We start from the raw sequence: 57,671 nt of genomic DNA on the forward strand, positions 1-57,671 counted from the left end.
AAGGCCACAGAATACCGCTTCTGATTTCATTTCCAATCTGTACCATATCAGGAAGGGCTTTTTCATTCTTTAAAGTCGTTATTACATTTTTTGTATATTCATAAACTGCCTCTTTTAATTCATCAAAAGATAGATTTTTCCAAGCTTGAGGTATTTCTTGTTTTCCTGGATCAGCCCACCAATCACTGTAGTGAAAGTCAAGTAGAAACTTAAATCCATGTTCTTTGGCTCTTTTTGCTATAGCAATAGTTCTTGATAAATCACAATTCCCCCCACCATAATTATCTGGGTCTACCCAAAGTCTTAATCTAATCCAATTAAAACCATTTTCTTGTAAAATATCTAGAAGGTCTCTTTCTAAACCATTTTGGAAATATTTACCACCGTGAGATTCTATTTCATATAATGTAGAAATATCCGCACCTTTTATAAAGTTTCCTTGTGATTTTATTGAGTAAGAAGAAGAAAACATAGTTAAAAAAGTACCTCCTATAAAAAGAAATAAAATAAATGATATACGTAAGTTCTTCATTTTATTTCACCTTAATTTTTTAAATATTATATGACAATTTTAAAAGAGTAAGAAATGCAAGAAAGTGTAAAATTTAATATTTATCGATACCGTTAACGATACCAATAGAATTATATCGATATTTACATAAAAAGTAAAATCCGTTGTTAGTTGTTTATGAGATATTATAAGTAAATAAAAAGGTTTATTCGAAAATATCTGCATTTTTCTCTTTTTCTTGAAAAATTTGTAAATAAATAACCCCTTGTTAACAAGGGGTTATCTTTTACAACAAATAATTCATACTTATTAAAGTGTGAGTTTACTACTATACGTTAAATTTGTCTAACTCCATCTTCGAGTGTGGTGATATAAAATTCTGGGGTTAATTTTGTTTTTTGATGGTAGTTTTTTGATACGCTTTTTATGAAGGAATCTACGATATTTTCTTCAACCAACGCTATAGCGCATCCCCCAAAACCTGCTCCTGTCATTCTGGCACCAAGGCAATTAGGGATCTTTAAAGCCTCTTCTACTATTGTATCTAATTCAAACCCTGTTACTTCATAGTCGTGTTTTAGAGAATTATGAGATTGGACTAATAATTCTCCAAAGCCTTTTAAATCGTTATTTTTTAGTAAATTTGCAGCCTTAATAACTCTTTGATTTTCTGTTATTACATGTCTTGCACGTTTATATTCAACTTCATTTTTTATGTATTTTAAATCATCTAGAGTACATTCACAAAGATTATTTAAGGCAGCTTTTTTTGCTTTTTTTATAGTTTCTAACGCATTTTCACATTCTTGTCTTCTTTGATTGTAATTAGAAGAGGCTAGCTCTCTTCTTTTGTTGGTATTCATTATAACTAAAGAATAGCCGTTTAAGTAACATGGAATATATTCACTTGAGAGATGTTGAGTATTTAGTAATAATGCATGGTCTTTCTTGGCATTAGCAACGGTGAATTGATCCATTATACCAGAGTTTACCCCAATGAATTTATTTTCGACTCTTTGTCCTAATAATGCAAGGTATTTTTTATCTATTTCTTCAGGTTTTTGAATTAGAAATAGCAACATATATCCAATCAAAACTTCCAAAGCTGCTGAAGATGAAAGTCCAGCTCCATTTGGAAGATCCCCTTTTATTAAGATATTACAGCCTTTTAGCGAATAGCCATCTTCTAACAAATACTTTATTATGCCTTTTGCATAATTTCCCCATCCATCTTCAATTTTATATTCTATAGCTTTGTTTAAATCTACTTCTACTTCATTTGGAAAGTCCATAGATTTCAAATATATCTTTGTATCGTTTCTAGGTGACATTACTCCATATATTCCAAGATTAATAGCTCCCGGTAGAACGTATCCACCATTATAATCAACGTGTTCTCCTATTAAATTAATTCTTCCAGGAGAAAAAAATTGAAGGATTGTTTTTTCACTTTTTCCATAAATATTATGAAATATAGATAGTAAATCCATTGTTTCAACCTCTTTTTTTAAATTTTTCTATGGCTTTTCTTAGTGTTACTGCCGTTTCTTCAACCGCTAAGGTATTAGCAGCTGCCCATGCACCCATTTCACTTGAGGCATACCATTTTATTTTGTCCTTGTCTCGAAGCGGCGGATAAAATTCTATATGGAAATGATAGTATTTATTAGAATCTTTATATTCTTCAACATTTACAGGTGTTTGATGCACATTCATCATATAAGGGAAAGGCTTATCAAAAAGTGTATCAAAACCTCCTGTCAATAATTTTAAAGCTTCCGCTAAATCTCTCTTTTCTTTGTCTGTAAATTCTGAAAGATTTCCTTTGTGAGACTTACTTACAATAAAAGCACCATAAGGATAATCAGTAAAAAAAGGAAGATATACAAGGAAAGAATCGTTTTCGAAAAGCATTCGCTTTTTGAAATCCGTTTCTTCTTTATTCATATCACAGATAAGGCATCTTCCTTTTTCTTGATAATATTCCTTACAACTATCAAGCTCTACCTTAATTTTTAAGGGAAGCCACGAATATGCGTATAGTTGACCATGAGGATGAAGCATTGTTACTCCTACTTCTTTTCCTCTGTTTTCAAAAGGAAAAATATATTTAATCTTTTTGTCTTTAGATAACTCATTGAATCTATCAACCCAAAGATTAACAAGTTTATATATATGTTCAATTGATAATTGAGGTAACGTTGTATTGTGATCAGGAGAGTATAAGATAACTTCACATTTTCCATAGTTTTTTTCAACTTTATACAACTCTGAACCGGTAACATTTGGTTCATCAGGGTCTAATTTTAAAGCAGGAAAGTCATTGTCATAAGCATAAACATCGTAGTGTTCAGGAACTTTTTTTCCTGGTCCAGGACAAAAAGGACACCAATCCTCTGGAAGATGGGGTCTGTTTTGTCTATTATCTGCAACCATTGTCCATGTTTTTAATAATGGATTCCATCGTAATTCTGCCATATTCACCCCTCCTTAAGCAGATTCTCTAACAATAAGTTCGACATCCAAAATCTTTTTGACAAAAGAATTGTCCATTCTTTTAGCTTTTATTCTTTTGTATATCATATTAAATGCTTCATAACCCATTTCTGTTTTGTTAACTCTAACAGTTGTTAATTCAGGTTCAATTAATTTTGAAAAGGTAATATCATCATAGCCTACTATTCTAACGTCATTTGGTATTTTGATTTTATGTTCTTTTAATGCTTTTATAGCACCATAGGCTATTAGGTCATTATAGCAAAATATGCCATCGAATTTATCTTTTTGTTTGAGCATTTTTATTGTCTCATCATAACCTGCTTGAATATGGTAACCTTCATGTATTTTATCGCAAATTTTTATATCTTCGTCTTGCACTTTTAATCCCCTTTCGGTAAGTGCTTTTTTAAAACCTTGTATTCTACCAAATGAAGCAGAATTATATAATTCATCAGTTATCATCTTTATCTTTTTACAGCCTTTTTGTATTAAATACTTTGTGGCTATGTAACCACCTTTTATCTCATCACTAAATATTTGGTCAACATCCCAGCCGTCATATTCCCTACCAACTAATATTATAGGGAACCTTTCTTTTATCAGGTCTTTTATATCTTCATAACTTTTTTGCATTGGAAATAAAAGGATACCATCCACTCTACGTTCAAGGAGTGTCCGAATGAATTTTTCTTCGTTTTCATATATACCTTCAGAGTTCATCATTATTATTTGATAGTCTTTTTCTTTTGCTGCTTTATCAATACCTTTAAACACTTCAGAGAAAAAAGGGTTAGAACTGTCTGGAACTATAACTCCAATGGTGTTACTTATTTGAGATTTTAACATCGTGGCATATGAGTTTTTTACGTAGCCAAGTTCTTCTGCGATCTTTTCTATTTTTTCTTTTGTTTTTGGGTTGATATCAGGTTTATTATTTAATGCTCTAGATACTGTGTTTACCGATACCCCAGCTTTTTCAGCAATATCTTTTATTGTAACAAACTTTGATTGTGCTAACTTAATCACCACCTTTAACTTAGTATCGTAGATTTCTTAAACCCAACATAATTATAACCTTTTTATAAGTAATTTAATTATGGTAACGTTAACGGTACTAATACCATTTTACACCAAAAGAATAAAAAAACAAAATGTTTTTATAATTCTTCCATAATTGAAAAATGTTTTTTTTACTGTTTAAATCATCTAAAAAAGAAATTTCAAAAATGATGCTATAATAAAAACATCGAATTGTATAGAATATGAGTTTTTAAATTTTTAAAGTGGGTCAATAGAAATTTCTATAGGAAGTGGAAAGGTATGGGAGAAGATTGGGGTGAAGATTGGTGCTGTAATTATTAAAGAGATATACGATTTGATGAAGACAAACACAACTTATAATGAAGAATGTTATACAGAAAAATTTAGGAATCTCTTGAATTCAGATTCCCATAAAGAAAAGGGTGGGTTTGATTCAAGGCCTTTTTAAACTTGATAGTTTTTGTTGAAGGATCTATGAAATATACTGTTGAGATAATAAAACTATATGCTAAATATTCAAAATATTTTTGAATTGTGTCAACAGATTTTATCGATTTACCTAAATCGTTTAAGATTGAACGCCAGGAAAATCTCTGCCCAATTATTTCAGGAAGTTTTTTAAATATTTCAATTATAGTTCCTCTTGAATTCATATATTTTTCAGCATCGCCAAGAATAAAATCACGATATATGTTTTTAGTTTGATCTGTAATTTTATTTTCGTTCATATACTCATTTATTACTTTCGGAAACCCTCCAGAATTAATATATTTTAAAAAATATTCTTGTAAAAAAGAATATTTAAAATTTAATCTTTTGAGATCTTCTTCACCAAGTAATAAAATTTGTCTTATATTTAATGGATCTATCTCTATTCCTATTGCTTTGAGATATTCGTTGAACGTTAAAGGTAAAAACAACAGATCTTTACCCTCGCCTCTTCTTCCCGGCATTCTTTCACTTGATACTTTCAAGTCATAAGCAGATGAACCTGTTAAGATAACCACTGCATTAACTATTAAGCCTATATCTACCAAATACTTTATTGCACTCTGCCAATTATTAACCATTGTTATTTCGTCTATAAATATGTAAGTTCTTTCGTTTTTTGAAATATTGAACGATTGTAAATAAATTTTTATTATGTCTACCAACTCTGAGTTATCTTTGATCATATCACATGTAAAAAATAATATACGTAAGGTATTAATATCATCTTCGATTAACTTCCTAATAAATAATTTAATAAAAGTAGTTTTACCTATCTGCCTTGGACCTCTTATAGTATATATACCAAATTTATCCACAGGTATATTTGAAAAAAGTTCTTCGTTGGTAGTTGTATTAGGAACTGATAAGGCAACAAGATTATGGAAAACTTGATAGCTAAGGCTAAATCATTAAATGCAGAAGGCGTTAGTTGTTTTGCATATACTGGTTCTTATCATTTACCTTTGAAGACTTTTACCAAAAGAATTATAGACGATGTAGTTTATATTGAAGAAATTATAGGTGTTGGAGAAATAGCTATTTCAGATCATCGAGGTTCTCAACCTACGATAGAAGAGTTGACAAGATTAACTTCGGATGCAAGAGTTGGAGGTATTTTGTCGAAAAAGGCAGGTATTGTCAATGTTCATGTTGGAAGAGGCAAAAATTTTGTAGGCCCCTTAATAGAAGTAGTTAAGAAATCAGATTTGCCAATTGCACAGTTCTTGCCAACTCATATGAACAAAGGCAAAGAATCTATGTTTGATGAAAAAGGTAATTTCTTAAAATTGGACGTAGCAGATGTATGTACGCTATTTAAAGAGGTAAAAGATTGCGTGATTCAAGAAGATACCCGTTAGAAGAGGCTTTAAAAGTTATTACTTCTAATCCTGCTAATTTACTTAAAGTGGAAAACAAAGGGTAAATAAAAGAAGGCTTCGATGCAGATTTGTTATTATTACAAAAAGGCACTTTGAATATTGAAAAAGTGATGGCAAAAGGAAAACTTCTAATGACCAGTTCTCAATAGATTTAGGAAAATAATATTCTTTCAACAGCTTTAAATCTTCATCAGACATGATTATTTGACAAGTGAAGGTTTTTGTTGTATAATATATATGAAATAAGCATATATATGAAAGGAGGTAATATCATGCCAAATCTAGATAGAACAGGTCCCTGGGGATTGGGTCCTATGACAGGTAGAGGTTTAGGCAGATGCGCAAGAGGATATGGAAGAGGCCGTGGTTATGGTAGAGGTTTTGGTTATGGCTTAGGAGCACATGGCAGATGGAAAGGAGGATATTATTATCCTCAAGTTTCTTCGTTAAGAGAAGATAAAGCTTTTTTAGAAGAACAGAGGGAGTATTTAAAAGACGAACTAAACTATATAGAAAAGATATTAAAAGAGATCGAAGTTACTGAGAAAAAAGAAGAATAAGTTTATCATCTTAGCACAACTCATTTTTTGAATAAAAATGAGTTGTGCAAGCTTTTACAATTCAACGTTTGAAGGAGAGATTAATTTGTCGTTGAAGATAGCAGTTTTAAGCGGCAAGGGCGGAACTGGCAAAACTACAATATCTACAAATTTAGCTAAAGTTCTTTCAAAAAATAGAAAAGTTTTGCTCTTAGATGCGGATGTTGAAGAACCGAATGATCACTTATTTTATAACGTTACATTCAAAAAAGAAAAGTCTGTGAATATATTTATTCCCAAAGTAAATAAAGAGACATGTACTTTGTGTGGTTTATGTGCAAAAGAATGTCAATTTGGTGCTATAAACGTTTTTGAGAAAGGTGTTTTTGTTTTTCAACATTTGTGCCATGGTTGTGGAGTTTGTTCTGAAATTTGTGTGCTAAACGCAATTGATGAAGTATCAAAAAGCATTGGACAAATTAAATTTGGAACATCCATTTTTTTTGATTTTGGTATGGGACTTATGAATATAGGAGAACCTTCAGGCGTAAGAATCGTTAGAGAACTGAAAAAATACATTTCTAATGATTATGACGTAACGATAATTGATGCCCCTCCTGGAACCTCGTGCCCAGTTGTGGAAGTTTTGCAAAACGTAGATTTTGCAATTTTGGTAACCGAATCTTCGCCTTTTGGTTTACATGACTTAAAATTGGCTGTATCTTTGGTAAGAGAAATGGGAATCGCATTTGGGGTTGTAATTAATCGTTATGATCCTTCCTTTTTTGAGTTAGAAGAATATATTAAATCGGAAGATATCTCTTTACTTATGAAAATTGAGTTCGATAAAAATATAGCCAAATGGTACTCACAAGGGTTCTTAATTGTAGACAAATCTGAAGAGCTCTACAAGAATTTCGAAGTTTTGTTTGAAAATATAATAGAGGTGCTAAAGTGAAACAAATAGCTGTTGTCAGTGGAAAAGGCGGAACAGGGAAAACAACTTTATCAGCCTCCTTAAGTTATCTTTTCAAAAATCCTGTCATGAGTGATTGTGATGTCGATGCTTCCAATTTTCACTTGTTGTTTTCTCCTTTAGAAATGATAGAAAGCTACGAATATTACGGAGGTAAAAAAGCAAACATAAACTACGAAAAGTGTACTAATTGCGGCATATGTAAGAATAAATGTAGGTTTGATGCAATTGATTTCAAAGAAGGAAAATACGTCATCAATGAATACGCATGCGAAGGTTGTAAGCTTTGTGTGCTTACCTGCCCTGAAAAAGCTATAAAACTATCAGAAAATCTTGCAGGTAATTATTATAAATCAAAGTGTTCAAATGGAATTTTAGTTCATGGTGATTTAAACCCAGGGGAAGAAACTTCCGGAGGACTAGTAGCAGAGGTTAGAAAAAAATCCTATTCAGAAGCGGAAAAATCCAAAAAAGATGTTATCATAATAGACGGAGCTCCTGGAATTGGTTGTCCTGCAACTTCATCTGTTGCGGGAGTAAATTTAGCAGTTGTGGTTACAGAACCTACTCTTTCAGGATTTCATGACCTCAAAAGAATGGTTGACACATTGAAAAAAATGAGGGTTAAATTCGCTGTAGTTATAAATAAATTTGATTTAAACGAATCAGCTAAGTTAGAGGAGTGGTGTTTTTCTGAAAATATAGACCTTTTAGGAAAAATCCCGTTTGATGAAATGGTAAATGTGGCAACAAAAGAAGCTAAACCTATAATTTTGTATGAAAATTCAATAGCAGCAAAAGCTATAAAAGATATTTATTTGAGAATTCTAGATAAATTCTTTTAAAACAAGCGATAAAAACTTTAGAAATTGAGATATTTCAAAAATATCTAAAACTGCAAGACAGTTTTATCAAAACTTTCCCAGAGGATTAAAAGTGGTCAGGAGTTTTTAAATTTAGTAACAAACGAAGTTAGGAGGCGGAATATGATAGTAGCGATACCTACAGAAATGGATTCTTTGAATTCCAAAATTAGTGAAAGATTTGCTCGGACGGCTTATTTCTTAATTTATAATACCAATGATGATTCTTATGAATTTATTTCTCATGAAATGCAGCAAGAGCATGGAGCAGGAACAAAAATAGTTAACGAATTATCTGTAAGAAATGTAGAAGCTGTAATTTCAAAAAATATAGGTCAAAACGCTCTACAAGCTTTAAAAGTTGGAAACATAAAAGCTTATATAGCATCGGCTGGAAATGTAAAAGAAAATATTGATTTTTTGAAATCAAAAAAACTGCAAGAATTTTAAAAAAGTAGGAGGAGATAAAATGAAAATAGCTATTCCCGTAATAGAAAACAACAAAGAAGAATCAAGGATCAGTGAACATTTTGGTCGTGCTCCTTATTTTGCATTTGTAGAGTTAAAAGATGATAAGACTCACACATTTGAGATAGAAGAAAATCCATTTGAAGATCATTCTCTTGGAGATATTCCAAGATATTTACATGACAAAAATGTTGATTTAATTGTGGTGAGAAATATCGGAAAGAAAGCTTTGAATTTTTTTGAGGAATACAATATTAAGGTAATAAGAGGTGTGGAGGGGAATTTAAAGAAAATAATTCAAATGGCTAAATCTAATGAACTGAAAGATCAAGATTATACAGAAGATTCAAAATGTTGTCACGAATAAGGAGTTTATCAAATGTGCGCAAATCATAGAGGTGGACGTGGAAAAGGTGGTAGAGGCAGAGGTAAAGGCCGGTTTTTAGCTAATTATATACTTCTCATCATTGCAGAAGAACCTACTTATGGTTATGACATTGCAACGAAGTTGGATGAAATGGGAATTGAAAAAATAGAAGGAACTGGTCAAATGGGAAGAATCTATAGGATTCTTTCAGAATTAGAAAGTTATGGATATATAATACCTAAGTGGGATACTTCAAAGAGTCCTCCTGTGAAAGTATATACAATAACACCTTTGGGTTTAGAGTATTTAAAATACGCAGTTGAGAGTGTAAAGCAAGAAATAAAAGTGTTGGAAACTTTTATCAGTAAATATGAAGACGTTTTGAAAAAAAATGATTCTGCGGATGAATAAAACAATAAATGGAGCTAGTTAGACCAGCTCCATTTATTGTTTCTCTATTTAAAAACTTAAATTTAAACTTCTACTTGATATTTCTTCTTTAATTTTATTGATGAAAAGATCTCTTGAAATATTTTCTGCAGTATTTCCTTTAATTGTTCGGACATTAATCGTATTAGAATTCATTTCTTTCTCACCAAAAACGATCATATATGGGATTTTTTTCATTTGTTCATTCCTTATTTTATAACTTACTGTGGAGTCAGAATCATTGACAAATGTTCTAATGTTTTCTTTTTCGAGTTGTCTTGCAAATTCTTTAGCCTTTTCGTTGAATTTTTCTGAAACCGGAACAACTGATACCTGTATAGGAGCAAGCCAAGTTGGGAATTCTCCTGCAAAGTTTTCTATTAGAATCCCAAAAAATCTTTCAAGCGATCCGAATATTGCTCTGTGAATCATTACAGGTCTTTCATATTCACCTTTTTCATTCGCATATACCATTTCAAATCTTTCAGGCATCTGGAAATCTAGCTGTATGGTAGTACATTGCCATTTTCTTCCTATAGAATCTGTTACATGAAAATCAATCTTAGGTCCATAAAAAGCGCCATCACCTTCGGCAATTTTATATTTTATCTGTGACTTTTCTAAGGCTAATTTTAGTGCTTGAGTAGCTCTCTCCCATGCTTCAATGTCTCCCATATGATCATCGGGCATAGTACTTAATATTGCCTCATAATTGAATCCAAACGTTGAATATATTTCATTAGTCAATTCGATTACTTTTATTATTTCTTGTTCCATTTGAGATTTAGTGCAAAAGATGTGTGCGTCGTCTTGAGTAAAAGCTCTTACTCTAAAAAGTCCATGAAGTGTACCGCTTCTTTCATAACGATGTACTTTCCCAAATTCAAACATTCTTATAGGTAAATCTTTATAACTTACAAAACTGTTTTTATAGATTAATATGTGTCCTGGACAGTTCATGGGTTTTACCGCCATGGGCATGTCCTCTTTTTCAGTGAAAAACATATTTTCTTTGTAATGATCCCAGTGTCCAGACTGATGCCAAAGTTTTATATTCATGATTTGTGGAGTTTCTACTTCACTGTAACCGTACCGTTTGTGAACTTGTCTTGAGTAATTCATTAATTCATTTAGAATAATTTTCCCATTTGGCAAGATAAAGGGCATCCCTGGAGCCATTTCTGGTTGGAGCATAAATAGATTTAGTTGAGGTCCTAATTTTCTATGATCTCGTCTTTTAGCCTCTTCTAACATATTTAGATAATCATCGAGATCTTTCTTTTTTGCAAAAGCAGTTCCATATATTCGTTGTAACATTTTATTTTTTTCATCACCACGCCAGTAAGCCCCCGAAACTGATAACAGTTTAAAATGTTTAACATATCCAGTAGAAGGGAGATGTGGTCCTCTACACAAATCTATAAAATCACCTTGAATATATACCGATACTTCATCATCGTCTATATCATCTAGTAGCTCAAGCTTATATGGTTGATCTTTAAATATTTCTTTAGCTTGAGCTTTTGATATTTCTTTTCTGATTATTGTTATATCTTGATCAATTATTTTTTTCATTTCTTCTTCGATTTTTGGGAAATCTTCTTCTGATATGTTGTATCCTTCTATATCAAAATCATAGTAAAAACCATCTTCTATGACAGGGCCTATAGCAAGCTTAACTTTTTCTTTACCAAAAACATGAATAACAGCTTGCGCCATAATATGCGACATGGTATGTCTATAAATATTAGGAGCTTTATCGTCCTCTAGCGTAATTAATTTGACTGTAGCATCTTGAGTTATGGAATAGTTTAAGTCAACCAGTTGTCCGTTAACTTCTGCGGCAATGGAATTCTTGTATAATCTTTGGGATATATCTTTTGCAATATCAGCCGGTGAAACACCCTCTTCATATTCTTTCGTCGAACCATCCGGAAAGGTTATCTTAATCATTAGACCACCTCTTATTTCATATTTTATATTGTAAGAGTTTCAATTTTTTCTTTTAGATCGTATTCTATAAGTTTATCGATGATTTCATCTAAATCTCCATCTAGTATCTCATTTATTCTATAAGTAGTATATTGTATCCTATGATCTGTTACCCTGTTTTGTGGAAAATTATATGTTCTAATCTTTTCACTTCTTTCTGCAGTGCCAATTTGAGATTTTCTTTCTTTAATTATTTTCGATTGTTGCTCTTGAAGTTTAATTTCAAATAATTTTGCCTTTAAAATGTTTAAGGCTTTTTCTTTATTCTGATGTTGAGATCTTTCTTTTTGGCAGGTAACGACTATTCCTGTTGGAAGATGAGTTATTCTAACCGCAGAGTCAGTTTTGTTTACATGTTGTCCGCCTGCGCCGCTTGCTCTATATGTATCTATCTTAAGTTCATCCTCACTTATGTGAACATCTATGTCTGTTGGTTCAGGAAGCACAGCAACTGTAGCTGTAGAGGTATGTATTCTTCCTGAAGCTTCAGTTTGCGGAACTCTTTGTACTCTATGAACACCGCTTTCGTATTTTAATCTTCTATATACACCCTTTCCATTGATTCTTAAGATTGCAGTTTTTATTCCTCCGAGTTCATTTTCGTTAATATCCAATATCTCATGTTTCCAATTTTTTCTTTCTGCATATCTTAAATACATTCTCATTAGATCAGCAGCAAAAAGTGCAGCCTCATCTCCTCCAGTTCCAGCACGTATCTCCATTATAATATTTCTCTCATCGTATTCATCAGGAGGTACTAATCGTTCAGTAATATTCTTTTCAAGCGTTTCTTTTTTTGTTTCTAACTCATTTAAAAGAGATAAATATTCTTCTTCTGGCACATCTCCAGCATTATACATTTCATGTAGCGCATCTATATCTTCGAGGGTAGATTCATAATTGTTAAACAGTTCATTTAATTCAGAAAATCTAGCGTGTTCTTGACCTAGCTCTTTAAGTTTTTCTAGATCGCTAGTTATATTCGGATCACTTAATTTAATTTCTAATTCTTGTAATTTCTTTTCTACTTCTTCTTTAAATTCCAGTATATTCAAAAAGACGGTGTTTTTAAACACCTTCCTCCTTTCATAATAAAGTATTTACTCACTTTAAAAATTTCATATTCTTATTATATGTATGTTTTAGAATTGATATTTTCAGAAAATCTTGATTTTTTTAACTTTTTTGGTACTTGTACCAAGGTAGCGGGAAGGGCTCCGCCCTGGACCCGTTATAAATTCAAAAACAGTAATTAACAATTACAACTTTTTGGTACTTGCACCAAGGTAGTGGGAAGGGCTCTGCCCTGAACCCGTTATAAATTCAAAAACAGTAATCAAGATTTTAATGTTTATTTTATTCTGTTACAAACCCAATACCAATAGCTCCTGGACCCGAATGAGCGCCAATTACAGACTCTAGAACTCCAGAATATATTTTACCTTTGTAATTTAACTTTTCTTTTAATTTTGTGATAAGGTATTCTTGATCTTCTTCAAATAAAGCACTTCGTGTGCAAATAATTGTCTTTGTTGGATCTTTGATCCTTTCAACGGCAATGTCTACCATAGAATCCAAAGCTTTTTTTCGTGTACGAGATATTTTAATGGGTTTAACTACCCCATTTACGAATTCACTTATAGGATTAATTTTTAGCAGTATACCTAGAAACTTTGCCGCTTCACCAATTCTTCCTCCTGCTTCCATATATTTTAACGTTTTTACACTGAATAATGTATGTGTTTTAGAAATAAGATCTTTTGCGGTATCGTATAGTTGTTCAAGTGTGTGCTTACCTTTTTCAATAAGCTGTGCCAACTTTATTTCCATTGCAGATTGACCACAGGTACACGTCCTTGTATCAAAAAGTTTAACGTTGCAATTTGGATAATCTTTTAAGAATAAATCTTTTGCTAGATTAGCGTTGTTAAAGCTTGCTGATAAATCACTTGACATTGTGGTTATTAAGATATTATTGTATCCTTTTTTGACTTTTTCAGAAAGAACATTATACCAATCTTCTGGATTTGGTGCAGAAGTTTTTGGCAATAAGTTAGGGTCTGAATGCATTTTTTTGTAAAGTTCTTCATCGGTTATGTCTTTTCCTTGAACTAGATATTTTTTACCATCTAGGGTTATATAAAAAGGTACAATAGAAATATCATATTTCGTTAATATTTCTTTTGGAAGGTATCCACCAGAATCTGCTACTAGACAAATGTTATTTTTCATTTTTTCTCCTCATTTCATAATAATAACTAAATTAAGGTATCTTGAGTATATTTTAACATATAATTGTTGTTAAATTGATGATATTTGTTAATATTTACTATTTTAGTAATAATTAAAAAAGCAGGCGTAACGCCTGCTTTTTAGATTTGAAACTAATTATATTTTAAACTTTTTCACTTGATGAACTAATTTATCTGCAATCTGAGAAAGTTCTTCGCTTGCACTACTTACTTGCAATGTCGCATTAGCTTGTTGTCTAACCGCTGAGGTCATCTCTTCTACCTGTTGAGCTATTTCTGTTACAGATTTGGCTGCTGAATCCATAGCACTACTCATTTCTTCTGCTGCAGCACTCATTTCTTCAGAACCAGCTGCCAAACTTTCAATCATACTGCTTATTTCATTTACTTCTTTTAATATATTAAATATTTCGTTTTTGATAATAGACGACTGTTCAACAGTTTTTTCTACTTGTTTAGATGCATCAATCGTTTCTGATCTGGCTTTTTCTGTACCGCTTTGTACTTGATTTAATATGGAAGCAATTTTATCTGTGGCCTTTTTGCTATCTTCTGCAAGTTTTCTTATTTCATCAGCGACAACTGCAAATCCCTTTCCAGCTTCTCCAGCTCTTGCAGCCTCAATTGCTGCATTTAGAGCTAATAGATTTGTTTGTTCTGCAATTGAGTTAATTGTTTCAACAATAGACCAGATATTTTTAGCGTTATTTGATAATTCAAGAACAACCTTTTCAGTTTTTCCTGCGCTTGCCTTGGTTTGTTCGATCATATTAACAATATTGTTAACAGCCAAGTTACCCCGATCCGCAGCTTCTTTTACACGACTTGCTTTTTCGGTTAGTTCTTGAGCAGATCTTGAAACATTTTGCGCACTGGATGCCACTTCTTGTATGCCAGATGTAGCTTCTTCTATAGAAGCAGAAACGTTTTGAACGTTTTTATTTACATTTTCCATCTGTGCAGAGAGTTCTTCGCTAGTAGCGCTCATTTCTTCTGCAGAACTTGCCAATTCTTGAGCAGTTGTATCTACTTGTTCTGAGTAACTAACTATCTGGGTAAATGAGTTTCTTAAATTATCTCCCATTTGTTGTAAGGCTTTAGCCATAGTTACTACTTCATCTTTTCCTTTTGCCTCAAACTTAACAGTTAAATCTCCTTGGCCAAACTCTTGTGCAGATTGAGCCAGTTGACTGATTGGTTTTGAAATACTTATACTCAGGAAAAATATAATTCCAATAGCAAAAGCAATTATTATAGCGATTACTATAAGAATTTGTCCTAATAATTTGTTAACTGAAGATTTTAAATCTTTTTCAGCAATAATTGCTGCAAAGGACCATCCTGTTGTTGAGGGTATAGGTGAAAAGAATACATTTTTAATTTCTCCTGTAGGTTCTTTATATTGTCCATAACCTGATTCTTTAGATATCATTTTTTTACCTATTTTGTCAAGATCTTGATAGTTGTCTTTTGATGATTGAAGGAGATTTAAATTCATTACAATGGATTTATCCGGATGAGCTATAACCATACCTGTTGAATCTACAATAAAGGCATATCCAGATTTTCCAATATCTATATCTGAAACAAAGTTTGTTAGTGTATCAAGAAGTACCGTAGCTCCAAAGACACCGATATTCTTATTATTATCTTTTACTGGAACAGTAATCACAAAAACGTTCTTCCCTGAAGCTTTTGAGACTAAGACATCACTTATAGAATACTTTTTGTTATTTTTCATGATATCTATGAAATATTGTCTGTCTGCTAAATTTGAAACAGACCCAAGGGTATTGGGACTGGTTCCATCTGAGTAGGCAATAAAAAACATTTCATAATCTGGCCTTTCTTTGAGTCTGGGTGGAAGGTATTCTTCCATTAATGAAGTCCAGTCTTTGGTTTGAAAAGCTGTTTTTACTGCATTTGTGTCTGCCAAAAGTTGAACCTCTTTTAACAATCCTTTAAGCCATTCGTCCACAGTTTTTGTTCCTATTTTTTCAATTTCAATGGTTAAATTAGTAACTTCCTGACTTACAACTGAGTTGATCTGCACGTATAGTACCGAAGCTAGAATTACTAATAGGGCTATAATTGGTACTAAAATCAAAACGAGCATCTTTGTTCTTAATGTTTTCATATCGATTAGCACCCCTCAACTTAATAAAATTTAATGTTTTAAATACTACTTTTAACTTTAAGGATTATTTTTTCTAAAAATACCTTTATATATCCCAGGAACTGAGTTTTCTATGGGAATTGCATTTACAACCTTTTCATAAAATTTTACTGGTCCAGCACTTCCAATTATTGCATATGCATAACCAATATCCCACATCCCTTTTAAGCTTATTAGTAGAAGGGCTTTTCCTATGTCTTTTCCCCTGTAATTTTCATCTACCCCCATAGGCCCAAAAAAATCTTTACAAGTAGTATCATAACAAGCAAAACCTACAATTTGATTTTTAGCTGTATCTATGGCAATAAAACAACTTATAGGTGAACGTGAAAATGCAATATCACTTTCGCTTGCCCAATAATCTCCAAATTTTTCTTGAATCCATCCAACAACATAGTTTTTTTCAGGTGCTTTAGCCCTTCTCACAGAGATATTCTCTTTTTCAAGGTTGTCAAAAAGTGTTTTATCATACGGTAATTCGTAAAGTTTTACAAGCATATCAGGCATATTATATTCTCCTTTTTGTAAAAAAATCTGCGCTAATTTTTTCACAATATTACCATATCATTATTTCAAAATTATAAAAGATAAATTATTAATTAAAATAATCATTAAAATAAAAAATTGGCTTCCTTAAAAGGAAGCCAAAAGCAGGAATAATATAATATTAAGAAAATGTTACTTCTTCAGAGTTTCATAAGCAGAGTTTAAAAGATCGTTTTCTATATCATCTACGTATTCCCAATACATTATTCCACCTAAATCCATTTCTTTAACGTACCTAGCTTTTTCAGCTACTGATTGTGGGTCTTCATAGGTTATAAATGTTTCTCCATCATATAAATAAGGAACTTTTGCATCATCATCCCAGAATCTTTTGAAATTATTCTTATTTACATAATATTGTTTGAGGATAGTGTATGGAATGGAGCCACCTGGCCATATAGTATCTTGATATTTTTGAAATAATCCGTCGCCATTTTCACCGGGTTGTGCACCGTGGAATTCTCTTCCATAAGCTGGGAATCCCAAAACTAACTTTTCAGCAGGTATACCTCTATTAATAAATCTTTTAATTGCTGCGTCAGAAGATAATCCCCAATGAGCGACAGGATCTTGAGGGTTTATATATAGATTTGAATGGTGAGCAGTATTTTCGCTCCATGGTCCCTGATAATCATATCCCATAACATTAATTGAATTTACTAATGGTACAACTTCTTCCCATTCTATTACATCTAAAAACCATCCAGAGACATTGGTACAGAACGAGATTTCCTTATCTTCTCCTAATTTTTTTCTAAGTAGTTTAATGACTTCTGTAAAATTTTCTTTATCTTCCTTTCGAGCTTCTATTGTTCCTCCTCCACCATCTACAGGATATTCCCAATCAATATCTATGCCATCTAAATTATATTTTTTTAGATATTCTACGACGCTGTCAACAAAAATTTCACGTGTAGCTTTGGTTGCCGCCATATCTGAAAATCCGTCAGCTCCCCAACCTCCAACAGCAACAATTATTTTTAAATCAGGATACTTTTTCTGTACCCTTCTTACCTCTTCCCAGATACTATCAATAATAGTTTGAGAAGATACAGTATCTGGGACTCCAGGTATTCTTACATCGTGGTTTGATATTTTAAATTCGTTGTTAATTCGGGCAAAAGCTAAATATAAGTGGGTTAACTTGTCTCCTTGAATATCTTCCGCAATCCAATCTTTTCCCACCCAACAGGGCAAGTACGCAATGATTTTGTAATCTTTGTCTTCCAATGTTATGTTCTCCTTTGTATTGCTAAGATTCTCAGAAAAGCTTAATAAACTTACTGCTAACACCATTAAAATAATCCATATTTTTTTCATTTTTTCCTACCCCTTCACACTTCCGGCAGTAATACCGGATATGATTTGTTTTTGGAAAATTAAAAATGCTATCATTATTGGTAAACCAACAATAGTCGTAGCAGACATAAGGTAGGGCCATTGTAATTGCGTTAATTGTTGATATAATGCTAAACCAACTTGAGCCGTTCTCATTTCACGAGAAGAAGTTAATATCAAAGGCATAAAAAGGTCGTTCCATGTTGTTATAAACGTGTTTATTCCCATTACAGCTAATGCTGGCGAAGAAAGCGGCATCACTATCTTAAAAAAGACTGCAAATGGTCCAGCTCCATCTACTACAGCTGCCTGTTCAATCTCAAGTGGAAGTTGCTCGATGTATTGTTTTAAAATAAAAATACCAAAAGGTGTTACTAATTGAGGAAGTATTAATGCCCAATAAGTATCTAAAAAGTTTAAGTTTTTCATCAATATAAAAATAGGAATGGTAGTTACTTGAAATGGAATCATCATTGTAGCAAGTATTAGTCCAAATAAAAAGTTTTTACCTTTAAATTCTCTTCTTGCAAATGCATATGCAACCATTGAAGAGAATAAGAGATTAGCAAGGACTACAACGACTGAAATAATAACGCTATTGATGATATACCTTCCAAACATATCTTCTGTCCATACGATAACATAATTCATCAAGGTTGGATATTGATTATATACCTTTATATCGTCTATTAGAAAAGCAACGTTAGATACTTCTTTTTCATTATTTAGTACGACAGAGATTCCAGTAACAAACTTTAAGTTTAATTTATCCTGATCAAGTTCTTTTTTGTCTATTTTTATTTCTTGCCATTGACCATTTTTTTCTAAAGTAAAAGGAATATCTTGAAATAACCCATTAACATCTTCAAATCTAACATATCCTTTATTGATATCTGGAGTTTCTACCTTCAACCAAAAGTTCAAGGTTTTTATTTTTCGTAAATCTCTGGTAGCTCCTATCATTTTTATACCAGGATTTCTTTCGCTTGTCGACTCGATTTTCAAAGATTGAGTTGAGGTAGGAGACTCTTTTGCTAATAAATAATCGGTATTTCCTAGTGGTGCAATAGTTCTTTTTATAACGCTCATATAACCTGCTTCAAAGTCATTTAAATAATAATCTTTTACAATATTTGTCATATTTCCCTGGGGAATAAAGGATGTATAAATCATTATTACTAAAGGGAAAAGAAATATTATTAGCAAACAAAAAGAAATAATTAATAATACGGTTTTTTTAATATTCATCAATATTCACTCCTCAGGGCCCTTTGCTGAATCAAGGTAATAATTAAAATGATAATTACTAATATATAAGCCATAGCTGAGGCATACCCCATTTTAAATTGTCTAAAACCTGTGATATAAAGGTAGTGAACAATAGTTTGAGTAGAATTTAAAGGGCCTCCACCAGTCATTGTAAAAATTTCCGCAAAGATTTGAAAAGAACGAATAGTATTTATTGCTATTACAAAAAATAAAGTAGGTTTTACTAATGGAAGTGTTATCTTAAAAAATGCATCAGTACTAGATGCTCCATCAATTGCAGCAGATTCATATAATTCTTCTGGTATACTTTGTAGACCCGACAAGAAAATTATGGTATAATACCCAATAGCCGCCCAGATGTCCATTATCATAATAGCTAATAGAGCGGTGTCTGGTGAAGCAAGCCAACCAGTATTTTTTTCAATACCAAAGATCCTTAGCATATAGTTAAGAATTCCGTCTGCACTATAAATATACCGCCAAATTGTTGATATAACAACCATAGACATTACAGATGGCAAGAAGAAACCTGCTTTAAATAAACCTTTACATTTAACCATTTTACTGTTGATTAAAACAGCAAGGAGAATTGATATAATTGTTGTAAATGGAATTGTTCCAACGACAAATATCAATGTGTTTTTCATAGCTTTTAAGAATATTTCGTCTTTAAATAACGCAGTATAATTTTTTAAACCAACAAAGTTCATCGCCGGGTTTAACCCGGAATAATCTGTAAAACTTATCCCAATCGAAAAAATAATTGGATAAGCGGAAAATATTATAAAAGTTATGATCCAAGGAAGCAGGAAAGCAAGAGTTATCAAATTGTACTTTCGTTTTGTTTTCATTATAGACAGCTTCTCCTTTTCACATTTTTTAGTCTATATAATCAAATTTTGGATTTGATTTTATAGAAAGGCAGAGGATAACCTCTGCCCACAATTCACTTTCAATAACTAACTTGTTACAGTAATGATTGAATTTGTTCGTTGTATTTTTGTAAAATATTTTCAATAGGTGTATTTGTGAGTAATATTTCTTCAACGATGTTGGTAAATAGTTGTTCAATCTTGTTAGCTTCAGCTAATGGTGGAAATGGTACAGCATATTGATTCTGTTCCAAGAATGTTCTGTGTAGTGGATGACTCTCGAACCATGGGTCTTTTTCGATTCCTACTTTTGTCGGGAAAACCTCGCCCGTGGTTCGGGTTATTTGCATAGCAACTTTTTCACCTAATAGATATTCAACAACTCTCCATGCTTCGTCAATGTTCTTGCATTGTGAGGAAATACCTAACACTTCTCCGCCTGCAAAGGAAGCATGATAACCGTAATTTTCTCTTGGTTTTGGAATAAAGGCTACGTCAAAAATAGTTTCAGGATAATCTCTTTGTGTATTATTGATATATGCAGGACCCGCAAAGAAGAAACCTAATTTTCCTTTTCCAAAAGCTTCTGCCAATTCAGATTCTTTTCCTAGTAGTGCGTAATCTTTTAAACTTCTGTAATAGTATGCAGCTTCGATGACTGGGTCAGAATTTAAGGTTGCTTTTTTCAAATCTGGAGATACAAAATGTCCAAAATTACCCCATACAGCTGGTAAGAACCATTCTTGATATGGACTATATAATTCCCCAACACAAAGTCCTACACCATAAATATCTGGACCAAGTGCATGGATCTTAGCAGAAGCATTTAAAAGCTCCATCCAGGTTTTTGGAGGATTGTCTGGATCTAAACCTGCTTTTTCAAGTAATTCTAAATTGTAGTACATACATCTTGGAGCAAGTAGCCATGGAAATCCCCAATATTTATCCTGATACTCAACGAAATTCCATGCAACGTAATCATCTTTTGCTTTTCCAACTAAATCGTCAACAGGTCTTAATACACCTTGAGATGCAAATGTTGCTAGCCAAGTGTTACCTAGTTCAATTACATCAGGCGCTGTTCCAGCAGCAATAGATGTTACTATTCTGTCAAATCCTGTAGCCCATGAAAGCTGTACAATCTCTAATTCAATATCAGGATTTGCTTTTTCAAAATCTGCCTTAACTTGTTGGGATAGGTTATCATCCATCATGAACTGCCAAACAGATATCTTGGTTTTTCCAAACGATAAAAGTGTTAATCCAACAAGCATAAACACTAATAATACCTTTTTACTCATACTTAAAACCTCCTCCTTTTGTGAGTTAGATGAAATGTGTAACTAAAACCAGTACACGTTTGTTACTATCTCACCTCCTCTTTTATTTATTTTTCAGAAGTGTTTAGATATCAAATATCGTCTTTAATGCATAATATACTGATACGGCTTTTGTTGAGTTTGTTAGAACATATTTTTCTGTTTTGTAGTTTTGAAGATCCCTCTCATCCCTCAAAATAATGTATATAACTTGATTTGCATATTCTTTTATCTCTTTTTGCATTTTTAATTGTTTTTCAAATAGAAAAGAGTCTACAACAAAAGACACTATGAGCTCTGTTTTTTCTAAAGAACCATTTATTTTTCCATTTTCAAAATTAAAGGTAGTTATCTGAGGATTTTCAAATAAATTCCTTATCAAATCTGTATATTCATAGTAGTCTTTGTTACTGGTATCTGATGGAGAAAGTGGGTCTCCTTGTGGAACAAGGAAGGTGATTTCTGAAAAATTCAATTTTTCGTTTATATTAGTCTTAATAGCTTTTTTTGAAATTTCTGTTAAAAATCTTGCTTCATAATTTGGTTCTACAAATTGGTTTTGAAGAGAAGTAATCCTGTTAAAACTATTTTCTAATAATTGTTTGTCAATTTCTCCATTTGAGTACAACGAGATTAACTCTTTGTAGAGAGGTTCAAAATTAGCATCACAATCCCCAACAAGCAATAAATCCCCAGTTGCGTTAAAGAATTTTGATACAATTTCTCGAGGAGAATAATTATCATGAATAGCCTTCATTTCAAGTGCATCAGTTATGATTAGTCCTTGATAGCCCATCTTTTCTCTGAGCAGATTTTTTAAGATTGTTTTTGATAGAGTTGCAATGATATTGTCATCATATTGTGGGTAAATAATATGCGCAGTCATTATAGCTTCTGCTCCAGCTTCTATAGCTTTCATAAACGGAAACAAGTCACTTTCATCCAAATTTGGTATTATTGGTATTTCATGATGTGAATCTTGCATCGCCTTTCCGTGCCCAGGAAAATGTTTACAAGTTCCTATTATGTGATTGTTTAATCCCTTTAAAAAATTGACTCCATATTCAGCGACTATTTTTGGATTATCCGAAAAAGATCTTAAACCTACTACTGGACTAGATTTATTAGCTCTCACATCTAATACAGGCGCAAATAACATGTTGAAACCAATCTTACGCAATTCGTTTCCTAAAAAGTCTCCAAAAATATATGCATAATGTGGTTCGTTTGATGCACCTAAAGCTTTATTACCTGGTGAAGGGAGTATCCCCGGAACAGTTTCAAGCTGTCCACCCTCATGATCTGACGAGATGAATAATCTAACGCCGTCATCAATGATTTCGTGCAGTCTTTCTATGCTTAATTGAAGATCGCTTAACGACCTCATGTTAGATGGATAAAGTATTATTCCAGCTGGTTTAATTTCTTTAATTAAATCTATATGATGTTTTTTTATTCCATGTTGAAATCCTAGTATAAAGAACTTTCCTAAGTCGTTTTTGTTCAACTTGTCTTCCTCCTCTAAACTGTCTGTAATTTTTTAAAAAATTTCTTCAAGTATCTTTCTTCCTCAAAAGTCTTTGTTATAAAGTTAATAGCGGCTCCTACTGCGTTTACGGATTCATCTTTACTCTCTTTAAGAAATTTGATTTTTCTTTTATCTTTCATAAATATTTTTTTTCTTGTTTCTTCTAGAAGATAACTGAGAGCGAGTTCAGGAAGAAATCTTATATTTCCATCGTAAATTATTGTATCTGGATCTAAAATACTTCCCAATAACCCAATCTTTTCTGATAAATTATCAAGAAAAGATTTAACTGCCTCAAAAACTTCTTCTTCATCAAAATTTTTTAAAAAGTTAAAATAATCCGTTTCATATTTTTTATCTTTTACTAAATTAAATTTGAATTCATATTCACCAGAACAGTTGTTAGATCCATGGTACAAATGATTATCGATAATTATTCCAATACCAACTCCCACAAGATCTTTAAGTTCATATGGTATAGAAGTGTATATGTATAAAATATTTCTAGCAGTATTTTTTAGTTTTGAGTTATAGTATGCAGCACCAATGTTTGAATCGTTGTCTATGAGAATAGGTAAGGATATTTTGTTTGATAGTTCCTTAACTAGTAAATAATTTTCTATTCCGAGGGCTTGTGAGAAAACAATCTTACCTTTAATAGGGTCGATAATACCTGGTAAAGATATTCCTATTGCGTATAGATTAAAATTTTTTTTATCTTCTACAATGTTAATAATTAGTTCTGTTAAATTTGATTTGTTAATTTTTTGATGAATAACAAATTTGTCAATAATATCTCCATTAAAATTTGTGATGACTCCTTCAATACCGTTTTGCTCAATTTCAAGGCCCAATACTTGAAAAATATCGTAATTAAAAGAGTATACATTAGTTTTACGTCCACCATGAGAGCCTGGTTTTAACGAACCCTCAGTTACTACTATGTTTGATTGCTTGAGTTTTCTAATATGTCTAGATACTGTAGATTTGTCTAGGGTCAAGTCTTCAGAAATTTGATTTATTGTGGCTTTTTTGTGAGACCATAAATATTTTGTAATTGAAAATAGATTTTCTTGCATTATCTCTAGCTCCTTTAATTATTTTATCCTTTAATTCAGAATACGATAAGTACATTTTTTTGAAAGTGTAGGTTCTAGGTGGAGGAAATTTAGTTTGTTGCTTGCAGCATGCAACCAACTAAATTATACAACTATTTTATTACTTTGTAAAATCCAATTAATACTCATTAACGATAAATATAACTGTTTAAATTAAAATAATCCTAATTAACTTCTATTTTTGTACAATTTGCTATTTTTTTCTCTTCATGATTTTTGTAAATTGTTTATGATATAATTAAGTATATAGCAATTGTATGTAATAATTTGAAGGGGGGTTTAAAAGTGTCAAGCGAGATAAAAATAGTAACTTTTACACTTGGCAAGGAAAAATTTGGATTAGATATAATGAACGTTGATGCAGTAATTGAATACGAAGATACAACAAAATTACCTAATACTTCCGATTATTTTGAAGGAATAATTAATTATCGTGATGAAGAAGTTTTGCCAATTATAAATTTGCGTAAAAAATTCAAGCTCCCAGATTTTGAAAATAAGTCCCATGCGAAAGTTATAGTAGTTAAGATTGGAGATAAAAAAGTAGGGATTATGGTAGATGATGTTAAAAATGTTAGAAGTATTAATTCTAGTTTGATTGAAGAAAAGCCTAATATAGGGGGATTAAGAGGGGCTAAATTTATAAGTGGAATTGCTAGATTAGACGAAGGGATGCTCATTATTTTAGATATCGATAAGCTTATAAGTGAAGAAGACAAGATTGAAATAAATGAAATGGTTAACAGCTAAAAATTGTTTTTGGAAAATTAACATATAAAAATATGGCTGATGAGTTAAGCAACAGCCATATTTTATTTAAAATTTATATTTTTGTATTTTGGAGAGAGATTGTTTGGTATTTCTTTCTTTAATAGATTAGCAGCCTCAGAAACGTCATCGATCACAGATGCTATATTTTGGTTAACAATCTCTTCATAAAGTTCACTTCTATATATTTTTATATCATTAGGAGCTTCAAATCCAAGTTTGAGAGTACCATTATTAGATTCCAAAATAGTAATCTTTATGTTGTCTGATCCAACTTTTATTATAATTGATTCTCCAATTTTCCTGGATAGTATTAACACATTTATCCTCCATTTCTTTGAACCGATAGTAACTGATTATTTCTTTCGATTTCATCCTTCAAGTAATGCCTTATTTTATATTCTGTGTTTTCAATCAAGAGCTGTATACCTTTATTGTTATTTAATGAAATTATGATAGGTGCCGCTAAATTAATTGTTATATCTTCTTTGTTCTGAGGTATCGTTAATATACTGATAACCACTGCATCTTCTGGTTTTTCTAGTTGCAGATACTCTGAAATATCTTCGGGTAAAATAATTTCGTAGTCGCTTCTTATCAGTTGAGGCAAAATAACAGGAAACGCAACTTGTTTGTCTTCTAAAGAAACCAGCCACATAATAGGGAATGATGATTCTGGTTGTAATAAAGCAAACTTCCTGAGATTTTCAAATCCAGGGATACCATATTCAAATTCAATTATCTTTTCTTTATCTATTTTAACACTTCCAAGTTTGGTGTCAAAATCTTTTATCATATTTTAATATTACCTCCTTAAATAAAATCCACTAAAGTAGGTGGAATTATACTACTTGCAGCTTTTAAAGCAGCTTGTAATATAGTTTGTTGCATAGATAATTGCATTATCACTTCAGCAAGATCTGCATCAGATTCTTTGGACAGGAATTCTGTAGTAAAACTATCAAAATCGCCCATTCTCTTTAATGTCATTTCGAACATTCTTTCTACAGAACCCACTTTTGCTAATGAATTTAAAGATTTTGTTTGTATTTCATCTATATTTCCCAATTCTTTTTGAATTGAATCATTGTCCCCAGAGCCTATGGCTTTGGATAATCTATTTATAATTCCAAAAACAGAGGCCCCACTATCAGTAACAAACACATCGTAAACAGTTACTCCATATTCAATTTCTTGATCTGCTAAAGATATTTTGTTTCTAACATTGGCAGAAGGTGGGACAGTTATCTCAAAATCATCTGTTACGACCTTTTTATTATTTTGGGCTCCACCAAAGATATAGTTTCCTCCTATTTCAGTGTTTGCTATGCTTACAAGATGGGTGTTAATCTTGTCTAGTTCTTCTGTAATAGCATTTCGATCCTCTACACTAAGAGTACCGTGAGCGCCGCTAACAGCGAGTTCTTTAATTCTATAAAAAATACTACTTATCTCTTGAATTGAGGTATCATACATATTTACATAATTTTTTGCTGTTTGAATATTTGAGGTATATCTTTCAATTTCTCTTAAACGGCTGTCTAAATTAGATACCTTAGAAACTACTGCTGCGTTGTCTGAAGGGTATCTATATTTTTTCTCTGAAGTCAATTGAGAATTCAGTTCCGTGTATCTTCTTAAAATGTCATTTATATCTTGAAGAGTCTGTTTTGATAAAAGATTTTCTGTTATTCTCATAATAATTCCTCCCTATTTTTAAACAACGCCCATACTACTTACTACAGTACTTAACATTTGATCAATAGCAGTAATAACCCTTGCACAAGCATTAAATGCTTGTTGATATTTTATCAGATTTGTAACCTCTTCATCAATAGAAACGCCCATAACCCTTTCTCTTTCTATTGTTATTTGCGAATTTAGTGATTCACTGTTAAGTTTCATTTTTTGGGCAGTTTCACCTTTAACTCCTATTTCTGTAATCATATTAGCTAAAAAGTCAGAAAAACCAAGTCTTCCATTGTCTAAAATAGGAGAATACCTTAATTGAGTAATTTGATCCCAAACAGTAACACTACCAGCACCTATGGGTTGGTAATTATTTCCGTCAAATATCCCAAGATCAATAGCTAGCAATGATGGATTACTCATTAGATTTTGAGAAACAGAAATTTGATTTATAAGACCGATTTCTTTGTCTATTCTCAAAAGATCTGCTTTTGAAAACATACTTTCTATTCTGTCTGGTGAAAGATCTGGAGATGTAATTGTTATTATATTGTTTGAACTATCTTCAATTAACCCAAGAGCATCAAATAAATTTGCGTTACCTTTTATTACAACATTTGCTAGATCAAAATCAACAAAGTTACCCGCTCTTAAAACAAACTTTCCATGTGGGGTAATTGAAGCTGTAACTCCCATATTGGTAGCATTTATCTTTTCTACAAGGTCATTTGCTGTATCTTTAAGTGGATCTATTTCAATCTTTATACCGTTAATGCTCATTTCAACTTTTTCATTGGTACCTAATAAATTGTTTAATGTTGGCTTTGAAACATCCAACGCATCAAGAGTGATTTTTTGAGCATTCATTTCTGAAAGAGAACCTTCTATGTTATTTAAGACAATCGTATCAATATCGTTGTTAGGAACTTTGTTAGTTGGAATAATATAAATAAAACCATCATATTCAACAGCCTTTAGATAGCCTCCAGTGCCAGAGTTGATGTTATTAATAAGATCTGTATTATCATTAAAATCAATTGTATAAGTATTATCATCTATTGTAAATTCTATAGAACCACTTACAACATCATCTGTAGAAATTTTATACGCACCAATTTCTTTAGTTGCAAAACCATATTCTTTTAAGAAGTTACCTCCAAAATCAATTATTAGTTGATCTTTAAGGTCATCTCCAGCCGTATCTAAATACAATGCCTTACTGGCTGAGTCATATTTTATATTAGGTGTGAATGGAGAAGGTGAGTTAGTATCTCCTGTAATAGAATACAACTTAAGATCAGTCAGATCAGTCACGACTATATTTGGGTTTGAATTGTAACTTTTAAGGCTAGTAACATATTGAATAGTATTGGGGTGAAAAACATCTTTTATTCCTGCAATTCTAAACAGTCTTGTATCTTCTAAGCCTTTTTTACTTGTTAAGTCAGAAAAAAAGTTGGCTCCTGTTATTGTACCTGTTGCATCCCAACCTTCTTTATATATAAGGTTTGTAGAATCTACTAAAAATAATCCAAATTCGTCTATTTGTCTGCGATAAGATGGTATAATTTCATCCCTTAACTCAAAAAGGGCTGCAATCGTTCCGTCACTAAATTCCAATAAGTTATTTCCTATATAGGTTTGATAAGTATCCTGGGTTCCGGGAAGTACTGCTAACTTTATTTCTTGATAATAACTTCCATTCAAGACCATTTGATTTCCAAGTGTAATAGATATTTGATTGTTAGCTAAAGAATTGACTTTTATGTCAGATAATTTGGATAACTCATCCAAAAGTCTATCTCTCTCATCTAATAGATCATTTGGAGAAGTACCTAATGCACCTGAAGTTAATAATTTTCTATTTAAGTCAGATATACGAACTAGATAACTATTAATTTGATTTGTTTTAAGTTTAATATCAGAATTAATATCGCTTTGTAACTCCCTTAAGCGATAATCAAAATCTTTCATTGTGTTGATAAGTTCATCGGCTCGTGAAACGATTTGAGCCTTAGCAGCCTCGTTTGAAGGATCGGTTTTTAATTCTTCAATAGCGGCCCAAAAAGAATCATACATATTCCTAATACCTGTCTCACCAGGTTCTCCCAGAAGTTGTTCAGTATAATGAATGTTAGAATATATATTATCCCAATAATTGAGTCTTGAAGTAGTTTCTCTATATTGAAGATCTAAAAACTCGTCTCTTATTCTTCTTATATCAGAAACGTTCGATCCTGTTCCATATGCGACGGTTCTTCCAGCACTTCCTAAACCAGTCATATATATAGGAGGATTAGTAACAATTATAGGCGTTTGTCTAGAATATCCAGGGGTATTGGCATTAGAAAGGTTATGAGCAACAACGCTCATAGCAGTTTTGTTTGTGTATAATCCTAATAAACCGGTATTCAACATTCCATTTAAAGTCATCGCACACATACTAACCACTCCACTCTTTTGAAGGAAGGTTTAATTCCAAATCTTTTCCAGATTTATCGTAAGTTTTTTGACGGGATATCGAATTACCACTTAAAATTCTATATATAAAATCATTCAAAGTGGATTGAAATGCAATAAGCTCATTTAAAAGGTTAACTTCATAAACAAGGTCTTTTAAATTACTAACTAATTGAGATAATGATAAAGCTACATTTTCATTTTTTTTAGCCAAAAAATCAATAACTGATTCTAGGTTGTTTTCTATTTTGTTGTCAACACAACATTCCTTTACTAGATCATATCTAAGCTGTTCTATTTCTTGAAATGCACGAGCTTTTTTTTCTATTTCTAATAACATGGAATTAATCGCTTCAACAGACATTTTGTTTGTAAGATCTTCACGGAGTGTTTGAAAACACAATCTCAATTCTATGATGCATTCATTTTCCCTTTCTAAAGTCTGTTCTAGTATAGTAAAATTAAAAATATAAATCACCGCCCTATTCAAACATTTTATTCACGATTCTATCAATATCAATTTGATAAGATGCGTTTTTTATAGATTCTCGTAATTTTTCAACAAGGTCTTCTCTCACTTCAGGTATCTTATTTGATAATTCTATATACTTCCTTGATTCTCCTGTTATTCCATAAACACTTTCTTTATTTTGAACACGCAAGTCCTTGTTTTCAGGTACTCTTTTGGTATTTGTCTCTTTTATGTTTTTTAATAAATTTTGATTTATAGGGTTGATGTTATTTATATCCATTTATAACCCCTCCTTTCAATTATTAGCTCTGATTCATTAGGGATGGTGAAAATACATTTAATGAAACATTAACGGAACAACAGCTTTTATGTTTTTTCATAGTACTTATCGTCTTATTTTATTATTTCATTAGAAATTTTGCAAGTTATTGTTTGGTGATCAATATTAAAGACTCATGTAATTTTTTGTTAAAAAAAGAATATAAAAGTTTACTTGACAATGATGAATTTTTTTCTTATAATCTTTTTAGACAAGCCTAAAATTATAAGGAGGTGTCTAAAATGGAAGGAAAAATACCTTTAATAGGTGAGAAGTTTCCTGAGATGGTGGTAGTAACTACAGATGGCAAGAAAGAGTTACCTAAGGATTACAAAGGTAAATGGTTGGTTTTGTTTAGTCATCCTGGAGATTTTACTCCAGTATGTACTACCGAATTTGTTGAATTTGCTAAAAAATATGATGACTTTAAGAAAATCAACGCAGAGTTATTGGGGCTTTCTATCGATCAAGTACATGCCCATATAAAATGGTTAGAATGGATTGAAGAAAATATAGGAGTTGAGATTAAATTTCCAGTAATAGCAGATTCTATGGGAAGAGTTGCCTCAAAGCTTGGTATGGTAGATCCTGAAAAAGGTTCCAGTACAGTTAGAGCTGTGTTTGTAGTAGATCCTGAGGGAACAATCAGATTAATTTTATATTATCCATCAGAAGTTGGAAGAAATATCAATGAAGTTATTAGGGCGGTAAAAGCCTTGCAAATTGCTGATAAATATCATGTTGCTGTTCCTGGAAATTGGCCAGAAAATTCTATATTAGGAGATAAAGTAATAATTCCTCCTGCTTCAACTTATAAAGATGCGATGGAAAGAAAAGCATCTGATCAAGAGGGTTTCGATTGGTGGTTTAAAGTTAAAGAAGTAAATAAATGATTTTCGTAATAATGAATAAAAGCTGCTTGATTAATCAAGCAGCTTTTATTTAAAATTACTTGAAGTTACTAAACTGGAATATTTAATAAATGAGTTGCTAAAGCAAAGTAAATAGTTAATGAAACTGCATCTGCTATAGTTGTAATTAGTGGACCAGCCATCACAGTCGGGTCAATGTGGAACAATTGTGCGATGATGGGTAACGCTCCACCTATCACATTAGCAACACAAACCGCAGACATTAAAGCTATAGAAACAGTAAATGCAATTTCTACAGGATAGCCTTCCAAAAAGTGTATTTTTAAAAAGTTAACCGTAGCTAATCCAATAACAATGATTACACTTATCTGTATTTCTTTCCAAATAACTTTGAATATATCTTTGTATTTAATTTCGCCTAACGTTAAACTTCTTATTATCATTGTAGAAGATTGAGAACCTGCATTACCCGCAGTATCCATTAAAATAGGAATAAAAGCAACTAATCCAACTACTTGTTGAAGAGTGGCTTCATATTTACTTATAATGTATGCACTTATAGTTCCAGAAATCATCAATATTAACAGCCACCAAAATCTTTTTCTAGCTAATGTAAAAGGACTAGTGGACATGTATGGTTTGTCACTGGGTGACATACCTCCAATGTGATGAATATCTTCTGTAGTTTCTTCTTCAATTGCATCTAAGATATCATCGACAGTAATTATCCCTACTAATCTTTTTTCACTATCTACGACTGGAACTGCTATTAAGTCGTACTTTCTAAAGATTTGGGCTACAGTTTCTTGATCGTCATGCGTGTTAACATAAATTATATCTTTACGCATAATATCCTCAACTTTTGCGTCAGGAGGTGCTAAGACAAGCTCTTTCAAGGAAACTATTCCTTCTAACTTTCTTTTTGAATCCGTTACATAACAGTTATAGACCATTTCAACATCTTGACCTTCTCTTCGTATCTTATCCAAGGCTTCTTGTACAGTGCGTTCTTTTTTGAGATCTATAAATTCTATTGTCATTAAGCTTCCAGCAGAGTTTGGAGGATACTTTAAAAATTGATTAATTAGCTTACGTTCTGCTTCTGTTGAGTTTTTTAAAATTCTACTAACAACATTGGCTGGCATCTCTTCTAAAAAGTCAATTTTATCATCAAAAAACAAATCATCGATTATCTCCATGAGTTTTTTATCGTCGATTGCAAGAGATATTTCTGCTTGTAATTCAGATGAAAGATAGGAAAAAACATCCGCAGCCTTTTCTTTTGGGAGGAGCCTAAAAGCAATAATTGCCTGGGTTGACTCTAGCTCCTCTAATAATTCTGCTATATCTTGTGGTGGCATGTCTTGAATTTTTCTTCTAAATTCTATATATTTTTTCTCTTCGAGAAGTTTTTCAAGTTCTTCTACAACCATTTTATTACCCCCAGTACAAGTTTTATCAAATAAAAGTCATAAACCTTAATTGGTCTGACTGCAAAAAAGTAGTGATTGCATCAGGTTATTAAATATCAAAAGGCATATGAATTAATACGTGATTTTCAGATTTAATTAATGGTAAACTTATAATTTATTAAAATACATTAATAACTAATAATCTTCACAAACAACGGCTTAACTAAGGAAGAAATATATAAAAAACTAAAAAGTATATAAGAAAAAAACTTAGAAGCCCTGAAAAAACAGAAGAAGGTACCCTTAAAAAACATGTGGTTATGATTTAGAAAGAGTGAAAAAAACATTCAAAAAAAATTCAACTAACACCATTAGTAAATCTACTTATAAATCATTAAAATAAAATCCATTTCTAAATCTGGTGTTTTTAGAATTTCGTATTTGATTATCTTGTCTTAATTCTATTTCACCTTTTGCTTAAACTTTATTTTTAAATGGTGGGCAGATGACTATCATTAGCCACATGAAAAACCATCTGGATTATACTACAAAAATTAAATATTTTCAACCAAAAAAGAGATTGTACAAAAAAAAGTAACTTTGAAAACTTAAAAGTAAATATCTTTTAACTTTTATCTAAGCTTCAATAATTTTATATTTTTTACTAGTTTTAGATATTAGATAATGGTATTTGATATAATATTTTAACTACAAGAAATAGTAATACCAAAAGATGAGTTTTTTAAAAAATGTTGTATGGAACTTATAATGGGTAACAGGGCGCAGCCCTCCTCCCCTTGGTACAAGTACCAAAAAGTTGTAATAGTTAATTTATGTTTTTGAATTTAAAAGGGTAATAGGGCGAAGCCCTCCTCCCCTTGGTACAAGTATCAGAAAAGATTGTAATAGTTAATTTATGTTTTTGAATTTAAAAGGGTAACAGGGCGCAGCCCTCCTCCCCTTGATACAAGTATCAAAAAGTTGTAATAGTTAATTTATGTTTTTGAATTTAAAAGGGTAACAGGGCGGAGCCCTTATCCCCTTGATACAAGTACCAAAAAGTTAAAGAATTAAGAGTTAGTGAAGATTAGAAATAGGAAGATATTTTGTAAAAAATCAAATCTAAAAAATACATATAATAAGGATTTCAGGATTTTTAAAGTGAATAATTTTTATTTGAAAGGAGGGAATGGCGCATTGATCTCCACCATATAGAAGAGGATGGAGTATCCTGTGCCTAAAATTGATGAAAAAGCAACGTTTGAATAATCTTATAAAATTGATGCAAGACAACAATATTTTCCAAGCGATAATAACATCAACGCCTTCTATATTTTATTTTACAGGAGAATGGATTGAACCAGGTGAACGACTATTAGCCTTGTATATAAACATTTCTGGAGAAGTCAAGTTAATCATAAATGAAATGTTTAAGGTAAAAAATGTAGATAAAAATATATTGTTAACTTACTCTGATTCTGATAATCCAATTGACCTTTTAGCAGATGTATTAATTGATGAAAAAACTATAGGAATTGATGAAAAATGGCAAGCAGGTTTTTTCTTAGAGCTTCTTAATTTATCTAAAAACTACTTATTTAAGAATGTATCTCCACTTATTGCCAGCTTGAGGATGGTAAAAGATGAAGAGGAAATAAAACATATGAAAGTTTCATCTGAGATTAACGATAAAACAATGGAAAAAGTGATAAAAGTTGTTCCAGAAATGCTTTCAGAACGATTATTGGCTAAAGCTGTAAAAAATATTTTTGAAAGGGAAGGAGCAGACAACATCTCTTTTGAGCCGATAGTGGCTTATGGATTAAATGCAGCAGATCCACACCATGTGCCTGATTCTACAAAGATTAAAGATGGAGATGCTGTAGTAATTGATATAGGATGCATAAAAAATCATTATTGTTCTGATATGACAAGGACAGTATTCTTTGGAAACCCTGTTGATACATTCAAAAGAATTTATGATATCGTTTTAGAGGCTAATTTAAAAGCTATAGATTGTATTAAGCCAGGAATAAAAGCATGTGAAATAGATAAAGTGGCTCGTGAAGTTATTACTAAACGAGGATACGGTGATTATTTTATACATAGAACAGGACATGGTGTAGGAATTGAAATTCATGAAATGCCATACATATCTTCAAATAGTGAGGTTATTTTAGAAGCGGGAATGATTTTTTCTATAGAACCTGGTATTTATCTTCCTAATGTTGGAGGGGTACGAATAGAAGATTTAGTTTTAGTAACAAAAAACGGATGTGAAATTTTGAATAATTATTCGAAAAGTTTAACTATAGTTTGATATACTTAATGGTCACAGTAAATGAGGCATTACACCATATTGATTAAATGAGTTTAAAAATATTGTATGTTATAATAGTTATAGAGAAACTACCATAACCGAAAGGGGGTAGTAGCATGTATAAAGAAATGGTTTTCGAAGATCTTTTGAGCGAAATTGCTTCTTCAAACATGTCTGCTGACGGTGGAACAGTAGCAGCTCTGGTTGGTACCTTAGCAGCATCATTAGGCAGTAAAATAGCTAATTACACAGTTACTGAAGGAATAAACGAAGATTATGAAGTTACTTTAGAAAGTGTACTTGAAAATCTTTTAGAGATAAAAGAGAAATTGTTAGACTATTCAGATAAATCTTCTCATTATATTGGAAAATTTCATAGTGAAGAAGGCGTTGAAAAACGAGAAGAAGATATTAAAAAGGCAGCGATAATATCTTTTAACATAGCAAAACTAAGTTATAATATTTTGAAAAATTGTTTTACGTTATACAAATATGGGGATCCCGCATTGAGACCAGAAACAAAGATTACTTGTTATTTAGCCTGGGCAGCATTAAATTCAGCAATAACTTTAGTAAATGCTAATCTTGACCAGATAGATAATGGAGAAGAAAAGGCGAATCTCCTTCAAGATACCATAGAATTTAGTAATGAAGCTAATGCATTGATCAAAAAGTTAAAGGAGGAAATACATATCTAAATGTCAGAATCACCTATAAAGTTTGAACTCTTACATATAGACAAATACACGGGTGCAAGAAGAGGTAGAATAACCACAAGACATGGAGTGATTGAGACACCTGTTTTTATGCCTGTAGGTACTAATGCAACAGTAAAGGGAATAACAAATGATCAACTTAATGAAATTGGTACAGAAATTATTCTTTCCAACGCATTTCATTTATATTTAAGGCCAGGTTTAGAAGTATTGGATTATTATAAAGGATTACACAATTTTATGAACTGGAAAAAACCTATTTTAACTGATAGCGGAGGGTTTCAGGTTTTTTCGCTTCCAAATAAAAAGTTCAGTGAAGATGGAATTATTTTTAAATCGCCTTTAGATGGATTAGAGATAGAACTCACTCCTGAAAAGTCTTTGAATATACAGAATGTGATAGGCTCTGATATAGCGATGGTTTTAGATGTTTGTGTAAATTCATTGTCGTCTTATGAGACTGTAAAAGAGAGTGTTCAAAAAACTTTTAATTGGGCTTTAAGGTCAAGAGAGTATCATAATAATAAAAATCAAGCTTTATTTGGTATTGTACAAGGTGGATTATATGAAGATTTAAGAGAGATTAGCTTAAAACAAATTACTTCGTTGGATTTTGATGGATATGCTATGGGAGGACTTGCTGTAGGTGAAAAATATCAAGACTCTGAAAAAGTTTTGAAGGCTTTTGGAAATAAATTTCCAGAAAATAAACCAAGATATATCATGGGAATAGGTTCACCTACTATGATGTTTTTATCTGTAGAAAATGGAATGGATATGTTTGATTGTGTGTTGCCTACTAGAATGGGAAGACACGGAACAGCTTTAACCATGCAAGGTAAATTAAATTTAAAATCTTCAAAGGTTAGATATGATGATCAGCCAATAGACGATGAATGTGATTGCTATACATGCAAAAATCATTCTAGAGGGTATATTCATCATCTGTTCAAAAGGGACGAAATGTTAGGGAAAATCTTGTTGAGCATTCACAATCTAAGATTCAACATTTCGTTAGTTGAAAAGATGAGAAATGCTATTGAAATAGACGAATTCAAGTATTTTAAAGAAGAGTTTTTTCGTAATTCAGGTTACTCCCTAACTAATTAAGTCAGAGGAGGGATTACCATGAAATCGTTTATGAAGTACTACAATGAAATAAAGTCTTTGTATCAAAATCAATTAGATCTTACAAAAAAACTAGGAGAAATTCCCAATGTCTTTTCTCGAAATGTAAGTAAACTTTTAGAGATGATTTATGGAGAGGACAAAATCGATTCAAAAGTTATTTCAGGATACATAGAATTTGTTCCAGATCAAGAACCTTACTTTAGATTAAAGCAACAATTAATTGATTTTTTGGGGGAAGATTGGGAAAATAGTGATCTATCAAGTATTATCGGAAAAATGGCGAAAACAGCTTACAATAGATATAAACGAATTATGGATGATCACGATAGAACAGAAACCTTTAGGCTATCTTAAATAAAGGGGGTAAACCCCCTTTATTTAACGATGTTATTAATCTTGAAAGGTGGATAGGTGTTATTATTAAGAAAGAATTAGACACCATAAAAAAGATGGATAGAGATATTACAATAAAAATTAAAAAAATCGAAAATATATTTTGGAAAATATTTTTTATTGTTTATATTATTTTCATTTTGTATTTATCACTATCAAAACCCTTATTAAATTACAGTACTTTCAAAGGAGAAGACAAAATAGTACATTTTATATCTTACTTTTTAGGTGCTGACCTCTTTTTTACAGCGTTTTATAAGAAATCAAAGAAGGTATATTTTGTAATATTCCTTATTGTTTTTTCATTGCTTCCTTTTTTAACAGAGTGGTTTCAAAGTTTTACGTATTATCATACTTATAGCAAATTTGATATGTTAGCTAGTTATAGTGGTGCGGTAGTTGGATTTTTATTCTTCTTTTTTAAATATAAGGCTTTTAGTGAAGAGTAATCGTGCTATATTAAGAAGGGAGATGAGGAAATATATTAAAAGAAGTTCTATGAAAGAGGTGTCACGATTGAATAATATAAAATATGCAATAGTATATTTAGACTTAGATCCAGATTATGCTAAATTGAATAACTTACCAGTAAAGTTACCATTATTAGCAGAAGATTTTCAAAAAGCGAGGGCAACAAATAAAATACCTTTAGAATATATTTTAAGAGGTTTAGAAGCAGAGGTAGAAGTAAACAAAAATAATAAATATTATTTATCATACCTTGTTTATTACTATTATGAGGCTTTTAAGAAGTGTTTATATGAAGAAAATTATGAAATGGCTGAAACATATTTAAATAAAGCAAAAGAAATTTATCTAGATTACAGGTATTATTTTTATACAGGTTTATATTTTAAAAAACTTGGAAATTATGAGATGGCAGAATTGAATTTGAAGCAATGCTTAAAAGAAAAACCTAATTTTGCATATGGATATTTTGAATTAGGTAATTTGATGTTTGAAAGAAAAATATATGACGAGGCTATTGACAATTATTCTAAAGCTGTTGAAATTGAAAAAGATTTTACTTTAGGTTATCTAAAGATAGCAGATGTTCTTATTGAAAATGCAAGATATGAAGAGGCAATAAATTATCTTCAAAAATGTATAGAAATAGATAAGAATTTTATTTCTGCTTATGAAAGACTTGGAGTGATTTTTAATGTTTTGCAAAGATACAATGACGCAAATTATATCCACCAAAAGGCATTAGAAATAGACGAAAACAACTTTCAGATATATTACAATAATGCCCATTCGTTGGCAAGACTTGCAAGACATCACGAAGCAATTGAGTCTTTAGAAAAAGCGTTAAAACTACAAGAAACAGATTACGTACTTCATGAACTATGTTTAGAATATAAAAACATGGGAAGATACCTAGATGCGATAGAGGTTGAAGAAAGGGCTTTGGAAATTGCACAAGAAGAAAATATCAACCTCATAAGAATTACACTATTAAAACTTGCTTTAATTGTAGAAGATGAAGAGAGATTTAAAAAATATTTCAATTCTTTACACGGAACTGAATTCTACCAAGCTGCTTTACATTTAAAAATACTATTTGATTTGTCGCAAGGCAAAATAAATGAGGTCAAAGAAACATTATTGCAAAATGAAGAAATTGTAGGATTCGGATTATTGTTTGAAAGATTAGATAATTTAGACTATTATCTTGACAAGTTAGAGACTAACCTTGATAATGAGATAGCAGACTCAATAATGGAGAGCATCAATGAATTTGGAATGATAGATCCATTTTTACTCTCAGACAATCTAGAAGCCAGAGGAATAAAGTCAGAATATCTTAATTGGTTGAAAGATTTATCCGATAACCCCAAACCATCTCCAGAAGGTTTAGAAATAGTAATTAACGGATTACTATTATCAGGATTTAATTATGGACTTTCAGAAAGAGTTGCGGTCGCTTTATCCAGATATCTCTGGAAGGATGGCAATGGTTTAGCTTTTGGTAGATTATTATTAAGATTTTATCAAGATAGGGTGTTTGGAGATAAAGCTTCATTAGAGGTATTTATAGAGGAAAACATAGAAGAGATAAAGGATATGTCTTTTTATTTTGCGAGGATATTTGCCCAATATGACGATTATTTGATGGATTTTGATTCTCTTTTAGAATTTGAGATCAAAGATTTTATAGATGCTTTAAAGGTGTTTATATCTGCTGTAAGAATAGAAATTAGCAAAGAAGAAGTCTCAATAGAAAAATTTAAAGATGAAAAAGTCAGAAAATTGATGATTTTTATCGATGCTCTTAACAGACTGTGAGGTGCTCAATGTGCTAAAAAATTTAGGAAAATCATTCTTTGTTTCTATTTTCTTTTTGTTACCTTCAATAATATTAGGCTCGTCTATTTTGCTTTTATCACCTGCTGATAATGCTATTGATGTTGATATTAGGATTTCGTTTCGGTGGCAACCGTCAGAAGAAATTAAGGATAAAGAATTGAGTTACAGTATATTTGTTTCTGAAGATACGCTTATTGATGAAAAAGATCTTATGTTAGCAAATATATTTTCAAACTTTTATACAGGTGATGTTCTTAAACCCGAAACTACATATTATTGGAAAATTGAGGCAACTGATAAAGAAGGTAATACATATGAGAGTGATGTGGCAAAATTCACTACTAGAAAATTGCGAGCAGGCGATGCATACGTCATATTTTTTGAAGAATACTTAAAAATTGTACCCCTAGACGATAATTTTGTAGGTGTAAAAAAGAATGAAGTAATATTAATGAATAAATCAAAGGAATTAATAAAAAGTTTAAAGATTAATGCCGAAATAAAAGACGTTCTTTCAACAGGCAATTTATTACTAATTATTACTGAGAAAGGTACATCTATTTACGATAATAAATTAAACACCATTGTTTACCAAATAAATGATCAAGTAATTGGAATCGCAGCACAAAATGTTTTATATAATAACGATAAAATATATGTATTTAAAGACTTTTCTACTGCTCCGATAGAAAAAGAGATAAAAAACATCAAAAAAGCTTTTGTAATTGATGGATTTCTATATGTTTTAACCCAAGAAGCGCTACTTAAAATTAACTCAAATTTTGAAGTAACAAATACATATTCATTTGTAGAGTCAACTTATGATTTTGATTATATATTTTCTAATGAAGAAATTAGAATTGTTGTTTTAACAAATAAAGGAATAATCTTATTAAATGATGACTTGACAGAGATTTCAGAAACCCGATTTCAAATAGAGACAAAAAATTATGAAAGAAAAATTTTTTCTTATTACGATAAGCTTGCCTTACTATCTGGCAACAACAATTTAAATTTTTATGATTATGATTTAAACCTAATTAAAACGTTAAACTATACAGAAAGTTTTAATTACTTTTTATCTGCAAATGAAAAAGAGTTTATATTAGTCGGAGATAGTATTAAAGCATACTCTTTTGATGATAACAAATTGAAATGGAGCTATTCTACCATTAACAAATTTAACATTATTACAGAACCATTAATGTATAAAGATGGGTTAATAATTGGATTGAAAGACTTTCTAACTAGATTCTTAGTCTTTTATGATGATTTTGATGAAACATATTATTTTAATCGATACGCCAATGAAGTATTACAAATAAAAGAAGAAATTCTAGAAAAAGTAGAAGAAGAGGTATCTGAAAAATTAAAGTTCGAAGAAACAATTGAATCAACTTCGCTTACAGCAGAAACTGAAATCCCTAAAGTTTTGGAAGAAATTACACAGCCATCGACACCTGTTCTGGAAAGCGAAGATGTTGAAGAATTAATTAAAGATGAGACAATAGAACCAGCACCTACTCCATCTGCTACTGAGGCAGAAACTGAAATAGAGATACAAAAACCATCTCAAATCGAAGACATAATTTCACCAGAGACACCTCAAGCTATTACCCAGGAACCTACTCCAATTGTAGTTCCTGAACCGCCACAAAGTATTGAAAAGCCTGCTGAAGTTTCACCTAAGGCAACAGATATAAGCTTAAAAGAACTTATTCAAAGCTTGATTGTTCCAAAAAAGGTAAAAGAAGAACCTACCGAGAAGAAAATAGAAGAAACTGAAATTACAAAGTTATTTGATAAACCTTACAATGAATATATCTACGGCAGTATTTTTGAAGACGATAACTTTTATCTATATGGTTATGAGGGCAAAGATGAATGGGATGCAAAAGTCTGGAAATTAGATAAATATGGAGAAATAGTTTGGGAAACAACGTTACCCGGAGATAAAACAGATTTCTTTAGAGACGCTATAGTTATAACGGAAGATGCAACAACCATGGCTAAATCAATAGTATGCGTCGGAGATACATTAAGTTATGGACTAAATGGTAATGTTTTTATTGCATCTATAAGTGATGAAGGAACAGTGAATTATCAGTTTGATTATGGGGATATCGGTAGAGATAGTGGAATAAAAGTACTTAAAATAGATGATGAAAGTTATGCAGTGGCTGGAAATTTATTTATCAACAAAAGATTAACCGATGTATTTGTAACAAAATATCTTAACGACGGTACAAGAATTTGGACCAAAAATTTTGGAGGGAATGATTCGGAAATTACCGTTGATATAAAAAATACTCAAGACCAGGGATTTATGGTATTTGGGGCAACAAGGTCTTTTGGAGCAGGTGGTTTTGATGTCTATGTACTAAAAATTGATTTTTATGGAAATATGAAATGGTCAAATGTATTTGGAGATAGCAACGATAATGTTGCAATAGGTGTTGTACAAGAAGGTAGACAATATTATGTGTTGTATGAAACAACTTCCAACCCGCTTATATTCGGATTTTTAGAAGTAGATGAATTAAATGGTTTTGGAGACTCGTTTGAGTACACGGTTGAAGAGATGGAAAAATTATTGGGATTCACTAAAATAGAAGATAAATATATAGCATATGGTTATCGTGTTCAAGACAACAAAAAAGTCGGAATTATCTATGAGATAAGCAAAAAGAATAGAATATTTAAAGAAATTAAAAAATATGAGTTTGAAAGCGATTTTGAAATCAGGAGTGTCGTTAAACCGGAAAACTCTGATTATTTATATGTTTTTGGTAACACAATTAATGGTGACAAACAAAACATTGTTATGATAAAAGAAAAAATAGACAATTAAGAGATCTTGTAGCTTGATAATCTTCAATTATCAAGCTACAAATGAAGATTTGGGAGGTTACATACTTTCAAAATGTGTATCTCAGGGGATAGTCAATTACCCACCGCCCCTAGAGGCGGGGGCTTGTAGAAATACAAGCTCGGTTGATTAGCCTATGTCATTAGTTTTTGCTAATGATTAGTTATAGCAGAATATATAGTCACCGTGGGATGCTCCACAAGTCCCATGCTCTGAGGGTAATGGTTAAACATCTCTGAGGGGTAGGAGAAGTGCTGTTACCATTAAACCTGCTATAACATTGGCGATGTGGACCTACAGGCTTCGGCCTGACTTACCTTGATGGAGGTAAATTGTATGGAATGAAGCCTGTTCAAAAACCATTAAAGGACGCAACATTTATGTCTACTATAAGATGGAAATTGGTCAATGCGCTGATGTGTGACTACACTTACGGTTATATTACAAAATCCAAAAGAGTAAGTCTTGGTTTGGAAAAGACACATTATAACGATGCATTTTGCATAGCAGGTGGAATTAATCAACAGAGAATAGAACCTATCTATTTTGAGCAAATTAGGAGAAACAATCGTTCACTCGAAAAGTTCTATGATGCAAAATATGTTGATATAAGAGATAAGTCTATTAAAACAGGACAAGAGCTTTTCTGTGGTAGAAGGACACGGAACAAAAACTTAAATGAAGAAAATCTTCATAAGTATCGTGGAGCTAAAAAATCAAAAGGCAGAAGAAATATTCGTAAGCAAAGATACGCTTATCAGCCTAAAGATATTGTTACCTTTGAGAGCAAAAAATATTCAGTTCAAGGTGTACAGAACAAAGGTGAATATATTAAGCTAATGGAAATGTCTAAGCCAGTTAAAACAGATTTAGTTAAGCCCTATATGTTTGAAAGGATTTAGTATGTTTTATAACTGCAATTCATCACCCACTTACAGAAGTGGGAGTCTTCTTGCAGGAAAATAATAAATAGGAAGGACGCCCTAATTAGGGCGTCCTCAAAATTTTATTAGATTTTTATATAAGGCATTTAAATAGGGTCTAGGGCGAAGCCCCCTACACTTTATTAAAAGTATCAAATATGAATAATTCTTAAAGTAAGGAGAAATATTAATGAATACATGTTCTGTTTTTGGAAAATGTGGAGGCTGCAACAAATTAAATATTGATTACGAAAAACAATTAGAAAGTAAAGAACGCAACATTTTTAAGATGTTGAAAGAATATCAAATAAATCCTGACAACTACCATGGAATAATTCCCTCACCAAATGTATATGGTTACAGAAATAAGATGGAATATTCTTTTGGTAATGAATATAAAGATGGTCCGCTTGTATTAGGTCTAAGAGGTAAAAAGAAAAAGTACGATGTATTCTATACAAGAGATTGTAAACTAGTAAATGAAGACTTCAATATAATTGTTTCTGAAACATGTGAATTTTTTAGAAGAAAAAATATTCCTTTTCGAAATTATAAAAATCATACCGGTTATTTAAGAAATTTGAGTATAAGAAGAGGGTATTATACAGACGAAATACTTGTAAATTTGGTAACTTCTTTTGAAGAATCTTATGATGAAGAAGTTCATGAGTGGCAAGAACTTATGTTGAATTTACAGTTAGACGGAACAATTGTTTCCATAATTCAAAGTAAAACAGAATCAAAAGCTAATGTAGTAAAAGCCGATGAAATGAAAGTGCTATACGGTAGGACTTATTTTTTTGAAAAAATACTAGACCTCATTTTTAAAATTGGACCTTTTTCATTCTTTCAGACGAACACAAAAGGTGCAGAAGTTTTGTATCAAACTGCACTATCTTATGCTGATAATACTGATCTGGTTTACGACTTTTATTGTGGTACGGGTACTATTTCTTTGTTACTTTCAAAAAAGGCTAAGCAAGTTTTTGGAATAGAAATACTAGAAGAGGCAGTGAGAGCTGCAAAAGATAATGCTGACTTAAATAACATTAAAAACGTTCAATTTTACAATGAAGATGTGAAAGAATTTATTAAAAAAAGAGAATCTTTTGAAACGCCTGATTATATAGTTGTTGATCCTCCAAGAGCCGGTCTTCATCCAAATCTTATTAGATTTATAAAAGAAAAAAAGTTTGAAAAGGTTATTTATATTTCATGTAATCCCAAAACTTTAATCCCAAATATAAAAGAGTTATCAGAAGTATATACATTATCAGATTTTCATTTGGTTGATATGTTTCCACATACAGATCATGTGGAGTGTGTGGTGTTGATGTCAAGGCTGTAAGCCTTTATTTTACTAGGTTTCCGGAAGTACATCCAAGTTGTCTACTCAACCTAAAGGTTCAAAATACGTACATGGGAACATATCGACGATTATTTTTGAGGTAAAATTTGAACTCCAAAATTAGCAGGGTTGAGTTGACAGAATAGATAACAGCCTTTTTTCATAGGGGTTGAGGAGACAGGATGGATGTACATTTAATGCAGGTATACTCATTTTCTGAAAAGACTTTATTTATTATGTATATAGTTGTAATATGTTGAAATTGTTCGTTTTTTCGCATATAATAAAAATTGGAATTTTGTGTTCTGCGAGGTATTCATAATGGATTACTTAACGACAAAACAAGCAGCTGAAAAATGGAATATATCCCCACGCAGAGTTCAAGTTTTATTCGAACAGGGGCGCATTAAGGGCGCTGTTCGTTTGGGTTGGGCGTGGGCTATACCAAAGGATGCGGAAAAGCCTGAAGATGCGAGACGTAGAAGGAAATTAAAGGAAAAACTGAGGTGAGAAAACGATAATGTTTTATAAGATGATTCAGAGAAAAAGAGATATGTGGTACTCTTCTTCAGAGTGTACCATTGATGAATTGATATCCTACATAGTTAATAAAGGTGAAATGCGCGACGTACAAATTGATGCAATTAAAACTTATTTGTATTTAAAGATAGCTTGCGAAAATAAACCACTGTGGGAATTATTCTCCAGAGGCTATTTTAACAATTTAAATGTTGATGATTTAGAAGTTAAAGCTTCATTAAGAGAGAAATTGCAAAACAATCCGGCAGCGCTAGCTTTGTATGAGTATTCTACCTTGAAAAATGAGAAAGATGAACAAGTTTCAGAAAAGCTGGAAAAGGCAATAATAAATGAAATTGATAATATAGATTTTGTGGATATATTTAAAAAAATCTTTTACAATGTGTCATACACAGATTACCTTTTTAGTCTGCCTATGGGAGCTGGCAAAACTTATTTAATGGCAGCTTTTATATATTTGGATTTGTATTTTGCTGTAAACGAGCCCGATAATAATGCATTTGCTCACAATTTTATTATATTTGCACCATCAGGCCTAAAAAGTTCTGTAGTGCCCAGCTTAAAAACTATTAAAAAATTCGATCCTCTATGGATTCTTCCCGATCCTGCTGCCAGTGACATTAAGAGAATCATTAAATTTGAGATTCTTGATCAAAATAAAGCGGAAAAAAGAAGTAATAAAACAAGAAATCCAAATGTACAGAAAATTGCCGCCTATCAGCCTTTTGATCAATTAATAGGTTTGGTTGCCATAACCAACGCTGAGAAAGTAATCTTAGACCGTGTTGAAGTCAGGGATGGACAATTAAGTTTATTTGAGGATAGCGAGGATGAAAAGGACAGGCAGGCTAATGAACTTAGAAATCTGATTGGGAAAATTCCAAATATGGCGATTTTTATTGATGAGGTGCATCACGCTTCAACAGATGAGATTAAGTTGAGAGCAGTAGTAAACGATTGGATGGAAAAGAACAATACGATCAATTCTGTTATTGGATTTTCGGGTACACCGTATTTAGATAAGGCATATCCTGTTGAAATAACGAAAACTTTGAATATAAAAAGTATAGAAATTGCCAATACGGTATATTATTACCCGCTAATTCAAGGGATTGATAATTTCTTAAAGCGTCCTGTGGTTAAAATTTCAAATCAAGAAGATAGTCTTCAAATTATTGAAGATGGAGTAAGGGATTTTTTGAACACTTATAAGGATAAGACTTACGCGGGAGATTTGACATCCAAATTAGCGATATACTGCGGTAAAGGAAAGCACAAAAGTGCAATTGATTATCTGGAAGAAGAAGTTTACCCTTGTGTAGCAAAGATTGTGGAAGAATACGGGATGGATCCCAAAGAGACTATATTAAAGTATCATAAGGGGAATAAGAAGCATCCCATATCTGCCGAAAGCAAGCTTGAATTTGAAGCGTTGGATATGCCATTTTCAAAAATACGCATAATACTTCTTGTGCATATAGGAAAGGAAGGCTGGGACTGCCGTAGCTTAACTGGGGTTATCTTGTCGCAAAAAGGCGATTGTCCCATTAACATGGTGTTGCAGACTTCCTGCAGATGTTTGCGTCAGGTTGAAAAAGGCAAACATGAATCGGCACTGATTTGGCTTAATCAATACAATGCCGAAAAACTTAACATGCAGCTTGAGAAGAAGCATAATATCTCTATTAAAGAATTTGAAAAAGGTGCAAATAAAGCTGATAAAGAGATTAAGCGTTACAGCCGGATGGATTATTTAAAACTCCCAAAAATAGACTATTATCAGCTCAGAGTACATTATGATTGCATTATTAAGGGAAAACCTCAGATTTTGAACCCGAAATTATCGGATGTTATTACTCCAGAAAGTAAACAAGCCTCCATAGTAAAAATTCAGGATTTTGAACAAAGACTTCTGGGAATGGATGTAAAAAAAGCAATGGAGACTGAACCTGTAAATTATAACCGATGGTTATATGATATTAGCAAGGAAAGTTTTGGTATGCTGCCAGTTTCGATATTGAGGCAACATGATGAGTTTTTGCGCCAGATTTTTAATGAGATCACATTGTTGAAAAATGGTGTTAGATATTTCAGTTCAGTTTTTAACATTAAGATAATTAATCAAAATATACGCAAGCTATTTTATGAAAAGCGTGATTTGCGAACCACAGAGGAGGTTATCCCACAGGATGCCCGCCTTCTAAAAATTGAAAGCCTGACATCACCAGTGAATACTTCTGAACCGGAAAGCTATTATCCACCGCAGGATATAACGGAGAAAATTATTCTAGAAGACAAAGGGCAGCTAAAACCTGATAAAAAGGCTATGGAAATGATGAAGCTTGCTGAGGAAACCGAAAATTGGGATATTCTTAAACAACTAAAATCGAAATATATGTCTCACCCTGAAAAAGACCGCTCTTTCCACTATCTTCCTTATAGGCTGGATAGTAATTTTGAAAGGCTTTTATTAGAGCAGGTACTTGCATTAGCTGCAGCAAAAAAACGAAATCTCGAAATATATTATAACGGGGACAACTCGCTGACTGAATTCAAAATTCGCTGTTATAAAGGAAGCAGTGGGCGTAAACGATATATTGGTACGTATACACCTGATTTTCTAATTATCAAACGTAAGAATGGGAAAATTTATAAAGCAATAATTGTTGAAACCAAAGGAAGTTTATATGCTAAAGACGAGATCTTTCAGTTAAAGAGAACCTTTGTTGAAAAAGAGTTTATAGAAATCAATCAAAATAAAGCCGGGTATCCGAAGTTTAAGTACCTGTATTTAGAAGATAGTTTGACTGAATCCGAGCTCATAATAAAAACAGTAAGCGCAATTGAAGATTTTTTCGAGGAGGAAATGTAAATGGCAATTAAATATGTTCCATATTATCCTGATCCTGTCGAAGGACAAGCTATATTGGATAATTTTAAAAGAATGCTAAAATATAAAAGCGCAGGAGATGTTAAGAGAAGACTTGAACGAGGAATGCCTTTGTATGAACTGAAAAAAGTTGAAACTGTCGGTAAAAACCCGAACGGTAATATGTTAATTCGCGGGGAATGTATATCAGCTTGTGCATATCTGAAGGAACAGGGAATTGAAGTAGACCTTATATACATAGACCCTCCTTTTGCAAGTGGAGCTGATTATGCTAAAAAGGTATATATACGTCGTAATCCTAAAGTTGCGGAAGCGATAGCCCAAGCAGGAAAGGAACTGGACATAGAAGAGCTTAAAACTTTTGAAGAAAAAATGTACGGTGATATATGGCGTAAAGAAGATTATCTCAATTGGATGTATGAAAACCTCATGGCAATTAAAAGCGTTATGAGCGAAACGGCATCAATATTTGTACATTTAGATTGGCATATAGGGCATTATGTGAAAATATTGATGGATGAGATTTTTGGAGAAGATAAGCTGATTAACGAAATAATATGGTATTATCCGGATAATTTCCAAGGTAATGTAAAAGGTTTTGCAACAAACCATAATAACATATTTTGGTATAGTAAAAACGAAACATATATTTCTAATAAAGTTATAATTCCACTTGATAAGCCAGTTAAGAGAGATAAACGAATATGGTCAAAAGAGTTGGGAAAATTGGTTTCTGCACGTAACGATGATGGGACTTTGATATATGAAGAGTTTACAGAAAAAAAGGCAGATGATGTTTGGACTATAGGACAAACATCAGTAACTAAGTCTACTAGTAATGAATATATGGATTATCCGACTCAGAAACCAGAAGAATTATTAAGAAGAATAATAGAAGCTTCTACTAATGAAGGTATGCTTGTTGCTGACTTTTTTGGTGGCAGCGGAGTTACTGCAGCGGTTGCAAATAAGCTTGGTCGTCGCTTTATTCATTGCGATATCGGCATTAATTCTATCCAGATAACCCGTGACAGGCTTATAGCAGACAAAGCTGAGTTTGATATTTATGAAATTAAGGACGGAGTATCTTTATATAGAAACCCAACCCAAACAATGGAGAAGATAAAAAAATTAATACCCGGACTTAAGAATGAAAAAAGTCTAGGTGACTTCTGGGCAGGAGCTATATCTGACAGTAAGCTGGGTCTGGTACCCGTATATATACCAAACTTAATGGACAGCAGTTCTAAATTGCTTGACAAAGCAATGATGTTCCGCATTATGCATGAGGCTATTCCTGACCTTCCATCTAATGTAAAGAAAGTAATTATTTATTATGTTGATGTCGATAATTTAGAGGAAATTCAAAAATTTATTGATGATGAAGAAGATGTCATTATTGAAATTGAATTGCGAGATTTGAAGGATATACTTGACGATGCGGTATTTGAAGATTATGCTGAGTTTAAAGTTTCAAAAGTACAGGAGTCGCTCATTCCGGAGTATATAGTTGAAATTACTAATTTTCAAAGTGACAGGGTTAGCCGAAAAATCGATGAGTATAACCAGAAAGGATATGCAAATACATTAATTACATCCGATGATGAAGACATAGAAGATGATGATTACGAAGATTACAATGAAGACGGTGAAAATGTTGTGCCTAGCAAGAAAAAGTTTACCCCTATTTTGATTAGCGAAACTGGACTTGAATTAATTGAGTATATTTCTCTTGACTGTACTAATCAGGACGGAGTTTGGCACAGTGACAGCGAGATTAAAATTGACAAGCTTGGATATGTTATTGTAAATGGAACCAAGACTAAAAATTTTTGGGATGGGACCATCAAATGTGAGAAAAAACCTTTGAGGCTAAAGATCCGTAATATTTGTGGCGACGAAACGATATGGAAATTATCAGTTTAACCTAGCAAATCTGTGGAAGACATATTGTATTTTATGAAATTACAATAATGAAGAATATAATTTGCCTTTTCTAAAAACACCCATACGGGTGTTTTTATATATGGTAAATTTGATTTATCAATCCGGAAAAGGAGTTGATGCCTATGATTGCACTGATACAGGCATAGATTTTATAACAAAACCAAAGGAGGAAATCAATAATGATTGGAATCGAGCAATACCGAAAAATCCAGGAGTACAAAGCACTTGGACTTGCTCAGACAAGAACCGCAAAAGCACTGGGGATAACCTATTCTTCTGTCAGCAAATACTGGAATATGAGCGAAGAAGATTATGTAAGGGAAGCTGAAAAGGAAAGGTACCACATGGATAACTATCGTCAGTACATACTGGAACATTTGAAAATTTGTCCACAAATGAGGGATACAAACATCTATCTCAAATTGGTGGAGGCCTTCCCTGATCTACAAGTTAAACGAGCTACATTCTACCGCTATATGAAAGCCTTAAGGGAACAGCACGGGTATCCGCATGCCAGTAAACGTAAAACCTCACCCCGTGAAATTTCTCCACCGGGATATGAAGCGCAGGCGGATTTTGGTCAATACAAACTTAAGGACATGTACGGGCGAATTGTACGAATATATTTCTTCTGCATGGTTCTGAGTTATAGCAGAATGAAATTTGTTTATTTTTCACCGGATCCCTTTACAACCAAAACAGCCATTAAAGCTCATAACTATGCATTCCAATATTTTGGAGGAAGAACACAGACTATTCTTTATGACCTTGACCGTGTCTATGTAGTCAGTGAAAATCTGGGAAATATCATATTCGTACCAGCCTTTGAAGAATATGTTAAGCGTATAGGTTACAATGTTTCGCTATGTAGACCAAGAGATCCTCAAAGTAAGGGCAAGGTTGAAGAGGTGATTGGATACATAAAGCAAAGTTTTCTTGAGGGCAGGATATACACCGGAATTGATTGCCTTAACAGTGCTGCCCTTTCATGGTTGGATAGGGAAGGCAACGGGCGAATACATACTGTGACCAGAAAAGTGCCGCGTGAAATGTTCATGGAAGAGCAAAAATACCTGCTCCATGTCAAACCTTATTCCGAAGTATCAAGCACTGTTGCCTCCTTTGATAAGGATGGAGTTGTAAATTATAAAGGCAACCGTTATCTGATTAATACAGGTATGATGGATGCTCATAAACGCATTCGCATTGAAGATGATGGTGAAATGCTTTTGTTCTATGATGCTGAAACAAATGATTTATTGGCTAAATATCCAGTCACAGAAGATACCGGGCAGTTGTTCAAACCAGAAGAAAATTACAGCAGAGACAGGGTTTCTTTAACCATCATAAAACAATATTTTGCAGAATACGAAATAGCTCAGGAATTCATTCGCCGGATGGAGCAGCAACAGCCGAAATATTTTAATACACATTGCATTCGATTATACCGGATGACAAAGTTTTATACAATTGGACAATTGCTTGATGGAATAGAATACTGCATTGATACTGAACGCTGCAGTGCCTATGAGCTTTTGGCTTATCTCATGTATCAGTACGGAGAGCATATAGCTAAGAAGTTTTTGCCGAATCAGCAGTATTTTAATCATTTGGCGAGGAGTAAAGAAATAAGGAGGGAAATCGATGGCTGATATAACAGAAATCCGTGAATTGGCCCAAAAGCTCAACCTTTGGAATATCGCAAGGGGATATATTGATTTGAATGATGAGAAACTATCAAACCTTGACTATCTTAAGATGGTGTTAGAAAAAGAATTGGAGATTAGGGTCAGGCAAAAATACACCAAGCTGAGGAAGGCAAGTAAGCTTCCAAACAAAGCATTTGACGCATCGAATTCAAACAAGGGCTTAAAATGGCAGATTAAACAGTTATCCAACCTGACATGGCTTAAGGAAGAGCAAAACTTAATCCTGCTGGGAAAATGCGGGACGGGTAAGACCGGTCTTGCAGCGCAACTTGGAGAAACTGCAATCAGCAATGGACATAAAACCTATTATGCGCCTTTTGATAATTTTATCGCAGTGGCAGAAAAGAAAGCCACAAATCCAAAAGCAGAAGCGATCTTTTCTTATATGCAGGAATGTGACTTAATTATTATTGATGATGTCTTTTATGTGGAACCAACCAGGGCAGAACTGCAGGTTTTCTACCGGGCAGTTACCTTTCTTAATGAAACCAGAAGCATTATTTTTATAACCAATCGTGAACTGTCAGCATGGATAGATGCAGCTGAGGATAAGCATCTTTGCCAGACTTTATTGGACAGAATGACGGTCAATTGTCAAATTGTTCGTTTGACTGACAAGTAAATAAAAACACTCACTTCTTTTTTAATAGGGGCAAATACCTCGTTTGAAAACAATGCCGAAAAACGGCTTAAAATAGATGCAAAAAATCTCACGAAATTCAAAGAACTGCTTAACTTTTGAGATTTTCTGCAGTTTATAGGGTAGGGGGGTCTAAATCTCTACCGCTTTTCATCCCGGAAACGGGCGGGGGGTCACGCGCGAAAAATCGCAGTTTCAAACGGGGTATATCCCCTGTTTATTTTTACATGAATCGAGGTGATGTGTATGGCAAAGGACGGTACCAACCGCGGCGGGGCACGTATTGGTGCAGGACAGAAGAAAAAGCCTCTGGCGGATAAGATTTTGGAAGGAAACCCCGGCAGACGAAAGCTCATGGTAATGGAGTTTACGGATGCTGCGGAACTGGAAGGAGAGAGCATGCCGCCACCGAGGGATTATCTTGCTGCAAAGCAGAAGAACGGAAAAACAACACTGGCGGTGGAAATATACGAAAAAACATGGCAGTGGCTTAAGGAACGCAGGTGTGTTCACCTTATCCCTGCGCAGCTTATAGAGCAATATGCCCAGAGTGTGGCGCGGTGGATCCAGTGCGAGGAATGTATCACTGAATTTGGCTTTCTTGCTAAGCATCCGACAACTGGCAATGCCATCCCGTCACCTTATGTGGCTATGAGTCAAAGCTTTATGAAACAGGCCAATAACCTGTGGTATCAAATTTATCAAGTCGTGCGGGAAAACTGTGCTACCGAATACAAAGGGGCTACTCCCCACGATGATGTGATGGAAAAACTCCTGACAGCCAGGAGGGGTGGCTGATGCATAAAACAAATTCAATCTTTCTTAGGGAACTAAGAAAATATAAAGACCGTTTAACGAAGCAGCAGTTTAAGACTCTGCGGGGGCAAGTAATAAACGGAGATTGTGAGGGCGCAAAAAAGGGTCTTAAGAAAATATTGAACAGGAGAATGCAGTATGAACATACAAAAAATATCTGTTGAAAAACTTAATCCAGCAGCATACAACCCGCGCAAGGATTTAAAACCTGGCGATAAGGAATATGAAAAGCTAAAACGGTCAATAGAGGAATTTGGCTATGTGGAGCCTGTTATCTGGAACCAAAAAACAGGTAATGTGGTAGGCGGGCATCAACGCTTAAAGGTTTTGCTGGACTTGGGACAGACAGAGATAGATTGCGTCGTTGTAGATCTTGACCCCCAGAGGGAAAAAGCGCTCAATCTTGCCCTCAATAAGATTCAGGGAGAGTGGGACGAGAATAAACTGGCTGAACTGATGGCTGAGTTGGACGCAGGTGCCTTTGATGTTTCGCTTACAGGGTTTGACGCTTCTGAAATAGACGAACTGCTCAACCGATGGTACTCCAAAGAGGCGATACAAGACAGCTTTGACATAGATAAAGCGCATGAGGAAATTGTGCAGCGCGAGCCTGTAACGAAGCGGGGCGATATCTGGCTTCTCGGAAATCATCGCTTGATGTGCGGCGACTCTACTAAGGATGAGGATTTTGAGAAGTTGATGGAAGGGTGTCACGCACAGATGGCAGTGACTTCCCCTCCATATGGGGTAGGCAAAGAATATGAAAAGGCCGGGATTGAACCATGGTTCGAGACAGTACGCCCAGTGATTAGAAACCTGTGCAGGTATGCAGATATTGTCTGCTGGAACTTAGGTGATCTCTATGCCACCGGCTCTCAGTTTATTGAACCCACCAGTGTTTACAGTGTGAACATGTTTTTGGAAAACGGTTACCGCCCTATCTGGATCCGCATTTGGAAGAAGCAAGGGCAAAATTTCGGCGTAGGACCCTATCATCTTGTTTCAAACAAGCCGGTTCAGCAGTATGAGTATATTTCAGCCTTCAGCAATAAAGGAGAAGTTGAGGAATATAACGATCAGGAATATGTATGGCTTTCAGCCTTTGCGGGACACAGTTATAAATTTGTGAAAAGGCTTACAAAGGAAGAACGCAAGAAATGGGGCTATGCTGGGATATGGGAGATGACCACTGTACGGGCAAACAAGGAGCATCCTGCAATGTTCCCTGTGGAGCTTCCATGGCGGTGCATCAAAATGCACAGCGACAAAGGAGGTATTGTGCTTGAGCCGTTCTCTGGCAGTGGAACCACTATAATTGCGGCTGAACAGACCGAGCGTAAATGCTACGCAATGGAGTTATCCCCTGTTTACTGTGATTTAGCTGTTAAGCGCTGGGAGGAATTCACCGGCGAAAAAGCCGTCAAACTGGAGGGTTAAGATTTATGGATATACTGAAAATACCAGCAGAAAAATTAAAACCTTCGAAATATAACCCGCGGAAAGATTTAAAGCCTGGTGACCCTGAATATGAAAAATTACGTCGGTCTATTGAAGAGTTTGGATATGTAGAGCCGGTTATATGGAATAAACGCACCGGGAACATTGTCGGCGGACATCAGCGTTATAAAGTACTTACAGCTTTGGGGTATAAGGAGATCGACTGTGTTGTAGTTGATTTGGATGAACAGCGGGAAAAGGCGCTCAATGTTGCACTGAATAAAATCAGCGGCGAGTTTGATATTCCGCTTTTGACCGATCTGCTTATGGACTTAAATGAAGATGGCTTTGACGTTTCTCTTACCGGGTTTGATGCTTCGGAAATTGATGAGTTGTTCCGTGATAAAACAACCGCTAATGTCAAAGAGGATAATTTCGATACAGAAAAGGCAATTGCAGAGATTAAAACTCCGGTTACCAAAAAAGGCGACATATGGGTACTTGGCAGCCACCGTCTGATGTGCGGTGATAGCACCATGCTTTCAGATGTGCAAAAGCTGATGAACGGACAAAAGGCGAGATTTGTTTTCACCGACCCACCCTGGAATGTTGATTACGGTTCAGATACCAGGCATCCGAGCTGGAAACCGAGGCAAATTTTAAATGACAAGATGAGCACCGAGGAATTCGGCGCTTTTTTATTGCGTGCTTTTAACTGTATGCGGGAGATTTCTGAAGTCGGATGCATGACCTATGTGGTAATGAGTGCTCAGGAATGGGGCAGTTTGATGAACGTCATGCGGGAGGCAGGGTATCACTGGTCGAGCACAATTATATGGAAAAAAGACAGCTTGGTACTATCAAGAAAGGACTATCATACCCAGTACGAGCCGATCTGGTATGGTTGGCTTGAAGGAACACGCCTTTGCCCGCTTAAAGACCGTAAACAGTCAGATGTTTGGGAGATACCCCGTCCTAAAGTATCGGAGGAGCACCCGACCATGAAGCCGGTTTCGCTTGTAGCAAAGGCAATGCTCAACAGTTCCCATACTGGAGATTTAGCCCTTGACCTGTTCGGTGGTTCTGGTACGACAATGATTGCGGCACAGCAGACCGGGCGGGTTTGTTTTATGATGGAGCTTGACCCGAAATACTGTGATGTGATTGTAAAGCGCTATGTTTCACAATTTGGCGCAGATTCAGTATTCTTGGTAACAGGTAGTGAAAAAATACCTTACGCGGAAACACAGATTGATTAAAAATGTCCTTGCTTTCCCCTCAAAACAGAGCGTTAATGTACTCCACCAAAAAGGAAAGGTGGGATTTTTTATGGGAATCAAAAATGTTTTAGCTTATTTGAGGGGAGGTGTATGGCATGAGCAATAACAGCTTTCGCTTTTCACAGAAGATTGTCGGTCAGGAGAGAAAAGCCATTGCCTCGGTCATAGCTGAAGCCCTTGAAGGCCAGGTGCGCTATGCCGGAGCACCGGAGTTTTTGTATGAGATTAAAGACGAAAAATCTGCTGGCAGTTGGACGATTGACAGGGACAGTGTGGTTCACTCACCGAAAATCAGTCTCAATGAAATAAAAACCATCCGTTCAGTTATTGACACGTTGAATGTGGAGGGCTTTTCAGCAGAGGGGACCATGACAATTACTCTTTCGTTGGAGGGCTTTAGCGCGATTAGCCTTGAAAACCTAAATAATATGCTGGCCAGCAAAGAGACATTGATAAAGAAGGCAATGTTGATTGAGGGGGAACTTGTAGTCTTAGCTGAAAATGATGAGATTTCCTTCCCTTTCTGGAACGCGACTCTAAATACTGATGAAGTGCAGACCTATATAACGCTGGCAAAGCAGATGGCAGAACAGGCAAAATTACAGATGCGAGTACTGCGCAAAGAAAAACCAACAGATAATGAAAAATATGCTTTTCGCTGTTTCCTGCTTAGGTTGGGATTTATAGGAGATGACTTCAAAACCGAACGCAAGGTACTGCTTTCAAGACTGTCCGGTAACGGGGCGTATCGGAAAGGCAGAGCAAAGGCGGTGGACGAAAATGAATGATTTTCATAGCACCGCCTTCTTTGTCAAGCATCCGTTTAGAATAGAGGATTTAAAAGTGCCGCATCGGTATGAGACGAGGAAACGATTTGTAGTTGTAAAAACTATCGAGCTATCAAAGATTGATTATGATAATTTCGTTGCCGACCTATGTGTTGATCGCATTTTCATTGAGGAAAATAAAGGGCTTTGTCACGTTAATGAGGATGGAGTGTGGCGTTGTCTGCTGGTTAAGCAGCGGGGACAGTCTGATGGAATGTTGGTAATGCCGGATGGTAGAGATTACCCAAAGTATGCCGCATATTATCCTGGAGAGGAGGACGAACTATGAGTGCAAGAGGCTTCCCTTCAAAAGAAACAGTCCTTCGCATTAAAGAGCAGTATCTGCCGGGAACACGTGTTGAGCTTATCTGCATGGATGATCCGTATTCTAAGCTGAAACCGGGAGACCAAGGAACAGTACTTTCGTGGATGATATCGGAACTGTTCATATCAACTGGGACTGCGGTTCTTCTTTGGGTGTAGCCTATGGTATAGATGTGATCAGAAAGCTGTAAATGTACACAATTCAAGATGTGTAAAATTGTTCAAAATCCAGTGGAAACTCACGCAGAATTGCCTTGCTATCCTGTGTTTTCAATGGCCTAATGTACACTGCCAAAGGTCAAAAAACACAGAGAAAGCGAGGAGAAAGCGCAATGATGCTTACAACGAGATTTGGAATCGAGGTAGAATTGACGGGGATGACAAGAAAACAAGCGGCAAAAACTGCAGCAGCTTTTCTTGGAGGGAGGGTTGAATCCAGCGGAGATTATTACGATACCCAAAAGGTTATTGCACCGGATGGACGGATATGGAAATTCATGAGCGACGGGAGCATCCGGACTCAGAAAAAGGAAAACGGCAGGATTGTGGCGGCTGGCCGGGAATATAGCGTCGAGTTGGTAAGCCCGATACTGACATACCGCGAAGACATTGAAACCCTGCAGGAATTGATAAGGAGGCTTCGCAGGGCGGGAGGTTTTGCAAACACAAGCTGCGGAATCCATATCCATATAGACGGGGCAAACCACACGCCGCGCAGCATCCGCAATTTTATCAACATTATCGCCAGTAAGAATGACCTTTTCTATAAGGCATTGCAGATTGCACCGGACAGGATGCGGTTTTACAAAAAGATGGATGCGGCACTGGTTGAGAAGATGAATCGGCGTAAGCCCAAAACCATGGCGGCGATTGAGAGCATCTGGTACGAAGGTTACAGCGAAAGCCGAAGCACCCATTACCATAATAGCAGGTACCACTTTTTGAACCTGCACAGCTTTTTTAACGGCAACGGGACGATTGAGCTTCGAGGCTTTAACAGCGAACTTCATGCGGGAAAAATTAGAAGCTACATAGTGCTTGCCCTTGCGTTAAACCATCAGGCGTTAACGCAAAAATGCGCTTCCAGCAAAAAGCCGCAAGTTGAAAATGAGAAGTTTGCCATGCGGACATATCTCAACCGCATAGGGCTTATCGGTGACGAGTTCAAAAACTGCCGGGAGCACCTTTGCAAACACCTTGATGGTAACGCGGCATGGCGGTTTCGGGCAGCATAGATAGACAAGCGCAGGGGTGGATCTCCGCCTCTGCCTTGGTAAATACAAGG

52 protein-coding genes and 1 pseudogene (1 of these 53 running past the window's edge) are annotated in these 57,671 nt (G+C 33.6%); 30 read left to right on the top strand and 23 right to left on the bottom strand.

Annotated elements, in window-relative coordinates; translation table 11 throughout:
- From DTL3_RS05320 to DTL3_RS05340, 5 genes are all read right to left on the bottom strand, one after another.
- Nucleotides 1-532, bottom strand: the beginning of a protein-coding gene (locus DTL3_RS05320) for a glycoside hydrolase family 53 protein (protein WP_084217192.1). It extends 626 nt beyond the left edge of the window; 532 of the gene's 1,158 nt are visible here — the first part of the coding sequence; it begins with the start codon at nt 530-532; its stop codon lies beyond the left edge, outside the window.
- A gap of 314 nt (nt 533-846) precedes the next feature.
- Nucleotides 847-2,001, bottom strand: coding sequence for a galactokinase (locus DTL3_RS05325; RefSeq protein ID WP_045087845.1), 1,155 nt, complete (start codon nt 1,999-2,001; stop codon nt 847-849).
- Nucleotides 2,002-2,005: 4 nt separating this feature from the next.
- A complete protein-coding gene (galT, locus tag DTL3_RS05330; RefSeq protein WP_045087846.1) occupies nt 2,006-2,989 on the bottom strand; it encodes a galactose-1-phosphate uridylyltransferase in 984 nt (327 codons plus the stop codon).
- Nucleotides 2,990-3,001: 12 nt separating this feature from the next.
- The gene (locus DTL3_RS05335; protein WP_231853936.1) at nt 3,002-4,036 is read right to left on the bottom strand and encodes a LacI family DNA-binding transcriptional regulator; all 1,035 of its coding nucleotides are present in this window, start codon (nt 4,034-4,036) and stop codon (nt 3,002-3,004) included.
- Nucleotides 4,037-4,434: 398 nt separating this feature from the next.
- On the bottom strand, nt 4,435-5,358 hold the full coding sequence (locus DTL3_RS05340; protein WP_052670395.1) for an ATP-binding protein: 924 nt from the start codon (nt 5,356-5,358) through the stop codon (nt 4,435-4,437).
- Nucleotides 5,359-5,421: 63 nt separating this feature from the next.
- On the opposite strand from DTL3_RS05340, the gene DTL3_RS05345 reads away from it, so the two are divergent.
- The 7 genes from DTL3_RS05345 to DTL3_RS05375 all read left to right on the top strand — a co-directional run bounded on the left by DTL3_RS05345 (nt 5,422) and on the right by DTL3_RS05375 (nt 9,546).
- Nucleotides 5,422-5,901 (top strand): amidohydrolase family protein, encoded by a 480-nt coding sequence (locus tag DTL3_RS05345; RefSeq protein WP_052670396.1) that lies wholly within the window; start codon nt 5,422-5,424, stop codon nt 5,899-5,901.
- A gap of 293 nt (nt 5,902-6,194) precedes the next feature.
- Complete coding sequence (locus DTL3_RS05350) at nt 6,195-6,482, top strand: DUF5320 domain-containing protein (RefSeq protein ID WP_045087847.1); 288 nt, start codon at nt 6,195-6,197, stop codon at nt 6,480-6,482.
- Between the two features lie 85 nt (nt 6,483-6,567).
- Nucleotides 6,568-7,419 (top strand): ATP-binding protein, encoded by an 852-nt coding sequence (locus DTL3_RS05355; RefSeq protein WP_197539502.1) that lies wholly within the window; start codon nt 6,568-6,570, stop codon nt 7,417-7,419.
- Nucleotides 7,416-8,282: an ATP-binding protein gene (locus tag DTL3_RS05360; RefSeq protein WP_045087849.1), complete on the top strand. Its 867-nt coding sequence runs from the start codon at nt 7,416-7,418 to the stop codon at nt 8,280-8,282. The genes DTL3_RS05355 and DTL3_RS05360 overlap by 4 nt, the downstream gene beginning before the upstream one ends.
- 141 nt (nt 8,283-8,423) lie before the next feature.
- Nucleotides 8,424-8,750 (top strand): NifB/NifX family molybdenum-iron cluster-binding protein, encoded by a 327-nt coding sequence (locus DTL3_RS05365; protein ID WP_045087850.1) that lies wholly within the window; start codon nt 8,424-8,426, stop codon nt 8,748-8,750.
- A 19-nt stretch (nt 8,751-8,769) separates the two neighbouring features.
- Complete coding sequence (locus tag DTL3_RS05370; RefSeq protein ID WP_045087851.1) at nt 8,770-9,135, top strand: NifB/NifX family molybdenum-iron cluster-binding protein; 366 nt, start codon at nt 8,770-8,772, stop codon at nt 9,133-9,135.
- Nucleotides 9,136-9,147: 12 nt separating this feature from the next.
- The gene (locus DTL3_RS05375; protein WP_045087852.1) at nt 9,148-9,546 is read left to right on the top strand and encodes a PadR family transcriptional regulator; all 399 of its coding nucleotides are present in this window, start codon (nt 9,148-9,150) and stop codon (nt 9,544-9,546) included.
- A 48-nt stretch (nt 9,547-9,594) separates the two neighbouring features.
- Here the strand turns inward: DTL3_RS05375 and thrS are convergent, their stop codons facing one another.
- The 11 genes from thrS to DTL3_RS05430 all read right to left on the bottom strand — a co-directional run bounded on the left by thrS (nt 9,595) and on the right by DTL3_RS05430 (nt 23,935).
- On the bottom strand, nt 9,595-11,517 hold the full coding sequence (thrS, locus tag DTL3_RS05380) for a threonine--tRNA ligase (RefSeq protein WP_045087853.1): 1,923 nt from the start codon (nt 11,515-11,517) through the stop codon (nt 9,595-9,597).
- A 23-nt stretch (nt 11,518-11,540) separates the two neighbouring features.
- Nucleotides 11,541-12,605, bottom strand: coding sequence for a peptide chain release factor 1 (prfA, locus tag DTL3_RS05385; protein WP_045088638.1), 1,065 nt, complete (start codon nt 12,603-12,605; stop codon nt 11,541-11,543).
- A gap of 307 nt (nt 12,606-12,912) precedes the next feature.
- Nucleotides 12,913-13,788, bottom strand: coding sequence for a DegV family protein (locus tag DTL3_RS05390; protein ID WP_045087854.1), 876 nt, complete (start codon nt 13,786-13,788; stop codon nt 12,913-12,915).
- Nucleotides 13,789-13,944: 156 nt separating this feature from the next.
- Entirely contained in the window at nt 13,945-15,945 is a 2,001-nt protein-coding gene (locus DTL3_RS05395) for a methyl-accepting chemotaxis protein (protein ID WP_045087855.1), read from the bottom strand.
- Between the two features lie 57 nt (nt 15,946-16,002).
- Nucleotides 16,003-16,491: a GNAT family N-acetyltransferase gene (locus DTL3_RS05400; protein ID WP_045087856.1), complete on the bottom strand. Its 489-nt coding sequence runs from the start codon at nt 16,489-16,491 to the stop codon at nt 16,003-16,005.
- A gap of 171 nt (nt 16,492-16,662) precedes the next feature.
- Complete coding sequence (locus DTL3_RS05405) at nt 16,663-17,850, bottom strand: glycoside hydrolase family 18 protein (RefSeq protein ID WP_045087857.1); 1,188 nt, start codon at nt 17,848-17,850, stop codon at nt 16,663-16,665.
- 6 nt (nt 17,851-17,856) lie between these two features.
- Nucleotides 17,857-19,116, bottom strand: coding sequence for a carbohydrate ABC transporter permease (locus tag DTL3_RS05410; protein ID WP_231853937.1), 1,260 nt, complete (start codon nt 19,114-19,116; stop codon nt 17,857-17,859).
- A complete protein-coding gene (locus tag DTL3_RS05415; protein WP_045087858.1) occupies nt 19,116-19,988 on the bottom strand; it encodes a carbohydrate ABC transporter permease in 873 nt (290 codons plus the stop codon). Before DTL3_RS05415 ends, DTL3_RS05410 begins: the two co-directional genes overlap by 1 nt.
- A 116-nt stretch (nt 19,989-20,104) precedes the next feature.
- A complete protein-coding gene (locus tag DTL3_RS05420; protein WP_045087859.1) occupies nt 20,105-21,310 on the bottom strand; it encodes an extracellular solute-binding protein in 1,206 nt (401 codons plus the stop codon).
- Between the two features lie 103 nt (nt 21,311-21,413).
- Entirely contained in the window at nt 21,414-22,835 is a 1,422-nt protein-coding gene (locus DTL3_RS05425; protein WP_052670397.1) for a glycoside hydrolase family 3 N-terminal domain-containing protein, read from the bottom strand.
- A gap of 14 nt (nt 22,836-22,849) precedes the next feature.
- On the bottom strand, nt 22,850-23,935 hold the full coding sequence (locus DTL3_RS05430) for an ROK family transcriptional regulator (protein WP_045087861.1): 1,086 nt from the start codon (nt 23,933-23,935) through the stop codon (nt 22,850-22,852).
- A 324-nt stretch (nt 23,936-24,259) separates the two neighbouring features.
- Here DTL3_RS05430 and DTL3_RS05435 point away from each other — a divergent pair, with 324 nt between their 5' ends.
- Nucleotides 24,260-24,724, top strand: a complete 465-nt coding sequence (locus DTL3_RS05435) for a chemotaxis protein CheW (RefSeq protein WP_084217196.1) — start codon at nt 24,260-24,262, stop codon at nt 24,722-24,724.
- Between the two features lie 62 nt (nt 24,725-24,786).
- On the opposite strand, the gene csrA is transcribed toward DTL3_RS05435, so the two are convergent.
- From csrA to DTL3_RS05465, 6 genes are all read right to left on the bottom strand, one after another.
- On the bottom strand, nt 24,787-25,062 hold the full coding sequence (gene csrA / locus DTL3_RS05440) for a carbon storage regulator CsrA (RefSeq protein ID WP_045087862.1): 276 nt from the start codon (nt 25,060-25,062) through the stop codon (nt 24,787-24,789).
- Between the two features lie 2 nt (nt 25,063-25,064).
- A complete protein-coding gene (gene fliW / locus DTL3_RS05445) occupies nt 25,065-25,538 on the bottom strand; it encodes a flagellar assembly protein FliW (protein ID WP_045087863.1) in 474 nt (157 codons plus the stop codon).
- A gap of 17 nt (nt 25,539-25,555) precedes the next feature.
- Entirely contained in the window at nt 25,556-26,440 is an 885-nt protein-coding gene (gene flgL, locus DTL3_RS05450) for a flagellar hook-associated protein FlgL (RefSeq protein WP_045087864.1), read from the bottom strand.
- An 18-nt stretch (nt 26,441-26,458) separates the two neighbouring features.
- Nucleotides 26,459-28,873 (bottom strand): flagellar hook-associated protein FlgK, encoded by a 2,415-nt coding sequence (gene flgK / locus DTL3_RS05455; protein ID WP_045087865.1) that lies wholly within the window; start codon nt 28,871-28,873, stop codon nt 26,459-26,461.
- Between the two features lies 1 nt (nt 28,874).
- The gene (locus tag DTL3_RS05460) at nt 28,875-29,300 is read right to left on the bottom strand and encodes a hypothetical protein (RefSeq protein WP_231853938.1); all 426 of its coding nucleotides are present in this window, start codon (nt 29,298-29,300) and stop codon (nt 28,875-28,877) included.
- A gap of 73 nt (nt 29,301-29,373) precedes the next feature.
- Complete coding sequence (locus DTL3_RS05465) at nt 29,374-29,643, bottom strand: flagellar biosynthesis anti-sigma factor FlgM (protein WP_045087867.1); 270 nt, start codon at nt 29,641-29,643, stop codon at nt 29,374-29,376.
- A 281-nt stretch (nt 29,644-29,924) separates the two neighbouring features.
- Here DTL3_RS05465 and DTL3_RS05470 point away from each other — a divergent pair, with 281 nt between their 5' ends.
- Nucleotides 29,925-30,575, top strand: coding sequence for a peroxiredoxin (locus DTL3_RS05470; RefSeq protein WP_045087868.1), 651 nt, complete (start codon nt 29,925-29,927; stop codon nt 30,573-30,575).
- A 68-nt stretch (nt 30,576-30,643) separates the two neighbouring features.
- Here DTL3_RS05470 and mgtE read toward each other — a convergent pair whose 3' ends face one another.
- The gene (gene mgtE / locus DTL3_RS05475; protein ID WP_045087869.1) at nt 30,644-31,987 is read right to left on the bottom strand and encodes a magnesium transporter; all 1,344 of its coding nucleotides are present in this window, start codon (nt 31,985-31,987) and stop codon (nt 30,644-30,646) included.
- Between the two features lie 1,225 nt (nt 31,988-33,212).
- Between mgtE and DTL3_RS05480 the strand changes: the two genes are divergently transcribed.
- The 21 genes and pseudogenes from DTL3_RS05480 to DTL3_RS05585 all read left to right on the top strand — a co-directional run bounded on the left by DTL3_RS05480 (nt 33,213) and on the right by DTL3_RS05585 (nt 57,621).
- The gene (locus tag DTL3_RS05480) at nt 33,213-34,286 is read left to right on the top strand and encodes a M24 family metallopeptidase (protein ID WP_045087870.1); all 1,074 of its coding nucleotides are present in this window, start codon (nt 33,213-33,215) and stop codon (nt 34,284-34,286) included.
- Between the two features lie 116 nt (nt 34,287-34,402).
- A complete protein-coding gene (locus DTL3_RS05485; protein ID WP_045087871.1) occupies nt 34,403-34,984 on the top strand; it encodes a cyclodeaminase/cyclohydrolase family protein in 582 nt (193 codons plus the stop codon).
- Nucleotides 34,985-36,112 (top strand): tRNA guanosine(34) transglycosylase Tgt, encoded by a 1,128-nt coding sequence (gene tgt, locus DTL3_RS05490; protein ID WP_045087872.1) that lies wholly within the window; start codon nt 34,985-34,987, stop codon nt 36,110-36,112.
- 18 nt (nt 36,113-36,130) lie between these two features.
- Nucleotides 36,131-36,487, top strand: a complete 357-nt coding sequence (locus DTL3_RS05495; RefSeq protein ID WP_045087873.1) for a hypothetical protein — start codon at nt 36,131-36,133, stop codon at nt 36,485-36,487.
- A gap of 95 nt (nt 36,488-36,582) precedes the next feature.
- On the top strand, nt 36,583-36,975 hold the full coding sequence (locus tag DTL3_RS09635) for a VanZ family protein (protein ID WP_045087874.1): 393 nt from the start codon (nt 36,583-36,585) through the stop codon (nt 36,973-36,975).
- Nucleotides 36,976-37,042: 67 nt separating this feature from the next.
- Nucleotides 37,043-38,815 (top strand): tetratricopeptide repeat protein, encoded by a 1,773-nt coding sequence (locus DTL3_RS05505; RefSeq protein ID WP_171820595.1) that lies wholly within the window; start codon nt 37,043-37,045, stop codon nt 38,813-38,815.
- 10 nt (nt 38,816-38,825) lie between these two features.
- The gene (locus DTL3_RS05510; protein ID WP_045087875.1) at nt 38,826-41,687 is read left to right on the top strand and encodes a hypothetical protein; all 2,862 of its coding nucleotides are present in this window, start codon (nt 38,826-38,828) and stop codon (nt 41,685-41,687) included.
- A gap of 359 nt (nt 41,688-42,046) precedes the next feature.
- Nucleotides 42,047-42,607: a hypothetical protein gene (locus tag DTL3_RS05515; protein WP_144403488.1), complete on the top strand. Its 561-nt coding sequence runs from the start codon at nt 42,047-42,049 to the stop codon at nt 42,605-42,607.
- A 211-nt stretch (nt 42,608-42,818) separates the two neighbouring features.
- Nucleotides 42,819-43,976 carry a 23S rRNA (uracil(1939)-C(5))-methyltransferase RlmD gene (gene rlmD / locus DTL3_RS05520; protein WP_045087876.1) on the top strand — a complete coding sequence of 386 codons (1,158 nt, stop codon included), beginning with the start codon at nt 42,819-42,821 and terminating at the stop codon, nt 43,974-43,976.
- A 321-nt stretch (nt 43,977-44,297) separates the two neighbouring features.
- Nucleotides 44,298-44,486 (top strand): helix-turn-helix domain-containing protein, encoded by a 189-nt coding sequence (locus tag DTL3_RS09945; protein WP_045087877.1) that lies wholly within the window; start codon nt 44,298-44,300, stop codon nt 44,484-44,486.
- A 22-nt stretch (nt 44,487-44,508) separates the two neighbouring features.
- Entirely contained in the window at nt 44,509-47,388 is a 2,880-nt protein-coding gene (locus tag DTL3_RS05530; protein ID WP_231853939.1) for a DEAD/DEAH box helicase family protein, read from the top strand.
- Nucleotides 47,389-49,332, top strand: coding sequence for a DNA-methyltransferase (locus DTL3_RS05535; RefSeq protein ID WP_045087879.1), 1,944 nt, complete (start codon nt 47,389-47,391; stop codon nt 49,330-49,332).
- 200 nt (nt 49,333-49,532) lie between these two features.
- Nucleotides 49,533-51,005, top strand: coding sequence for an IS21 family transposase (istA, locus tag DTL3_RS05540; RefSeq protein ID WP_045087880.1), 1,473 nt, complete (start codon nt 49,533-49,535; stop codon nt 51,003-51,005).
- Nucleotides 50,998-51,684 carry an ATP-binding protein gene (locus tag DTL3_RS05545; RefSeq protein WP_012032690.1) on the top strand — a complete coding sequence of 229 codons (687 nt, stop codon included), beginning with the start codon at nt 50,998-51,000 and terminating at the stop codon, nt 51,682-51,684. Before istA ends, DTL3_RS05545 begins: the two co-directional genes overlap by 8 nt.
- 264 nt (nt 51,685-51,948) lie before the next feature.
- Nucleotides 51,949-52,500 (top strand): P27 family phage terminase small subunit, encoded by a 552-nt coding sequence (locus tag DTL3_RS05550; protein WP_003515999.1) that lies wholly within the window; start codon nt 51,949-51,951, stop codon nt 52,498-52,500.
- Between the two features lie 156 nt (nt 52,501-52,656).
- Entirely contained in the window at nt 52,657-53,955 is a 1,299-nt protein-coding gene (locus tag DTL3_RS05560) for a site-specific DNA-methyltransferase (RefSeq protein WP_045087881.1), read from the top strand.
- Between the two features lie 5 nt (nt 53,956-53,960).
- On the top strand, nt 53,961-55,214 hold the full coding sequence (locus tag DTL3_RS05565; protein ID WP_045087882.1) for a site-specific DNA-methyltransferase: 1,254 nt from the start codon (nt 53,961-53,963) through the stop codon (nt 55,212-55,214).
- Nucleotides 55,215-55,330: 116 nt separating this feature from the next.
- On the top strand, nt 55,331-56,023 hold the full coding sequence (locus tag DTL3_RS05570) for a virulence factor (protein ID WP_045087883.1): 693 nt from the start codon (nt 55,331-55,333) through the stop codon (nt 56,021-56,023).
- Complete coding sequence (locus DTL3_RS05575) at nt 56,016-56,351, top strand: DUF6329 domain-containing protein (protein WP_045087884.1); 336 nt, start codon at nt 56,016-56,018, stop codon at nt 56,349-56,351. Before DTL3_RS05570 ends, DTL3_RS05575 begins: the two co-directional genes overlap by 8 nt.
- A pseudogene (locus tag DTL3_RS05580) lies at nt 56,348-56,577 on the top strand (DUF4314 domain-containing protein). Before DTL3_RS05575 ends, DTL3_RS05580 begins: the two are co-directional and overlap by 4 nt.
- A 144-nt stretch (nt 56,578-56,721) precedes the next feature.
- Nucleotides 56,722-57,621: an amidoligase family protein gene (locus DTL3_RS05585; RefSeq protein WP_045088643.1), complete on the top strand. Its 900-nt coding sequence runs from the start codon at nt 56,722-56,724 to the stop codon at nt 57,619-57,621.
- Nucleotides 57,622-57,671: the final 50 nt, after the last annotated feature.

It is taken from the genome of Defluviitoga tunisiensis (assembly GCF_000953715.1).
Lineage (GTDB): Bacteria > Thermotogota > Thermotogae > Petrotogales > Petrotogaceae > Defluviitoga > Defluviitoga tunisiensis.

Coding starts and splice junctions, on each gene's coding strand:
- DTL3_RS05325 (WP_045087845.1), bottom strand. CDS start 2,001: ATGGATTTACTATCTATATTTCATAATATTTATGGAAAAAGTGAAAAA.
- galT (WP_045087846.1), bottom strand. CDS start 2,989: ATGGCAGAATTACGATGGAATCCATTATTAAAAACATGGACAATGGTT.
- DTL3_RS05345 (WP_052670396.1), top strand. CDS start 5,422: ATGGAAAACTTGATAGCTAAGGCTAAATCATTAAATGCAGAAGGCGTT.
- DTL3_RS05350 (WP_045087847.1), top strand. CDS start 6,195: ATGCCAAATCTAGATAGAACAGGTCCCTGGGGATTGGGTCCTATGACA.
- DTL3_RS05365 (WP_045087850.1), top strand. CDS start 8,424: ATGATAGTAGCGATACCTACAGAAATGGATTCTTTGAATTCCAAAATT.
- DTL3_RS05370 (WP_045087851.1), top strand. CDS start 8,770: ATGAAAATAGCTATTCCCGTAATAGAAAACAACAAAGAAGAATCAAGG.
- DTL3_RS05375 (WP_045087852.1), top strand. CDS start 9,148: ATGTGCGCAAATCATAGAGGTGGACGTGGAAAAGGTGGTAGAGGCAGA.
- thrS (WP_045087853.1), bottom strand. CDS start 11,517: ATGATTAAGATAACCTTTCCGGATGGTTCGACGAAAGAATATGAAGAG.
- DTL3_RS05390 (WP_045087854.1), bottom strand. CDS start 13,788: ATGAAAAATAACATTTGTCTAGTAGCAGATTCTGGTGGATACCTTCCA.
- DTL3_RS05395 (WP_045087855.1), bottom strand. CDS start 15,945: ATGAAAACATTAAGAACAAAGATGCTCGTTTTGATTTTAGTACCAATT.
- DTL3_RS05400 (WP_045087856.1), bottom strand. CDS start 16,491: ATGCCTGATATGCTTGTAAAACTTTACGAATTACCGTATGATAAAACA.
- DTL3_RS05405 (WP_045087857.1), bottom strand. CDS start 17,850: ATGAAAAAAATATGGATTATTTTAATGGTGTTAGCAGTAAGTTTATTA.
- DTL3_RS05410 (WP_231853937.1), bottom strand. CDS start 19,116: ATGAATATTAAAAAAACCGTATTATTAATTATTTCTTTTTGTTTGCTA.
- DTL3_RS05415 (WP_045087858.1), bottom strand. CDS start 19,988: ATGAAAACAAAACGAAAGTACAATTTGATAACTCTTGCTTTCCTGCTT.
- DTL3_RS05420 (WP_045087859.1), bottom strand. CDS start 21,310: ATGAGTAAAAAGGTATTATTAGTGTTTATGCTTGTTGGATTAACACTT.
- DTL3_RS05430 (WP_045087861.1), bottom strand. CDS start 23,935: ATGCAAGAAAATCTATTTTCAATTACAAAATATTTATGGTCTCACAAA.
- fliW (WP_045087863.1), bottom strand. CDS start 25,538: ATGATAAAAGATTTTGACACCAAACTTGGAAGTGTTAAAATAGATAAA.
- flgL (WP_045087864.1), bottom strand. CDS start 26,440: ATGAGAATAACAGAAAATCTTTTATCAAAACAGACTCTTCAAGATATA.
- flgK (WP_045087865.1), bottom strand. CDS start 28,873: ATGTGTGCGATGACTTTAAATGGAATGTTGAATACCGGTTTATTAGGA.
- DTL3_RS05465 (WP_045087867.1), bottom strand. CDS start 29,643: ATGGATATAAATAACATCAACCCTATAAATCAAAATTTATTAAAAAAC.
- DTL3_RS05470 (WP_045087868.1), top strand. CDS start 29,925: ATGGAAGGAAAAATACCTTTAATAGGTGAGAAGTTTCCTGAGATGGTG.
- mgtE (WP_045087869.1), bottom strand. CDS start 31,987: ATGGTTGTAGAAGAACTTGAAAAACTTCTCGAAGAGAAAAAATATATA.
- DTL3_RS05480 (WP_045087870.1), top strand. CDS start 33,213: ATGAAAAAGCAACGTTTGAATAATCTTATAAAATTGATGCAAGACAAC.
- DTL3_RS05485 (WP_045087871.1), top strand. CDS start 34,403: ATGTATAAAGAAATGGTTTTCGAAGATCTTTTGAGCGAAATTGCTTCT.
- tgt (WP_045087872.1), top strand. CDS start 34,985: ATGTCAGAATCACCTATAAAGTTTGAACTCTTACATATAGACAAATAC.
- DTL3_RS05495 (WP_045087873.1), top strand. CDS start 36,131: ATGAAATCGTTTATGAAGTACTACAATGAAATAAAGTCTTTGTATCAA.
- DTL3_RS09635 (WP_045087874.1), top strand. CDS start 36,583: ATGGATAGAGATATTACAATAAAAATTAAAAAAATCGAAAATATATTT.
- DTL3_RS05515 (WP_144403488.1), top strand. CDS start 42,047: ATGAAGCCTGTTCAAAAACCATTAAAGGACGCAACATTTATGTCTACT.
- rlmD (WP_045087876.1), top strand. CDS start 42,819: ATGAATACATGTTCTGTTTTTGGAAAATGTGGAGGCTGCAACAAATTA.
- DTL3_RS09945 (WP_045087877.1), top strand. CDS start 44,298: ATGGATTACTTAACGACAAAACAAGCAGCTGAAAAATGGAATATATCC.
- DTL3_RS05530 (WP_231853939.1), top strand. CDS start 44,509: ATGATTCAGAGAAAAAGAGATATGTGGTACTCTTCTTCAGAGTGTACC.
- DTL3_RS05535 (WP_045087879.1), top strand. CDS start 47,389: ATGGCAATTAAATATGTTCCATATTATCCTGATCCTGTCGAAGGACAA.
- istA (WP_045087880.1), top strand. CDS start 49,533: ATGATTGGAATCGAGCAATACCGAAAAATCCAGGAGTACAAAGCACTT.
- DTL3_RS05545 (WP_012032690.1), top strand. CDS start 50,998: ATGGCTGATATAACAGAAATCCGTGAATTGGCCCAAAAGCTCAACCTT.
- DTL3_RS05550 (WP_003515999.1), top strand. CDS start 51,949: ATGGCAAAGGACGGTACCAACCGCGGCGGGGCACGTATTGGTGCAGGA.
- DTL3_RS05560 (WP_045087881.1), top strand. CDS start 52,657: ATGAACATACAAAAAATATCTGTTGAAAAACTTAATCCAGCAGCATAC.
- DTL3_RS05565 (WP_045087882.1), top strand. CDS start 53,961: ATGGATATACTGAAAATACCAGCAGAAAAATTAAAACCTTCGAAATAT.
- DTL3_RS05570 (WP_045087883.1), top strand. CDS start 55,331: ATGAGCAATAACAGCTTTCGCTTTTCACAGAAGATTGTCGGTCAGGAG.
- DTL3_RS05575 (WP_045087884.1), top strand. CDS start 56,016: ATGAATGATTTTCATAGCACCGCCTTCTTTGTCAAGCATCCGTTTAGA.
- DTL3_RS05585 (WP_045088643.1), top strand. CDS start 56,722: ATGCTTACAACGAGATTTGGAATCGAGGTAGAATTGACGGGGATGACA.